The organism is Dyella sp. 2RAB6, from assembly GCF_052115385.1.
GTDB lineage: Bacteria > Pseudomonadota > Gammaproteobacteria > Xanthomonadales > Rhodanobacteraceae > Dyella_D.
This window is the reverse complement of sequence record NZ_JBFRGP010000016.1, coordinates 1-56,971: the sequence shown is the minus strand read 5'-3', so window position 1 is coordinate 56,971 and position 56,971 is coordinate 1. Positions and strand designations below refer to the sequence as shown.

The following is a 56,971-nucleotide window of genomic DNA, read 5'->3' as shown; positions in this document are numbered from 1 at the left end:
AGGTGCAGGCGCGCCTCTTCGCCGAAGCTGGACAGCGCCAACCCCTGCGTGTCGCTGCCGCCGTCGAGCGCACGCGCGCGCACCTGCTGGAAAGCCTTGGCCGCGGCGTCGCGCTCGCGCTTGAACACAGTGGCGTCGCTGGCCTGGTCGAGCGCGCGCTCCGCATGGATGCGGCCGAGCATGTAGGCCGCCCACACCGAGCGCAGCCTGGCCTGTTCCGGCGGCAGGGCCAGCACTTTTTCGAAACTGGCGACGGCCTGGTCCATCCCCGGGCCACTGGAAACCATGCAGTGTGCGGTGGCCGGTGGTGCGTCTTCGCCGGCCGCGGACGCGTCCTCGCTGGCTGCGCCCCGGCCTTCGCACGCACCCTGCGCGATCTCGAAATCCGCCGCGCCGGCAGCGTACAGCCGCAGATCTTCCGGCAGCCCCTTGCCCTTCTCGTAAACCTCGGCGCCGCTCTGCAGCTGACGCAGCTCGGCCAGCTGCTGCCACTGCGCCGGCGCCAGGCCCAGCCACTTGGCCATGGCCGCCGCGTCGTCGGCCTTGGGCGCCTCGCCCGCTTCGTCGTCCGGCAACTTGTCGGTGGCCGGCAACAGACTGGCCGCCTCGAAAGCGAAGCTGTTCTGCGGCGTGGCCTTCAGGGTCAGCTCGCGATGGTCCAGCAACTGGCTGGGGAAATCCGGACCGCAGGCCCACACCGTGGCGGCAGCGATGCCGGCGAGCAGGCCGGCGGCAATCCATTGGCGCTTGTACATCGGAACTCCGTCCCCTGGGTTAGACCGTGAATGATGCGGGGAAAGACGCCGCAGCGGAATAGCGGCGTCAAGGCTCCATCGTGGGTTGCGCGGAGGCATCGCCGCAGCGTGCCCAGCCGATCGCGCGCTGGTAGTGCGCGCGCAGCCAGCCGTCGCGTTCGCGGCGCAAGAACGGGCGGCCGCCCTGCTGGCCCAGCGCGTAACCGTTGACGCCGTCGGCGATGCTGCAGGCGGCCGGCAAGTCGATCCGGGACGGCAGGCGCGCATCCACTTCGCCGTCGTTGCGCAACACGATGTCCGCCGCACCCGCCACCGCGCCGGGCTGGAAGAACACCGCCAGCGTTGCCTTCAAGGGCGCACCGGCCATCACCGCACGCCAGGTCGGCAGGCTCCAGGCGCGCGCATCCTGGGTGGTGGGCAGGCGGAACCAGACAATGCCGGCCAGGCCCTTGGGCGGGTCATCGCGCAGACCGGCCAGCAGCTTCGCCACCTCGGCCGGCGCGGCGACCAGTTCGCTCGCCTCCGTGCCGCCGGCCAGCAAGGGCGTTTCGCTTTCGATCGCGACGACGCGGCCGTTGTCGTCCCAGGCGACGCGCGAGCCATACGTGGGCAACGCCACGCGGAACGGCTTGCCGGCGCGCGCGGCGAAACGGTCGATCCAGCTGCGGGCGAGCGCCGGATCGAACAGGCCGGCGCGTGGCGATTGCACGGCATGGACTTGCAGCACGACTTCGTCGACTTGCCCCGTGACGTCTTCGAGCTGATCGGAAGCCAGCCATGCAGGCAAGGCGGTGATCGACAGCGGTGTCGTGCCGAGGGCGCGCTTCAGTCGCGCGAGGAAATCGGCGTAGGCCGGCAGGCGTGCGGTGCCGCAATCGTGATCGATCTCGATGCCGGCGAGCGGTACGCCGCTCCACGCGTTGCGCAAGGCGAGCGTCTGGGCAAGCAGCGCGTCCGCATCCCATTGCGGCAGCTGGCCGTCGATACGTATCACCAGCACTACCGGCCGATGCGTGGCGGCGAGCGCGGTGCGATCGATCGTCACCGGCTGCAGTTGTCCACGCGCATCGGTCTGCGCCGCCAGCACGCGCCATACGCGGATCGCATCGGCCGATTGCGTCAGCGCGGAAGTCACGGCGGGGTTCCATTGGCGTTGCCAAATGTAGGCGTCGTGCAGCAGTGGCGCGGAGGGATGCTGGCAGGCGGCGAGCATGCTGCAGATCAAGATGGCTGCCAGCCAGCGCCGCACGCCGTTCGAGTTCAAATGCATCAAGCGTTCCTCGCCGCGGAGTGATGAAAAGCCCCTCTCCCATCGGGAGAGGGGTTGGGGTGAGGGTACGGGCGGAGTGAGGCGCCCCACTCCGCCCGTACCCTCATCCGGCTGCCGCCACCTTCCTCGCTCCTCCACGCGAAGAGGGCACAGGGATGTGCCCGGCTTTGATGAGCGAGGAGAGCCGCGCACGTCCCTGTGCGCTCCCCGCGTGCTCCCGAAGGGAGAAGGGTTTCACTTCGGGCGCAATATCGGATTTCACCTAAAGACAGCGGCTGAGTCGTCTTGATACTTTGGTAGCTGTTACCTGCGGAGTGTTTCCGACGCGTCGCGGGCAACCATCGCAGCAATGCTGTGAGAAGCGCGAGCCAAGGGTGCTAGGAACACCCCTGACCCGCTAACCATCACCAACTGTAGGAGAGTCGATCATGGCTACCCCAGATCATACGGCACCGACGCGCTCGTCGATCCCCAGGACGACACACCCACCGAACATCCGGGCCGTCCGACGACATCGCGGACACGGTTGAAGAACCGCGGCCTAAGAGTTTTCGCAGGAATGTTCCGAGCCGTGTAACCCGGCGCGTTGCCTTGCGCAACGGCGAAAGCTTCCAAAGCCACACCCCACTTCCTCAATCAAGCCGCCCGGCGCCCATGCTTTGGGCCGTCGGTGAATCTTCGAGTCCGTAAGGTCGGCGGCACGCCGAGCTGTTGGCGGCGTGCCGTTTTACGGAGCGAGGATGCGGCGCTTGGCAAGGAGCTGCTTATGAACACCTTTGGCGAACCGTGGATCACCCGCCACGCAAATTATTTTTCCGACCCCGATGCGGGGCCGGACACGTTGTTGAACGATGCCACCGAGTGGCTGCGGTACGCGCACAACGCGATTCAACTGCTGGCTGACCTGGCTCATGAACGCGGCAAGATAGATAAGAAGCGCTTGCCGATCATGCTTGAAAGCATCGGTGCGTTTATCGACATGGGCGCACGCTGCGCGACGCAGGCACATCTGCGCATGCAGTGGCAGCAGATACAGCATGAGACGGCGCAACCCTCGGCGTAGGTTGGGGTGAGCAAAGCGAACCCCAACAATGCGATGCGTCGGGTCAACGCCATAAAAAAACGCCGCCCGGAGGCGGCGTCGAACAACTGTCGGCGCGAAGCATTCAGCCCTTCACGCACAACACCTGCCGCAACGTATGCACCACTTCCACCAGGTCGATCTGCGCGGCCATCACCGCGTCGATCGACTTGTAGGCAGCCGGCGATTCGTCGAGCACGCCGGAATCCTTGCGGCACTCCACGTGCGCCGTGGCCTCGCGATGCTGGGCCAGGGTGATGCTCTGCTTGGCCATGCCGCGGCTCATGACGCGGCCGGCGCCGTGGCTGCAACTATGGAAGCTGTCCGCATTGCCCTTGCCGCGCACGATGTAGCTCTTGGTGCCCATGCTGCCGGGAATGATGCCCAGCTCGCCCGCGCGGGCACTGACCGCGCCCTTGCGGGTGACCAGCAGCGACTCGCCGAAGTGCGTCTCGCGCTGCACGTAGTTGTGGTGGCAGTTCACCGCCAGCTTGTCCAGCTGGAACTTCGGCAGGCGATGGCGCAGCTCGTTCAACACCCGCGCCATCATCGCCTCGCGGTTGTGCCGCGCGTAGTCCTGCGCCCAGGACACCGCTTCCACGTAATCATCGAACAGCGGCTCGCCCTCCATGAAGAAGGCCAGGTCGCGGTCCGGCAGGTGGAAGCCCAGCACGCGATGCGCCAACTGTTCGCGCGCCCGCTCGATGAAATAGGTGCCGATCAGGTTGCCGGTGCCGCGCGAGCCGGAGTGCAGCATCACCCACACGCGATCTTCTTCATCCAGGCACAGTTCGATGAAGTGGTTGCCGCCGCCGAGCGTGCCCAGCTGCCGCTCCATCTTGTCGGTGCGGATCTTGCGGTGCTTCGCCTTGATCGTCTCCAGCCGCTGCGCCAGGCCGGACTGCACCAGGCGCGTGCCGACGCTGTCCGGGGTCCTGCGGTGCTCGCCGTTGCCCACCGGCACGCCGCGCTCGATGCTCGAACGCAGCTGCGCCAGGCTGTCCGGCAGATCGACCGCGCGCAAGCTGGTACGCACCGCGGCCATGCCGCAGCCGATGTCCACGCCGACCGCCGCCGGGATGATCGCCCCGCGCGTCGGCACCACCGAGCCCACCGTGGCGCCCTTGCCCAGATGCACGTCGGGCATCACCGCCAGCCACGGGCCGACGAACGGCAGCGCCGCGATGTTGCGCAACTGCGCCTGCGCCTGCGCTTCCAGCGGCACGCCGTCCACCCAGCCCTTGATCGGCTTGGCGCCTTCGGCGTGCAAAAGTTGATATGAGGTACTCATGTCCTTGATTCCTGATGGGGCCGATGCAGCGCTTCCCTGTGCCGCACCGGTGTTTTACTCCTTCAACGTAACCAGCTGCCTCAGCACGCCATCCAGGCCGCCGAACACAGTGAGCTTGTCGATCTTCTCGGTGACCTTCTCCAGCGCCTCCAATTCCTTCAGGCGCATCAGCACCGGACTCTCCTCGATCAGCCTGGCGGTGTTGAGCAGGGAACGCGTGGCGTTCGCCTCCTCGCGGCGGCGGATCACGTTGGCCTGGGCCGCCTTCTCCGCCTGCACCACGCTGTTGAGGATCTCCTTCATCTCGCCCGGCAGGATCACGTCCTTGATGCCGACCCCGAGCACTTCCACGCCCAGCTCGGCCACGCGGCTGTACACGTAGGCGAAGATGTCGGCATCGAGCGAGGCCTTGTCGCCGAGCAGTTCGTCCAGCGTCTTGACCGACACCGCCTTGCGCAGGCCGTACTGCAGCTCGCGATAGATGTAGTCGGCGTACTTGGCCACCTTGGTACGCGCGGCGACCGGGTCGGTCACGCGCAGGCTGGCGGCCAGGTTCACGCGCAGGCTCACCTTGTCGCGGGTCAGCAGTTCCTGGCCCGACACTTCCAGCGACTGCACGCGCAGGTCGATCACCTCGGCGGCCACGTTCTTGCGGAATTGCCAGAACGCGTAGCTGCCCGGCGCCAGGGTGCGCACCAGCTTGCCGTCCAGGAACAGCAGGCCGGCCGCTTCCGCCGGTACCTCGACCGCCAGGGCGACTTTCGACAGCACACCGAGCTGGCGCAGGCGATTGACCACGTCGGCCTGCACTTCCAGCGTGCCGGCCAGCGGCACCAGGCGCAGTTCCACCGGCACCAGCTCTTTCCAGTACAGCTTGCGGGTACCCGGCGCCAGCACGTCTTCGAGCTTGCCGTTCTTCAGTACCAGGCCGACCTGGTCCACGCCGACGTCGGCAATCAGGAAGCGCGGCGCCAACCGCGTATCCATGCCCGCCAGCAGCACCTCGGCATCGCTGCCGGCGTACTCCGCGCGCGCCACGTTGTGCAGGACGACCGCGACGCGGCCGAGCGGATCGAAACAGCGGTACAGGCCCGGGGCGAGCACGCGCTGCAGTCGACGGTTGCGGTACAGCAAACCGCGCTCGCCGTCGCCGACCACGATTTGCTTGATCCATAACATGGGAATGACTCCTTTATCCCGTAATTCGGCCTGCCTTGATTAATGCTTTTCGCACGAGCAGTCCACGGCGCGCGAAAAACCTGCTTGATAATCGATGGGCGCAGTTCGCCCTCCCTTGCGGGATAATCGGCCATAGGCATTTTCATGGCCGCTTTGATTAATAAGGTGGAAGCACCCCTGGCGTTGGCGACGCGGGACCGTCGCGCCTCCCCCGGGGAGACGGACGCTGTCCGCGGCACGGCGAACCGTCCGCTTGCCGGCGACCGTCCGCCCGCTCTCGGGTCGACGCTCCGGCGTGGCTTCTGCTGCGGTGTCGATGACTCATCGTCCTTGATGAAACCATCGGCGCCGCACGGGGCGCTTCCTGGTGAGGGAGCTTGCGCTCCCGGTGTCTTGGAGCGGGATTCGAACCCGCGACAGCCGGCATCCGATGCCGGTGCTCTACCCGTCTGAGCTATCCAAATCGGCGACGTGCCGGATTCGAACCGGCGTCCAATGGCATACGAAGCCAATGCTCTTCCCGACTGAGCTAACGTCTTTGCGAAACACCGAACGTGCAGGCCCGGCATACGCTGCCGGCAAAGCCGCGCGCACCGGACGGGCGTGGGAACCCGTACCGCTGGAGCCTGTCGTGGCGATGCTTCGTATGGCCGGCTGTCGCCAACCGGTCATGCGTGTGGGTGCAACGCACCCGAATCCTGTTGAGACACTGCCGATCACCCGCCCGCCCGTGCCGAAGCATCAAGGCACAGCGCATCCCTGCGCCGCTCGCGGTCGCCCCTGCCTCGGCCGGGGCGCGGCCGGATGCTTCAGGGCGGAAGTGGTCTTCCGATGATCGGTTTTGTCATCACCTTTCGGTGCATGAACTCTTCCCTGCGAACGCCAGAAACAAAACGCCCCCGGGTGGTGACCCGAGGGCGTTCGCCTTGCCTCGGGAGATCGGGGTGACCGATCTCCGCGCAAGCGTGAGATCAGTCGGTGTGGATGAAACGGTCGTCCTTCGTCCGCCGCATGCACGGCTGTTCGTCGCGCTTATCGCGCGAGGGCAGCAGGCGGTGGGTGGGATGGAACGACATGGTTTGATCCTGGCCTTTTCAGTTAATGCACATCGCCGGTATTGGCGAAGGCGCGAACATTACGCGAGCGAGATTATCTGCGCAAGCATTTTTTTAACGCGTACGAATAATTCTTACAGCCAGCCTTTCTGGCGCGCGAGCCGATACGCCTCGATGCGATTGGCCACGCCCAATTTGCCGATCGCCTCGGAAAGATAATTGCGCACCGTGCCGTGCGAGAGATTCAACTGCGCGGCGATCTCGCTCGCCGACTGTCCCTCGCCCGCCAGGCGCAGCACCTGCCGCTCGCGGTCGTTCAAGGGGTCGGCTTCCGACCACGCTTCCAGCGCGAGCTGCGGATCGATCGCGCGCCCGCCGCGATGGACCATGCGCAGCGCCTCGGCCAGGTTCTCGGCCGGCGCATCCTTCAGCAGATAACCGGACACGCCCGCATCCAGCGCGCGGCGCAGGAAGCCGGGGCGCGCGAAGGTGGTCACGATGATCACCTTCATCGGCAATTCGTGGCGCTGGATGCGCTGGGCCAGTTCCAGGCCGGTGATGCCCGGCATTTCGATATCGGTGACCAGCACGTCGGGCTTCAGCCGCTGCAGTTCGCGCCACGCGGCTTCGCCGTCCGCGGCGGAACCGAGCACTTCGATATCCGACTCCAGATTCAACAGCGCGGTCAGCGCGCCGCGCACCATCGCCTGGTCTTCGGCCAGCAGCACGCGGATCATGCGGCGCTCTCCGGCAGGCTCAGCGCTGCAGCCATGGCCGGCTTGGCCAGCGGCACCGCGATGCGCAGGCAGGTGCCGTGCCGTTTCGGCGAATCGATCTCCAGGCTGCCGCCCAGGGCCCGCACGCGCTCGCGCATGCCGCTGACGCCGTTGCCGTGCGCGGCCAGTCCGCCGCAACCGTTATCGCTGATCTGCATCTGGAACCTTGTCTTGTCGTGGACGAAACGCACGCTGGCCGCGCTGGCGCGGGCGTGGCGATGGATATTGGTGACCGCCTCGCGCAGCACCAGGGCCAAGGCTGCCTCGATGGCGGGCGACAGTGCGAAACCTTCTGGCAGTTCACCTTCGAAACCTACCCCGGATGCTTCCAGCATCAGCCGTGCGGAGATGATTTCCGAGGCCAGATCGCTGCGGCGCATGCCGGTCACGGCGGCGCGCACCTCGGCCAGTGCATGGCGTGCCACGCGTTCCACTTCGGCCATTTCGCGCTGCGCGCGCGGCGGATCTTCCAGCGCCAGGCGCCGTGCCAGCTCGGACTTGATCGCCACCAGCGACAGCGTATGCCCCAGCAGATCGTGCAGGTCGCGGCCGATGCGCTCGCGCTCGGCCAGCATGGCCAGGCGCCGTACTTCCATCTGCGACAGGCGCAGGTCGGCGTCCTTGCGCAGATTGTTGATGTAGTGAAAGTTGCTGAGGCCGCCGAGGACGCCGGCCACCGATACCACCAGCATGATCCACAGCGGCACGTCCACCCACATCCACGCCACCGCCATCGACACCAGGATCAACGACGCGGCACCGCGCAGCCACAGCCGGAAAGAAGGCGTCACCGACAAGGCCGTGCATGCGGTGATCACGTAGCCGAAGCCCATCGGATTGACCATCCACAAGCCCAGCCCCATCGCCGCCATGCCGGCGACGTACCAGGGCAGGCGCCGCGTCGGCCCGAAATACACGTGCACATGCAGGTAGAGGAACACCAGCATGCTCAGCAGCGTCGGCGCGAACCACGACCAGGCGAAGCCGTGGGTACCCAGCGGCACCAGCGGCAGCATCACGATCCAGGCCGCCTGGCCCAGCGCCGAACGCGCCACGAACACCGGCGAGCGCAGCTGGACGTACAACGAATCCGGTGCGGGCTTGAACGGCAGGCGCATCACACGCTCGTGGACTGCTGCCGGGGGGCGCTGATCGGCGCGGCGGTCGGCAGCAGTTTCGGCTGCGGCAGGGGCACGGTGATCAGCAGCACGGTGCCGCGGCCGCGCGGCGATTCGATGCTCAGCAGGCCACCCAGCGCACGCACGCGTTCGCGCATGCCGCACAAGCCATTGCCGTCGTCGCCGACACCGCCGCGGCCGTCGTCGCTCACCCGCAGGCGCAGCGTGTAGGCATCGCGTTCGAGATCGATCCGCGCCCTGCTGGCCTGCGCATGGCGCGCGATATTGGTCGCGGCCTCGCGCAAGATCAGCGACAGGCCGCGCTCGATCTCCACCGGCAGGTCGGTGGGCGGCGCCACGTAATCCAGGTGCACGCGGGAAGATTCCAGCAGCAGGCGCGCCGCGGCCAGTTCGGCGGCGAGGTCGGTGGCGCGGATGCCGGTCACCGCCGAACGCACCTCGGCCAGCGCGTGGCGAGCGACGCGCTCGGCTTCCGCCACTTCGCGCTTGGCCGCTTCGGTGTCGCGGTCGAACAGCTTGCGCGACAGCTCCAGCTTCAGCGTGATCAGCGACAGCGTATGTCCCAACAGGTCGTGCAGGTCGCGGCCGATGCGCTCGCGCTCGGCGGTGGCGGCGAGGCGGCGCACTTCTTCCTGCGACAGCTTCAGCGCCACGTCCTTCTCGTGCGCGATGCGCTCGACGTGGGTGATGATGGCGATGATGATGGTCATGCACGGCACGGACACCAGCGCCTGCCACGGATAGCCGACGCTTCCCGCCATCGCCACATAGGCGGCGTTGCCCAGCAGCAGGCGCAGCAGCAGCGGTCCGATCCGCTTCGCGCTGGCCATGCTGTACGACACGCAGCCGTAGATGAAATACGCCATGCCGCTCGGATACCACGGCGCCAGCCCGATACTCATCACCATCAGGCCGAGCGCGTAGCGCGGGGCGACCCTCCGCGAAGCGAGCATCGACTTGGCGAACAGCATCAGGAACAGCGGATAGGACAGCAGCGTGAGCAGCAGCCACTTGAGGTCGTAGTGGCTGCCCATGGCGGGCGTGATGAATACCCACACCGACCACAGCAGGTGGACGCCCTCGGCCCACACCGATTTGCCCTGCCGCTGGATCGTCGCGACACGCGAATCCGGCGCCGGCGTCAGCCAGGAGCGGAGCAGATTGAGCATGGCGGTGATCCTCCCCACAGGTCGCGCGGCGACGGCTGGCGCGACGACGGTATTCATCATGACGGGCTGCGCAACCGCGGGTTGCGCAGCCCCCTGCATGCTACTTCAACCATGGCGCCGCAGGCGGCGCGCGGCAATGGCCAGGAAGACGGCGCTGAAGCCCGCCAGCGTGGCCACGTGCGGCCACACCGCGCCCTGCCCCAGGCCCACCGCAGCCAGCGCCACCTGGTTCAGGTGATACGGCGGCAGCGCCAGCGCGATCTGCTGCACCGCCTTGGGCATCAGCGAGAGCGGGAACCACAGGCCGGACATGAAGGCCATCGGCAGGTAGATCAGGTTGACGATGCCCGGCGCGCCACTGCCCTTGATCAGCATGCCCAGCATCAGGCCCATCGCGCAGAACGGCAGCGAGCCGAACAGGTTGGTGGCGAACAGGGCGGCCATCTGCGCCGGGGACAGCTGCACGTGCGCCACCAGCGTCGCCAGCAGCACCAGCACGCAGGACACCACCGCCGCCGCGAACATCGCCATCACCACCTTGCCGAGCAGATACGCGCCGGGCGGCATCGGCAGCGCGCGCTTGAGCGTGAGCAGGCCGTTGTCGCGCTCCATCGACGAGGCCACGCCGAAACCGAACAGGCCCGGCGACATCACGCCGAAGGTGCCATAGGCCGCCAGCAGGTAGCGCGGTGCTTCGGGCCCGTTGGCGTGGCCGAGCAGGATGCCGAACATCAGGTAGAACGCGGTGGGCAGGATCAGGGTCGGGATCATGAAACCCGGGTTGCGCAGATAGCGCAGGCATTCGGCGCGTGCTTCCTGCAGGTAGGCGCCGAGCACCCGGCCACGGGTCATTTCGCGGGCGGCGGAGGCGACGGGTATGGCGGTGACGGAAGAGACGGCGTTCATCAGGCGGCCTCGCGGGTGTCTGCGGTGGGCGCCTCGGCGGCGCGAGTCAGTTCGGTAAAGGCTTCGGCCAGTCCGGCGCGCTGGACTTCCAGCTCACCCAGCTGCGCATCGGCGTCGAGCAGGCGGCGCACCACGATTTCCGCGCTGTCGGTCGACAGCCACAGGCGTTCGCCTTCGTCGCGCGCTTCGGCCACTTCCGGCCACGAAGCCACGTCGGCCGCACGCAGGCGGGTGATGCAGCGCACCCGCTTGAGCGCGACGCGTGCACGCAGGTCGTCCACGCTGCCCTCGCTCAGCACGCGTCCGCGCGCCATCACGCAAACGCGGTGGGCCAGCGCTTCGGCTTCTTCCAGGTAATGCGTGGTCAGCACCACGCCGGCGCCTTCGGCCACCAGGTGGCGCAGCGCGATCCACAGCTTCTGGCGCGCCTCCAGGTCCATGCCCACGGTGGGTTCGTCCAGGAACAGCAGCTCGGGGCGGCCGCACAGCGCGAGCGCGAATTGCACGCGGCGCTGCTGACCACCCGAAAGCGCGGCGTAAGGGCGCTTCAGCAGGTCGGCGACGCCGGCCAGTTCCGCCGTTTCGCGCACCTCGCGCGGCGCCGGGTAGTAGCTGCCGGTGAGCTTCAGCAGCTCGCCGACGCGCAAGGTCGGCGGCAGCGCCGCCGATTGCAGCATCACGCCGATGCGGCGGCGCGCCACGAGTTGCTGCGGGTCCTCGCCGAACAGTTCGACGCGCCCCGCGTCCGGCCGTACCAGGCCGAGCAGCATCGAAATGGTGGTGCTCTTGCCGGCGCCGTTGGGGCCGAGCAGCGCGAAAATTTCGCCGCGATGCAGCATCAAATCCAGGCCGTCGACGGCGGTGTGATTGCCGTAGCGCTTCACTACGGATGACAGCTTTGCGATAGGTGAACCAGTGGTGATCATGGGCTTCCCTCCTTTGCCGAGAATGCTAGGCATCGCAAGGCCTGGCGGGCATTCGCCAACGTCAGCCCGCGCACGTGACAGCCGTCATCCGGCCCCCTCCCCCGGGGTTACGGCGCCGACAAAGGCGGGTTATCCTCGGTGGATCGCCGACGCACGAACCTGCGCGGCACGCACGACTGAGCGGGCATTCCTGATCGTCACCGGACCCGCCAAGCATGCATCGCGATGTTGGCAGGACGCGCCATCCCCCATGGCCCCTGCGTACTTTGAGGAGGAAGCATCATGGGTGTGATCGATCAGCTGCGCGAACTGCGCGATTTCGGCGGCGCGCCGCAGACCACCGGCCTGGACGACGCCAGCGTCGAACGCTTCGCCGCCAGCCACCCCGACCTGGCGCAGGCCATCGGCGAAGCGATCGAACAGCATCGCGCGCTGCGCGCGGAGCTGGGCGATTTCCTCAAGCTGGACGAAGCCGAGCAACTGCACGTGGCGCAGGCGGGCTTCGTCAATTTCTATCCCGACGACGGCATCAACCGTTACCTGCCCGCCGCCGCGCGCGGCCCGTGGGTGGTCACGCTGAAGGGCGCGGTGATCCACGACAACGGCGGCTACGGCATGCTCGGCTTCGGCCACAACAACGAGGCGATCCGCACGGCGATGAGCCGGCCGCAGGTGATGGCCAACGTGATGACGCCGAACGTCTCGCAACTGCGCTTCGCGCAGGCGCTGGACCGCGAGCTCGGCCGCAACCGCAGCGGCAATCCGTATGCGCGTTATCTGTGCCTGAACTCCGGTTCCGAATCGGTCTCGCTGGCCTGCCGCATCGCCGACGTCAACGCCAAGGCGATGACCGAGCCGGGCGCGCGCTATGCCGGCCGCAGCATCAAACGCCTCGCGGTGAAGGGTGCCTTCCACGGCCGCACCGAAAAACCGGCGCTGTATTCGGATTCCACCCGCAAGACCTACCAGCAGCACCTGGCCAGCTATCGCCACGAGGACACGCTGATCACGGTGGCGCCGTACGACGTGGCGCAGCTCGAAGCCGCGTTCGCCGATGCCGACCGCCACGGCTGGTTTATCGAGGCGATGTTTCTGGAACCGGTGATGGGCGAAGGCGATCCCGGCCGCGCGGTGACGCCGGAGTTCTACAAGGCCGCGCGCGAACTGACCGAAGCGCATGGCTCGATGCTGCTGATCGATTCGATCCAGGCCGGCCTGCGCGCGCACGGCGTGCTCTCGCTCACCGACTACCCCGGCTTCGAAAAGCTGCCGGCGCCGGACATGGAAACCTTCTCCAAGGCGCTCAACGCCGGCCAGTACCCGCTGTCGGTGCTGGCGGTGAACGAGCGCGCCGCGGGCCTGTACCGCAAGGGCATCTACGGCAACACCATGACCGCCAACCCGCGCGCGCTCGACGTCGCGCTGGCCACGCTGCATGAACTGACCGACGAGGTGCGCAGCAATATCCGCGAGCGCGGCAAGGAATTCGTCGACAAGCTCAACGCGCTGAAGAACGAACTCGGCGGCCTGATCACCAAGGTGCAGGGCACCGGCCTGCTGTTCTCGTGCGAGCTGTCGCCGGAGTTCAAGTGCTACGGCGCGGGCTCGATCGAGGAATACATGCGCGAGCGCGGCGTCGGCGTGATCCATGGCGGCGTCAATTCGCTGCGCTTCACCCCGCACTTCAAGGTGACCAGCGCCGAGGTGGACCTGGTGGTCTCCCACGTGCGCCAGGCCCTGCTGCAGGGCCCGCGCAAGCTGAAGGCGGAAGCGGCCTGAGCGCCGCCCGGGCATGAACGCCGGGCCGCGCGCCCGGCGTTCCCCCTCTAGCCAACGGCGGCGACAGGCATAGACTTGCGCCCACCGGCACTCGCCGGTCCATTCCAGGAGGGTACCCGCATGTTCTTGCGTTTCAGCCTGACCGCCGCCAGCCTCGCCCTGGCCCTCGCCGTTTCCGCCACCGCTTCCGCTGCCCCGCAGGCCAAGAACCCGCAGCAGCAGCGCATGACCGACTGCAACAAGCAGGCGACCGGCAAGAAGGGCGACGAGCGCAAGACCTTCATGAGCACCTGCCTGAAGGGCGAAGCTGCCGCGCCGGCGAAGATGACCCAGCAGGAAAAGATGAAAGCCTGCAATGCGGATACGAAAGCCAAGACCCTGAAGGGCGACGACCGCAAGAAGTTCATGAGCTCGTGTCTGAGCGGCGGCGCCGCGGCGAGCCCGTAAGTCACTTACAGCTTGTTTGCCGCAAGGCGCCGCTTCGCCGAAGCGGCGCCTTTGCTTTTATGGGGAACGGAGAATTCGCGCTGCGTCATAATCCCCGCACTCCGTCATGCAGGACGCCCCATGAAGCTCGTCGAAGTCCGCCACCCGCTTATCCAGCACAAGCTCGGCCTGATGCGCCGCGCCGGCATCAGCACCAAGGAGTTCCGCGAACTGGCCTCCGAAGTCGCCGCGCTGCTCACCTACGAAGCGACCAAGGACCTGGAGACGGTCGACAAGCACATCGACGGCTGGGCCGGCCCACTGGTCGTGCACCAGATCAAAGGCAAGAAGATCACCATCGTGCCGATCCTGCGCGCCGGCCTCGGCATGCTGCCCGGCGTGCTGGACCTGATCCCCGCCGCCAAGGTCAGCGTGGTCGGCCTGCAACGCGACGAAGAAACCCTCAAGCCGATCGCCTACTACGAGAAGCTGACCGGCCGCATGGACGAACGCATCGCCCTGATCGTCGACCCCATGCTGGCCACCGCCGGCACCCTGATCGCTACCGTCGACATGCTCAAGGCCGCCGGCTGCAAACGCATCAAGGGCCTGTTCCTGGTGGCGGCGCCGGAAGGCCTGAAGCACATCGCAGAGGCCCATCCCGACGTCGAGATCTACACCGCCGCCATCGACGACCATCTCAACGAACACGGCTACATCCTGCCCGGGCTCGGTGACGCAGGCGACAAGATCTTCGGCACCAAGCAGCTGCCAGCCGGCTGACACGGCCGACGCAGGTGGGGGTGAGCCGCAGGCGAACCCCAACATCGCCACACCCATACGCCCCCCCTACGCCGGAATCACCGGCCAAAAAGGCGCACCAGCCCCACCCTCCCTACTGAGACCCCCATTAGCAAATCTGTCGCAATAAATTGCTATTTTCCCCGGGAGGATCCGTCCGGATCCATCAAAGAGGGAGTGGGTCAATGGAAGCAAAGCACGCACGGCGCGCCCTTTGGGCCGCGCTGCTAGGGATCGCGTCGATCGCCTCTGCCCAGGCAGCGGACCTCAGCATCAGCCAGTTCCGCGTACGCGGCCCGTCCGGCGGCAACGACGAATTCGTCGAGCTGTTCAATGCCGGCGCTACCTCGCTGGATCTTTCCGGCTACAAATTCAATGCGTCGAACGCGAGCGGCACCACCGGCACGCGCCTGACCCTCCCCGCCGGCACGTCGATCGCGCCGGGCTGCCACTTGCTGCTGACCAACAGCGCGAGCGGCGGCTATTCCGGCAGCGTCGCCGGAGACCTGAAATACAGCACCGGCGTCACCGATGACGGCGGCCTGGCCCTGCTCGATAGCAGCGGCCAGCTGGTCGACCAGGTCGGCCTCTCCGCCGGCTCCGCCTACAAGGCCGGCACGCCGCTGACCTCGCTGGGCAGCACCAATGCCGACAAGGGCTACGGCCGCAAGACGAATGGCGCCGGCCTGCCGCAGAACACCGGCGACAACCAGGCCGACTTCGTGGTGGTCACGCCCACCGCGCCGCACAACGCGGCCAGCGCCTGCGCGGTGATGAACCTGTCGCTGTCGATCGCCGATTCCAGTGCCACCGTGCACGGCGCGCCCGACGTCAGCATGCCGTTCGCCATCACGCTCAACCAGCCGGCTCCGGCCGGCGGCGTGAGCGTGCACGTGGCCACCCAGGACGACAGCGCCACCGCCGCCGCGGGCGACTACGAGGCGGTCGACACCACGCTGACGGTTGCCGCAGGCCAGACCCAGGCCGCTTTCAACGTGGTCGTGCACGGCCGCACCACCGGTTCGCCGGACAAGGCCTTCCTGGTCAAGCTGGACCAGCCGACCGGCGGCGCCACGCTGGCGCGCGACAGTGCCATCGGCGCGATCCTGTACGACATCCCGGTCGCCGCCGAAATCTGGCAGATCCAGGGCCGCGAGCAGAGCTCGCCGCTGCTGGGCAAGTCAGTGATCACCACCGGCAACATCGTCACCGCGGTGGGCCCGGCCGGCTTCACCATGCAGACGCCGGACAACCGCGTCGATGCCGATCCGCTGACCTCCAACGGCGTGTACGTGTTCACCGCGTCCAAGCCGACCGTCGCCATCGGCGACGTAGTGAACGTCGATGCGAAGGTCGACAACTACTACCACCTGACGGAACTCAAGAACGCCACGGTCACCGTCACCGCGCATGGCGTGCGGCTGCCGAGGGCGGTGGTGTTCGGTGCGCGCACGCCGTCGACCGATCCGAACCAGCTGTCCTGCGGCGCCACCAACTTCCAGTGCTTCGTCGGCATGCGCGTGGTGATCGAGAACGGCATGATCAACACCGGCAACAAGCGCTTCAGCACGGAGCCTTTCGCCGAGGTAAGCATCACCGCCAACGGCAAGCGCTCGCTGCGCCAGCCGGGGGTGCGCTTCAGCGTGCCGGTGCCGGCGGGCGTGGACCTGCCTAACTGGAGCGGCAATCCGGAAGTGTTCAAGATGAACACCGACGACTTCGGCGCGGTGCCGATCAACACCCCGTTCGTCGCCGGCACCACTTTCCGTGCCGAGGGCATCATCTCGTACGACTTCGGCGCCTATACCTTCATCCCGACCAGGATCGAAGTGAAGCGCGCCGCACCGATGCCCCGCCCCGTGCTGCCGCGGCCGCCGTTCGCGCTGCGCATCGGCGCGTTCAACATGGAGCGTTTCTGCGACAGCGAATTCAACACCACCTTTACCTGCAGCGGCGACAGCAAGGAGCCGACGCCGGACCAGGTGGCGCTGAAGACGCGCCGTCTGTCGGCTTATGTCGGCAGCGTGCTGAAGCTGCCGGACGTGCTGTCGACCGAAGAAGTGAAGAGTCTCGCCGTGCTGCAGGGCCTGGCCAAGCAGCTGGGCGACGACTACCCGGTGAAGTACGACGCCTACCTGCTGCCGGGCCATGACCCCAGCGGCATCAACGTCGGCTTCCTGGTGCGCGCCGACCGCGGCGTGCATGTGCTCTCGGTGCGCCAGCTCGGTGCCGACGAAACCTGGAACGACAACGGCAGCACCGCCTTCGTGCACGACCATCCGCCGCTGCTGCTGACGGCCGAAGTGCGCGGCATGCGCTTCCACGTCATCTCGGTGCATCCGAAGGCCCGCACCAACGTGGACAAGGACAACGCCACCGCCGTGCGCGACCGCCTGAAGCGCTACACCCAGGCGGTGTCGCTGGCCAAGCAGGTGCAGGAACTGCAGACCCGCTATCCCTCGCAGCCGCTGCTGGTGGTGGGCGACTTCAACGCCTACCAGTTCAGCGATGGCTGGGTGGACGTGGTCGGCCTGATCTCAGGCAAGTACAAGGACAGCGAGAACCAGCTGAAGCTGGGCCAGAACATCGTGCGCCCGGCGCTGTGGAACGCGGTGGAATCGGTGCCGGAGAACGACCGCTATTCGTTCCTGTTCACCGAGAACTTCGGCGAGATCCAGGGCTATACGCAGGCCGGCAGCGGCAACTCGGGCCGCGAAGTGCCGACCGTGCAGGTGCTGGACCATGCCCTGCTGAACCGCGCCGCGTCGTTCCGCTTCCTGCACATGCAGTACGGCCGCGCCGATCTCGACGCACCGGCGCAGACCGAAGCCGATGCCGCCAACGCGCCGGACTGGACGAAGGCGATCGGCGCCTCCGACCACGACGGCTTCGTGCTCGACCTGTTCGCCCCGGCGATGTTCGATCCGCATGGCGATCACGATCATGGGCACGATCATGGGCATGATGACGATCATGGCCACGGTCACGGCCACTGATCCGGGTAGGTTGGGGTGAGCCGCAGGCGAACCCCAACGACGCGACACGCATGAAGGTGGTCGATGTTGGGGTTCGCTGCGCTCACCCCAACCTACCCCATCCGCACTAATGAAAAGGCCACGCCCGGCGACGGGCGTGGCCTTTCTCTTTGGTGCCGGCAAAAAACTCAGCGAAAGCGGTCGGTCGCCTCCAGCAACTCGTGCGCGATCCCCGGCTCCAAGGCCGAATGCCCCGCATCCGCCACCACGCGCAGCTCGGCTTCCGGCCACGCGCGGTGCAGGTCCCATGCGCTGCGCATCGGGCACACCACGTCGTAGCGTCCCTGCACGATCACCGCGGGAATCTTGCGGATGCGCTCGACGTTGCGCAGCAGCTGGTCGTCGTGCTCGAAGAAACCGCCGTGCACGAAGTAATGGCATTCGATGCGCGCGAACGCGAGCGCAAACTCGTCCTCGCCGCTGGACGCGATATGGCTAGGGTCCTGGTACAGATGGCTGGTGGCCGCTTCCCACACCGACCACGCCCGCGCCGCTTCCACCCGCACCGCCGGATCGGTGCTGGTCAGGCGACGGTGATAGGCGCTCATCAAGTCGCCGCGCTCGGCTTCGGGGATCGCCGCCAGATAGCTTTCCCACGCATCCGGAAACAGCGCATCGCAACCCTTCTGGTAGAACCACTCCAGCTCCCAGCGGCGCAGCATGAAGATGCCGCGCAGCACCAGCTCGGTGACCTTGTCCGGATGCGTCTGCGCATAGGCCAGCGCCAGCGTGGAACCCCACGAACCGCCGAATACCTGCCAGCGATCGATCTCCAGATGCTCGCGGATGCGCTCGATGTCGGCCACCAGATGCCAGGTGGTGTTGTCGGTCAGCTCCGCATGCGGCGTGGACTTGCCGCAGCCGCGCTGGTCGAACAGCACGATGCGGTAGACCTTGGGATCGAAGAAGCGGCGGTAGCTCGGATTGATGCCGCCGCCGGGGCCGCCGTGCAGGAACACCACCGGCTTGCCGTTCGGGTTGCCGCACTGCTCGTAGTACAGCGTGTGCAGCGGCGACACCTTGAGCGTGCCGGTGTCGAACGGCTCGATCTCGGGATACAGCTTGCGGCGTTGCTGGGTCATGCGGGCGGCTCCGGCGCTTCTAAAGCGCGGAGGCTAGCATGCGGGCCCTAGAACAGCTTGCCGGGGTTGAGGATGCCGTTCGGGTCGAATACCTGCTTTACGCCGCGCATCAGGGCGATTTCCGCGGCGCTGCGCGTGCTCTCCAGATACGCCTTCTTGACCAGCCCGATGCCGTGCTCGGCCGAGATGCTGCCGCCATGGCGCTGCAGCGCCGCAGCCAGCAGCTTGGTCACCTGTTCGCACTGCGCGATGAATTCGGCGCCGGCCAGGCCTTCCGGCTTGAGCACGTTGATGTGCAGATTGCCGTCGCCGATATGGCCGAACCACACCACTTCGAAATGCGGATAAGCCTGCCCCAGCAACGCCTGGATCTCGTCCAGGAAAGCCGGCAGCGCGCCGATGCGCAGCGAGATGTCGTTCTTGTACGGCTGGTGCGGTGCCAGGCTCTCGGTGATGCCTTCGCGCAGGCGCCACAGCGCGGCGGCCTGCGCCTCGCTCTGCGCGATCGCACCGTCAGCGATCCAGCCTTGGTTGACGCCGTGTTCGAACGCGGCCAGGGCCGTTTCCTGTGCGGCTTCGTCGGCGGCGTCGAATTCGGTGACCACATAGAACGGATGCTCGCCGTCAAGCGCGCGCTGCGCGCCATGCGCCAGCACGTGGCGCAGTGCGACGTCGGTGAAGAACTCGAAGGCCTGCAGCTTCAGGCGCGCGCGGAACAGCGCGAACACGTGCATCAGCGCGGCCATGTCCGGCAGCGCCAGCAGCATCACCTGCGACGGCGGCGGCGGCTCGGCCAGGCGCAAGGTGGCTTCGACCACGATGCCCAGGGTGCCTTCGGAACCGATGGTCAGATGGCGCAGGTCGTAGCCGCTGGAGTTCTTGATCAGCCCGCGATTGAGTTCGAGCAGTTCGCTATTGCCGGCGATCACCTTCAGGCCGGCGATCCACTCGCGCGTATTGCCGTAGCGGATCACCCGGATGCCGCCGGCATTGGTGGCGATATTGCCGCCGATGGAACAGGAACCGCGCGCGGCGAAGTCGACCGGATAGATCAGCCCATGCGTGCGCGCCGCGTCGTGCACCGCCTGCAGCGCGATGCCGGCCTGCACGGTGAGGGTGCGGTCGATCGGATCGAAGCCGAGCACGCGGTTCATCCGCTCCAGGCTCAGCACCAGCTCGCCGTTGGCGGCCACCGCGCCGCCGGAGAGACCAGTGCGGCCGCCCGACGGCACCAGGGCCACGCCGTGCTCATTGGCCCAGCGCACCACGGCCTGGGCTTCTTCCACCGTGGCCGGCAGGGCGATGGCCAGCGGCGCGGGGGTCCAGCGGCGGGTCCAGTCGCGGCCGTAATGCTCCAGGTCGGCCGGCGCGGTAAGCAGGCGCAGCTCGGGCAAGCGGGCGGCCAGTTCAGCCAGGGCGGGAGCGGGTGCGGTCATGGCGATTCCGTAAGCGAGTCGTCCAGCCTGCCAGCCGCAGCCGTTGCGGTCCAGTGCTGCGCTGCCGCATAGTGCCGCTTTGCCCACCTTTATCCAGACCCGCCCGGCGACCCATGAAAACCTCGTATCCGAAAGCAGACATCAAGGTCCTCCTGCTCGAAGGCGTCAGCCAGAGCGCCGTGGAAGTGTTCCGCCGCGCCGGCTACAGCCAGATCGAATTCCACGAGAAGTCGCTGCCGGAAGCGGACCTCAAAGCGCGCATCGCCGAGGCGCATATCGTCGGCATCCGTTCGCGCAGCCAGCTCAGCGCCGACGTGCTGGAGCACGCGCGCCGGCTGATCGCGGTGGGCTGCTTCTGCATCGGCACCAACCAGGTCGACCTGGAAGCGGCACGGGCGCAGGGCGTGCCGGTGTTCAACGCGCCCTACTCCAATACGCGCAGCGTGGCCGAGCTGGTGATCGCCGAGGCGATCATGCTGTTGCGCGGCATCCCGCAGAAGAACGCGCTATGCCATCGCGGCGGCTGGACCAAGTCGGCGGCGGGCAGCTTCGAGGCGCGCGACAAGGTGCTGGGCATCGTCGGCTACGGCCATATCGGCACCCAGATCGGCGTGCTGGCCGAATCGCTGGGCATGCGCGTGATCTTCCACGACATCGAAACCAAGCTGTCGCTGGGCAATGCGCGCGCCGCCGGCAGCCTGGACGACCTGCTGGAACGCGCCGACGTGGTGACCCTGCACGTGCCGGAAACGCCGTCCACCAAGCTGATGATCGGCGCCACCGAGCTGGGCAAGATGCGTCCGGGCTCGGTGCTGATCAACGCCTCGCGCGGCACCGTGGTGGATATCGACGCACTGGCCACGGCGCTGCGCAGCGGCCATATCGCAGGTGCGGCGGTGGACGTGTTCCCGCAGGAGCCCAAGGGCAATGACGATCCGTTCGTATCGCCCCTGGTCGGCATGGACAACGTGATCCTCACGCCGCATATCGGCGGCAGCACGCTGGAAGCGCAGGACAATATCGGCATCGAAGTGGCCAGCAAGCTGGTGCGCTACAGCGACAACGGTTCCACCCTGTCGGCGGTGAACTTCCCCGAGGTGACCCTGCCGGAGCATCCGAACAGCCGGCGCCTGCTGCATATCCATCGCAACGTGCCGGGCGTGCTGTCGCGCATCAACGAATTGTTCTCCGCCGGCAATATCAACATCGACGCGCAGTTCCTGCAGACCGATCCACAGGTGGGCTATGTGGTGATCGACGTGTCGGCGGATGCCGCGCAGGCTGGTGCATTGAAGGATCGGCTGGCGGCGATTCCGGGCACCTTGCGCAGCCGCGTGCTGTACTGACGCGGCAAGGTGTCCGCTTGAACGGAAGGCGCGTAGCCGCTACGCGTCCTTCACCGCCCGCCGCGTAAATCAAGCGGACGCAATGGAATGATTCGCGCGCCATGAGCAAAGTCTTCCTGCCGGACCGCATGATCGAGATCGGGATCGAGACGCCCGGTCCGCCGGACGCGTTGCAGCCACGCACGGTGCCGCTGCCCGAACCGACCCGCGACGAAGTGCTGGTGAAAGTGCAGGCGGCGGGGGTGAACCGGCCCGATGTGATCCAGCGCATGGGCCGCTATCCGCTGCCGCCCGGCGCGCATCCCACGCCGGGCCTGGAGATCGCCGGCGAGATCGTGGCGATGGGTTCCGACGTACAGGGTTTCGCCATCGGCGACCGCGTATGCGGACTGACCAACGGCGGCGGCTATGCCGAGTACTGCGTGCTGCCCGCCGGGCAGGCGCTGCCGATTCCCGACGGCATCGATTCGATCCACGCCGCGGCCATTCCGGAAACCTTCTTCACCGTGTGGGCCAATCTGTTCCGCATCGGCCACGCCGTGCCGGGCGAGCGCGTGCTGATCCACGGCGGCACCAGCGGCATCGGCACCACCGCGCTGATGCTGTGCCGCGAATTCGGCATCGCCGCGTTCGCCACCGCCGGCAGCGAGCACAAGTGCGCGGTGGTGCGCCATCTCGGCGCCGAGGCGATCAACTACCACGACGAGAACTTCGCGCTGGCGGTGCTGGACAGGACCGACGGGCATGGCGTCGACGTGATCCTGGACATCATGGGCGGCAGCTATTTCGAGCGGAACCTGGCGGCGCTGGCGCGCGATGGACGGCTGGTGCTGATCGGCTTTCTCGGCGGCACCCGCGCGGACGAAGTGGACCTGCAGACGCTGGTGCTCAAGCGCGCCACCGTCACCGGCTCCACCATGCGTGCGCGCAGCGGCGCGGAGAAAGCCGAGATCGCCAACGACCTGCGTACGCATGTGTGGCCGGTGCTCGCCGCCGGACGCTGCCTGCCGATGGTGCACGAGGTGTTTCCGCTGGTGCGCGCGGCGGATGCGCATCGGCTGATGGAAAGCGGGGAGCATGTCGGCAAGATCGTGTTGAAGGTGGCTTAGCCCAGCCACGCGTGCAGCAGCGCCAGCCAGCCTGCGGGCGCGGCGAACGCCAGATAGAGCGCCAGCCCCTGCCCCGCCATCACGCACGGCAAGCCGATCGCATAGACCCGGTGCGCGCGGCCTTCGACGATGACATCGCGCAGCAGGCCGAGCCCGATCAGCACGTCCACGTACGCGTACCAGGTGTTGGCCGGCACCAGGGCGTGCGGGAAACGCGCGAACGCGGCCACCGTCAGCGCGCACGTGGCGATCAGCATCAGCCGCCGATGGAACTCCGGCTGCCGCCGCCAGCGCAGCGCCAGGCCGAAGGCCACGGCGAAGGTCAGCATGTCGTTGAAGGAGATCGCCAGGAAGGCGTCGTGCACCGGCCCCTGGCGCGCATGCCACTGGCGCATCGCCAGCGCGGTGGCCACGCCCAGCACCGGCAACACGGTGCCCAGGCCCGCGCCGAACAGGCCCAGCCGCCGGTGCAGGCGCAGCGCATGCCGGCGTACCAGCCCGGTCTGCACGAGGAACAACAGCACCCAAGCGGAGAACACCAGCACGTGGACATGCAGGATCCATGGCAGCGGCTCCGCCCGATGCAGCAGCCGCTCGCCGAGGCCGCGGCCGAAACCATAGGCCACCACCAGCAGCACCAGCCACGCCATGCCGAAGTAGAACCATCGGTCCAGCGCCCGGCGCAGCTTGTAAACGTGGTCGTCGCCGAAACCCACGGACGCGCGCGAGGGGATGGGAGCGAGTGTCTTCATGTAGCCTCTCGATGGGCGGGGATATCCCCCACCCTCGCCAAGCCGGCGCGTTCGAGTCCTGAAACGCGCCTGAAAAAGCCTTGAAGAACTCTGAAAGCGCGTGGCCTGCCCGCCATGCCCGACCAAGGAGACCGCGATGAAAGCCAGCTGCAGCCATCTCGACGGCATCCGCGACGTCACCCCCAGCGCCGCCGGCTGCGAGGAATGCCTGAAGACCGGCAGCCCCTGGGTCCACTTGCGCATCTGCCGCAGCTGCGGCCACGTGGGCTGCTGCGACGACTCGCCCGGCCGGCACGCCACCAAGCACTACCGCGCGACGGGACATCCCATCATCGAAGGCTACGATCCGCCGGAGGGCTGGGGCTGGTGCTACGTGGACGACCTGATGTTCGACCTGTCGGACCGCAAGACGCCGCATCCGGGGCCGATACCGCGCTATGTCGACGAGTAAAAGAAAAGGCGCCACCAGGGCGCCTTTCGAATACTTCACCGTAATTGGTCGGGGCGGCCGGATTCGAACCGACGACCCTTTGCCCCCCAGGCAAATGCGCTACCAGGCTGCGCTACGCCCCGACGATACGGCAAGTGGGCAAGTCTAGCAGCTCGGCCAGGACTTGCGTAGGTAGAAAGCCTGCGCGCTCAGCGGCGCAGCAGGCTCAGCACTTCTTCCAGCTCCATGCGCACCTGGCGCACGATCTGGTGCGAAATGCTCGATTCCATGCGCGCCTGCGGGCCTTCCAGCCGGGCGCGGGCGCCGGTGATGGTGAAGCCTTCGTCGTACAGCAGGGCACGGATCTGCCGGATCATCAGCACGTCGTGGCGCTGGTAATAGCGGCGGTTGCCACGGCGCTTGACCGGGTTGAGTGCGGGGAACTCCTGTTCCCAGTACCGCAGCACGTGAGGCTTCACCCCGCACAATTCGCTGACTTCACCGATGGTGAAATAGCGCTTGGCCGGGATGGCCGGGAGCTCGGTGTTATTCCCTTGGTCCAGCATAGCTCTCCACTCTCACCTTGAGTTTCTGCCCCGGCCGGAACGTCACCACGCGACGGGCGGAGATCGGGATCTCCTCGCCGGTCTTCGGGTTGCGTCCCGGGCGCTGGTTCTTCTGCCGCAGGTCGAAATTGCCGAACCCCGACAGCTTCACCTGCTCGCCCTTTTCCAGCGCCTCGCGGACCACCTCGAAATAGGCGTCCACGAATTCTTTCGCCTCACGCTTGTTGAGGCCCACCTCGAGAAAGAGGCGCTCGGCCATCTCCGCCTTGGTCAGCGCCATGTCATCCTCGCCATCTTGCCTTGCATGAAGTCTCCAACGCAGCGAACGCTTCGCGCACGAAGCGGTCTGCGTCGTCGTCAGTAAGCGTGCGTGAAGCGTCCTGCAAAATCAAGCCCATAGCGAGACTCTTTCGGCCAGTCTCGACGCCTTTTCCGGCGTAGCGGTCGAACAGGCGCAGCTCGATCAGCGGCCCGCCGAGGGCCGTACGGACGCATTGCTCGACTTGCGCCCAGCTGACTTCCTCGGGCAGGTCCACGGCGATATCGCGGCGCACCGAAGGAAAGCGCGGCACCGCGACGGCCTTGGGCAGGCGGCGGGCCAGCAGCGGCTCCAGGGCCAGTTCCAGCACGTGCGCATCCGGCCCCAGGTCCAGCGCCTTGGCGAGCTGGGGATGCAGCGCGCCGAGGTAGCCCACGGTGTGGCCGTCGCGCGCGACGCGCGCGCCGCGCCCGGGGTGCAACCAGCCCGGCAGGCCGTCGGCATGCACCGACCAGCGCTGCGGCTCGCCCCCCCAGGCGACGATGGCGTCGAGTTCGCCCTTGAGATCATGAAAATCCAGCGGCCGGCTCGCCTCGCCCCACTGCTCGGCACGTGCGGAACCGCAGGCGGCGATGGCCAGGCTGGGCGTCTCCACCGGCGGATCGCCGGCGGCGAACACCCGCGCCACCTCGAACAGGCGCACGCGTTCCTGCTGGCGCGCGCGGTTGTGGCGCAGCGCTTCGATCAGCCCCGGCAGCAGCGAGGGACGCATCACGGCCAGGTCCGCCGACAGCGGATTGGCCAGCGGCACCAGGTTTTCGACGAAACCCCAGCGCGCCAGCAGCTCGGCCGACAGGAAGGACAGGTTCACCGCCTCGTAGTAGCCGCGCGAAGCGAGCTGCTCGCGCAGCGCCAGCTCGGGGATGCGCGCCTCCGCTTCGGTGACCAGGCGCAAGGCGCCGGAGGGCGTATGCGTGGGGATGCGGTCGTAGCCGTGGATGCGGGCCACTTCCTCGACCAGGTCCTCTTCGCGCTCGATATCGAAGCGGCTGCTCGGCGCGGCGATGCGCCAGCCGTCGGCGATCGATTCGACCTGCATGCCGAGCGCACCGAAGATGCGCGTCACTTCGGTATCGGCGACTTCCAGCCCGAGCACGCGCTTCAGGCGCGCACGGCGCAGCACTACCGGCGCCAGCTTCGGCAGGTCGGCCAGGTTTTCCGCGGCCAGCACCGGGCCAGCCGTGCCGCCGGCGATCGCCAGCAGCAGCTCGGTGGCGCGTTCCAGCGCGCGGCGCGGCAGCTCCGGATCGACGCCGCGCTCGAAGCGGTGCGAGGCATCCGTATGCATGCCGAGCTTGCGTGCGCGGCCCATGATCGCGGCCGGCGCGAAATGCGCGGATTCCAGGAAGATACGGCGCGCACTGTCGGTGACGCGCGAGTCGTAGCCGCCCATCACGCCGGCCACGGCCAGCGCCTGCTGCTCGTCGGCGATCACCAGGAAGCCCGGGTCGAGCTTCGCCTCGGAACCGTCGAGCAGCTTCAGCGTTTCGCCGGCGCGCGCATGGCGCACCACGATGTCGCCTTGCAGCTTGTCGTCGTCGAAGGCGTGCAGCGGCTGGCCCAGTTCGAGCATCACGTAGTTGGTGACGTCGACGATCGCGCTGATCGGGCGCAGGCCGGCGCGGCGCAGGCGCTCGGCCAGCCACAGCGGGGTGCGCGCCTGCGGGTCGACGCCTTCGATGATGCGGCCCAGGTAGCGCGGCGCGTCGGCGCCGGCTTCGAGGCGGATGCCGCGGCGCGCGTCGATACCTACCGAAGCGGCAGCCTGGGCCGGCACGCGCACATGGCTGCCGAACAATGCGGCAACGTCGTGCGCCAGGCCGACCAGGCCCAGGCAATCCGGGCGGTTCGGGGTCAGCTTCAATTCGATGCTGGCATCGGGCAGGCCGAGGTAGCTGGCCAGCGGCTGGCCGACCGGCGCGTCGGCCGGCAGTTCGAGCAGGCCGGAGGCGTCGGCGTCGATGCCCAGCTCCTTGGCCGAGCACAGCATGCCGGACGACTCCACGCCGCGCAGCTTGGCCGCCTTGATCTGGATGCCGCCCGGCAGCTCGGCGCCCACCATCGCCAGCGGCACCTTGATGCCGACGCGCGCATTCGGCGCGCCGCAGACGATCTGCAGCGGCTCGCCCTGCCCCGCGTCGACGCGGCAGACCTGCAGGCGGTCGGCTTCCGGATGCTTTTCGGCGCCGACGATCTCGGCCACCACCACGCCGGCGAGCTGCTCGCCCAGCGGGGTCAGCTCTTCCACTTCCAGCCCGGCCATGGTCAGCGCGTGGGCCAGGGCGGCGCGGTCGGCCTTGATCTCGACCAGTTCGCGCAGCCAGTTCTCGGAGAATTTCATGGGCTAAGGTCCAGGGAATCGGGGGGGTGAGCAGCGATGTGCGAAGGAGTTCACCGGGCAGCGATGCGCCCGGCCGCTCGGGCCTCAAGCGAATTGCTTGAGGAACCGCAGATCGTTCTCGAAGAACGCGCGCAGGTCGGACACGCCGTAGCGCAGCATGGCGAAGCGCTCCACGCCCAGGCCGAAGGCGAAGCCGGTGTAGCGCTCCGGGTCGATGCCGCAGTTCTTCAGCACGTTCGGATGCACCATGCCGCAGCCCAGCACTTCCAGCCAGCGGGTGGAACCGTCCTCGGCGTCCCAGCGGATGTCCACTTCGGCCGAGGGTTCGGTGAAGGGGAAGTAGCTGGGGCGGAAGCGCATCTCGAAATCGCGCTCGAAGAAGGCGCGGATGAATTCGGCCAGGGTGCCCTTCAGGTCGGCGAAGCTGGAGGTCTCGTCGACCAGCAGGCCTTCGATCTGGTGGAACATCGGCGAATGGGTCTGGTCCGAATCGCTGCGGTAGACCTTGCCCGGCGCGATGACGCGGATCGGCGGCTGCCGCCCCTGCATCGAGCGGATCTGCACCGGCGAGGTATGCGTGCGCAGCAGGCGCCCGTCGCCGAAGTAGAAGGTGTCGTGCATGGCACGCGCCGGATGGTGCGGCGGGAAGTTCAGCGCCTCGAAGTTATGCCAGTCGTCCTCGATCTCCGGACCGTCGGCGCGCTGGTAACCCAGGCGGCCGAAGATCGCCGAGATGCGCTCCAGCGCCCGCGTGACCGGATGGATGCCGCCGTGCTCGCCGTCGCGGCCGGGCAGGCTGATGTCCAGCTTCTCGGAGGCCAGGCGGCGGTCGAGCTCAGCCTGCTCCAGCAGCTGCTTGCGCGCGGCCAGGGCGTCGGCGAGGCGCTCCTTGATGCGATTGACCTCGGCGCCGCGCGCTTTCTTCTCTTCCGGCGGCAGTGCGCCCAGCGTCTTCAGCGCGGCGGTGACGATGCCGCTCTTGCCCAGCAGGCCCACGCGCAGCGCTTCGAGCGCATCGAGCGTGTCGGCAGCTGCGATCTCGGCCTGGGCTTGCGCGGCCCGGGTGTCCAGGTCGTCCATCGGTGCGGTTCCTGTGTTCGGCAGGGACAAACAAAAACGGGGAGGAGGCATTTAGGCCTCCTCCCCGCTTGATTCACATCATATCGTCAGTGCGCGCAGCGCCGGACGATCAAGCGGCTAGACTAGCCTTCGCCTTTTCCGCGATGGCCCCAAAAGCCTTGATGTCGTGCACGGCGATGTCCGCCAGGACCTTGCGGTCGACGGTGATGCCGGCCTTGCTCAGGCCATTGATCAGGCGGCTGTAGGACAGGCCGAACTGACGGGCGGCAGCATTGATACGCACGATCCACAGGGCGCGGAACTGGCGCTTCTTCTGCTTGCGGCCGATATAGGCGTACTGACCGGCCTTGATGACGGCCTGGTTAGCAACGCGGAAGACCTTGCGACGGGCGTTGTAGTAGCCCTTCGCGCGGCCGATGATCTTCTTGTGACGACGACGGGCGGTAACGCCACGCTTTACACGAGCCATGGTTCAGTCCTCCGCCTTAGATGTACGGCAACATGCGAGCGACACTCTTGGAGTCGCAGGCTTTGACGTGATTGGTGGCGCGCAGGTTGCGCTTACGCTTGGTCGACTTCTTGGTCAGGATGTGCGACTTGAAGGCGTGACCGGCCTTGAACTTGCCGGAAGCGGTCTTGCGAAAACGCTTCGCCGCCGCCCGGTTGGTCTTGATCTTGGGCATGGAAATGCTCCGTATCTTGGTTTCTGACTGATCTGGCGGCGACCCGGGGGGCCACGCTTTCCGTCCTGCCATGATCGGTTCACGACCCGTCCTGGTGGGTCGAACCGGCGATTGTACGGGGATCGGGGGCGCTTTGCCAGTGGTGCGATGCAACGCGGCCATCCACCCGGAAACGCCAACGGCGGCCCTGGGCCGCCGCCACGCGATACCTGCCCCGCTTACTTCTTCTTGGGGCCGATCATCATGACCATCTGGCGGCCTTCCAGGCGGGGGAAGGACTCCACCACGCCGTTCTCGCCGACGTCTTCCTGGATCTTCCTGGCCAGGTTCTGGCCCAGATCCTGGTGCGACATCTCGCGACCGCGGAAGCGGATGGTGACCTTGACCTTGTCACCCTCTTCCAGGAAGCGAAGCATGTTGCGCAGCTTGATCTGGTAGTCGCCCACGTCCGTGACCGGACGGAACTTCACTTCCTTGATCTCGACCTGCTTCTGCTTCTTCTTGGCCGCCTGGGCCTTCTTCTGGGCTTCGAACTTGAACTTGCCGTAATCCATGATGCGGCAGACCGGCGGATCGCCGTTGGGCTGGATTTCGACCAGGTCCATCCCGGCCTCCTCCGCCATGCGCAACGCCTCATCACGGGTGAGGATGCCCAGCTGCTCCGAATCCGCCCCGATCAAGCGCACGCGCGGGACGCGGATCTCATGGTTACGGCGATTACCCTTGTTGTCGGTGGTAGCGATACCACTATCCTCCAGAAGAATTAACGATTGGCCGGGCGGCGCTCAGCGCCGCGTCTCGGCCTCCAGACGCTCGATGAAGGCGGCCAGCGGCATGCTGCCCAGGTCTTCACCAGTACGGGTACGCACGGAAACGGCCCCCGATTCCTTTTCGCGGTCACCGACCACGAGCAGGTACGGAACCCTTTGCAACGTATGTTCGCGGATTTTATAACCGACCTTTTCGTTGCGCAAATCCGCCTTGACTCTGAAACCTTTCTCGACAAGGGCTTGCGTGATTTCACGCACATAGTCGCCCTGGGCGTCCGTAATGCTGAACACCTGGGCCTGGATCGGGGCCAGCCAGGCCGGCAGATGGCCGGCATGGTGCTCGATCAGGATGCCGATAAAGCGCTCCATCGAGCCCACGATGGCCCGGTGCAGCATCACCGGGTGGCGGCGCTGGCTCTGCTCGTCCACGTACTCGGCACCCAGGCGCTCGGGCATCATGAAATCCACCTGCATGGTACCGACCTGCCAGCCACGGCCGATCGAATCCTTCATGTGGTACTCGATCTTGGGGCCGTAGAAGGCACCCTCGCCGGGCAATTCCTGCCACTGTACCCCGGCCGCGCTCAGGGCCGCTCGCAGCGCGTCCTCGGCACGGTCCCACACGGCGTCGCTGCCGATGCGCTTGTCCGGACGCAGGGCGATCTTCAGCGCGATGTCCTCGAAGCCGAAATCCCCGTACACCTTCATCGCCTGCTGGTGGAAGGCGGTGACCTCGGCTTCGATCTGCTCTTCCGTGCAGAAGATATGCCCGTCGTCCTGGGTGAAGGCGCGCACGCGCATGATCCCGTGCAGCGCACCGGACGGCTCGTTGCGGTGGCAGCCGCCGAATTCGCCGTAGCGCACCGGCAGGTCGCGGTAGCTGTGCAGGCTGGTGTTGAAGATCTGCACGTGGCCCGGGCAGTTCATCGGCTTCAGCGCATAGGTGCGCTTCTCCGACTCGGTGAAGAACATGTTTTCCTGGTAGTTGTCCCAGTGGCCGGACTTCTTCCACAGGCTCACGTCCATGATCTGCGGGCCGCGCACTTCCTGGTAGCCGCTGGCGCGATACACGCCGCGCACATACTGCTCCACCGCCTGCCAGATGGCCCAGCCGTTCGGATGCCAGAACACCATGCCCGGCGCTTCTTCCTGCTGGTGGAACAGGTCCAGCGCCTTGCCGATCTTGCGGTGATCGCGCTTCTCGGCCTCTTCGAGCTGGTGCAGGTAGGCCTTGAGGTCCTTGTCGTTGAGCCAGGACGTGCCGTACACGCGCGTCAGCATCGCGTTGTTGGAATCGCCGCGCCAATAGGCGCCGGCCACCTTCATCAGCTTGAACGCGCGCAGCTTGCCGGTGTTCGGCACGTGCGGGCCGCGGCACAGGTCGGTGAACTCGCCCTGCGTGTACAGCGAGAGTTCCTCGTTGGCGGGGATGCTCTCGATGATCTCGGCCTTGTATTCCTCGCCGATGCCGCGGAAGAACGACACCGCGTCGTCGCGCGACTTCACGCTGCGCGTCACCGGCAGCGCTTCCTGCACGATCTTCTGCATCTCTTCTTCGATCTTGACCAGGTCGTCCGGCGTGAAGGGACGCTCGTAGGCGAAGTCATAGAAGAAGCCGTTGTCGATCACCGGGCCGATGGTGACCTGCGCGCCCGGATACAGGCGCTGCACGGCCTGCGCCAGCAGGTGCGCGGTGGAGTGGCGCAGGATCTCCAGCGCCTCGGGGCTCTTCTCGGTGACGATTTCCAGGCTGGCGTCATGCTCGATCGGAAAACTGGCGTCGACCAGCTTGCCGTCCACCTTGCCGGCCAGGGTGGCCTTGGCCAGGCCGGCGCCGATGGAGGCGGCCACGTCCTGCACCGTGACCGGGTGGTCGAAGGGGCGCTTGCTGCCGTCGGGTAGCGTGATCTGGATCATGGGAATACCTGTGGCAGTCACCGATCAACGGGGCTGCTTTTTTTGAGGAGTCCGGCCATGGATGGCCGGTTTTGCTTTTGCCCGCCCTGACGGCAGGCAAAAATAAAGAGCGCCTTGCGCCCTTTTTGCGGAAAGCAAAGGCGTGGCGAGAATCAGTGTTGGCGCTTGGTAGTTGCCATGTCGCACGCTCGGCCGGCGTTTTGGACGCGGGCCACCCTGGTTTCCGATCAGTAGGAAGTAGAGAACGCTAGTTTAGCGCCATTCCGGTGTCAATTCAGCGCCGACAGAAGCAGAACCCCGGCGGCACCCTGGAAAAACGCCTGCTGCCGATGCAGCCGGGCGACGTGCCGGATACCTGGGCCGATGTCTCCGCCCTGCGCCGGAACGTGGGCCATGCGCCGAACACGTCGATCGAGGAAGGCGTGCAGCGCTTCGTCGCGTGGTATCGCCACACCACCATCTGCCCAACCTGCGCCGCGGCTTAAATCAGAACGGCTTGGCGATCACCAGGAAGATGATCAGCAGCAGCACCAGCACCGGCAGCTCGTTCATGATGCGCAAGGTCTTCGCGCTGGGCAGCGCACCGCCCTTGGCGCTGCGTTTCACCAGCCGGCCGGTCCACACGTAGTACACCAGCAGCAGCACCACCAGGGTCAGCTTGGCGTGCAGCCACTCGGCCTCGCCGAAGTTCGGCAGCCTGCCCGGAAACACCCGCCAGCCCTGCCACAGCGTGACGCCGAACAGCAGGGCCATGCCGAACATGTTGTGGCCGAAGCGATACAAGCGCAGCCCCATCAATTCCAGCCGGGCTTTTATCGCCGGATCGTTGCCGGCCTCGGCGATGTTCACCAGGATCCGCGGCAAATAGAAGATCGAGGCCACCCAGGCCATCACGAACAGCAGATGCAGGCTCTTGATCAACGGATAGGCCATCACGTACTCCTGGTTACCGAATGCAAAAACGGCGCGATCTTTCGATCGCGCCGTTTTTTAACGGTAATTGCCGGGCGGTACAAGGGGATGCGGCCACAGGTCCGCTACGCCGGCGCCAGCACCGCTTCCTTGCGGGAGGCCAACCGCTTGCCCCAGTTCATGCCCGGCTGCTCGATCAGGCGGAAGGTCACGGCCGAGATCGCCGTAATGACGGCCAGCGAGATCAGCAGACACACGAAGTAAGCCAGCGCCTCGTGTCCCGGCAACTTGGCATAGACCCAGTTGTACAGACCCGCCCGGCCGAACTTGAAGAGCACGGTCGGATGCACGAGGTAGAGGCTGAAGCTGATCTTGCCCAGATAACGGGTCACCGGATTGGACAGGAGGCGCGAGGGGTGCAGCGCCATCGCCAGGCAGAGCATTCCGAACGGGATGCCCCACAGCATGTCCCAGGTGGGGCGCAGGCCGCGCGTCCAGAAGAACATGTAGAGCGTGCTGCTGGCATACAAGGTGTAGATGCCCGCCAACCCCAGTGCGCACAGGCCCCAGCAGATCATCCTCGCGTGCCTTGCATCCACATGCTGGGCGATAACGCGCTGGACATGGAAAAACGCCATGCCCCAGATGAAGTACGGAAGCTGCGAAACGGCGTTGTGATAGACGAAACTGGGATACACGGTTTCCAGCGACTTCAGATCGATGGTCGCTGCGGTCGAAACCGCAATCGATACGGCCAGCACGAAAAGCGTCCGACGGAGATTGCTGCACACCAGCAGGCTCAGCGGAAAGATCACGTAGAACAGCATCTCCACGCCGATCGTCCATGAGGCCGGCACGATGCCCTCGTTCAAGTGCGGCACCAGGTTGAACACGAACAGCGCATTGAGCGCGACGTCCAGCGGCGCGAACTTGACGTGGGCTTCAAACCACACGTTGAGAAGCTGAAACGCCAGCACCGCGTAGAACAAGGGCGCGATACGCGCAAAACGGCGCAGGAAATAAGTGCCGAGCTGGCCTTCGCCGGACAGCCTGCCCCAATAGCCATAGGCCAGGCTGAAGCCGCTGACCACGAAGAACAGCGGCACGCCGAAGCCGAAATGGGTCTTGATGAAACTGAGGCTGTCCGGGACGGTGGCGCCGCCGGAGCCGATCAGGTGGAAGAAAACAATCGATACGGCGGCATAGGCACGCAACGACTCGATGCCGTCCAGTCGAGTTCTACCAGTCATTCCTTGCTCCATGGTGCGGCGCTTGGGCCATGCGGCCAGCGGGGCAGTTTATATCAAGCGGTCACCGCCGCACGCCGGCCCTGCTGCGGGCAAAGCGCCAATGCTCAGGCGATGATCCAAAGGGTCGGCGTGATGGCCACCAGACGCATTTTCTCGCCATGCGACAGTGCCAGCGAGGCGGAACCGGAAATGGTATCGCCTGCAGCGGCATAGACGATCAGGATATTTCCGGTGTAATTCCACACGACCCATTCCTCGCCGGTGCGCCCGGCATTGGCGGGAAGCACCACGCCGGCATTCGGGTCGCCGGCCGAAACGAAGCTGTAGGGGCCGGTGAGCGCCAGCGCCGTGGCCAGGTCGGTGCCCGTGGCGACCAGCGCATAGCTGGCGTCCTGTCGCACCGATGGCGCCTTGAGCGGCTGGCGATAGCGCCATTCGCCGTTCGCGCTGTCCTGCTCCCATTGCAGCGCCGGCGGCGTGGCGCCGCCACCCTGGTTCTGGTTGGCCACGTAGGTGCTGGCGCCGGCCATATCGTTCGGCCCCACCACCGTGGTCGGCGAATTCACCGCAATGCCGTAACCGCCCTCCGCCGTGCTGCCGATGGCGCGATTGTTCTCGACTTTCGAATGCGCGCCGTAGACCTGGATATAAGCGGTCGAACCGATCGCGCTGCCCAGGATCGTGTTGTCGGTGACGTAGGCGGTATGGCCATACCCCGCGGGATCGAGGCCGACGATAAGCGGCGCCGCGGTGTAAGGAATACGCGACAAGGTGTTGCTGCGGATCTCGACCGCCGTCGAGCGCAGCACGGTAATGCCGTTCCAGCTGGCACCGGACGGAGTACCAACGACGCCTCCGGCCTGGTCGATGAGATTGTTGGTGATCTTGATATGGGTGCAGGTCGAGGCGGCATTGAGCGGCGCCACGTAAATGCCGCCTGCAGGACAGCCGAAGAACCGGCAGCCGTCGACCTGCAAGGTGTCCGCGACCAGCCCGAGCACGACGCCGGTATCGGTGCCGTTGAAGTTGACGCCGGCGTTGACGTCATAGCCCGTGCAGTTGAGCACCGAGATGCGCGTCGGGCCTTCCCAGAAATCGTAGGCGCAGTTGCTGATGGCCTGGCACCAGCCATCCCGCACGATCACGTCGCGGCAAGCCATGCTGGAGACCACGTCGGCCATGTTCGTGCAATACGAACCGATGACCTGCAGGTTGCCGAACATGCGGGCGCTGATGAAATGGCCATCCCAGGCGGATGTCGGCGTGCACCTGGGATTGATGAAGCTGGCGTGGCTGTCGGTGATGGTCGCGGCCTGCCAGTTCACGTTCATGAAAATGGCATAGCCCCAATCGAGGCCATTGAGATCCAACTTCTGAAACTCATCCAGCGGCACCGGGATAACCGACGCGCCGTGGTCGAACTCGATCACGATATCGCTCGGATAGAACAGCGTTTTCGAAACCAGGCAGGTCCCCACGAAGCGCAGGCGCGATACGCCTGAAGCCAGCGCGCGGTTGATGGCGTCCGTGTCGTCATGGATGCCATCGCAGGCCGCGCCGAAATCCTTGATGGTCACGACATCGCCGAGCTTGTCCTGGACCGTGCGCGCCACCGAGCCGGGCAGGCCGAACTGGTGACCGACAAGTCCGGAGCCGTCCGGTGCCGAAAGGTCGTCTTGCAGCGACTTGCCAACGCTCATCGTGAGATCCCCGTTGTCTGTTTCCATGGCCAGAAGCGGCCCGCCCTGCAGGTGTTTCGATGGCGTGGCTGCACCACCGAAACCGGCGGGATTCGCCGGTCAGTCTTGCGGATGATCCGTGACGGCCAGGTCGGCCAGTCGCCATGCAGCCCGGCGAGCGGGCAAAGAAAAAGCCGGAACCCCAGGAGAGCCAAGCTCTTGAGAATTCCGGCTTCGGAAGATGGTGGGCGGTACAAGGATCGAACTTGTGACCCCTTCCATGTCAAGGAAGTGCTCTACCGCTGAGCTAACCGCCCACAGTCGCACCGCAGCACGGCGCGAGCCGCGTAGCATACACGAGCCGCCCGGCAGCCACAACTGGCGGCCCGCTCAGCGCAGCGCCTTCTCGCGCAGCTGGTGGATCTGGTCGCGCAGGCGGGCCGCGTCCTCGAACTCCAGGTTTTCGGCGTGCTTGTACATCTGCGCCTCCAGCTTCTTGATCATGGCGCTGGCCTGGTCGGGGCTGAGCGCCTTGTAGTCCGCCCCCTGCTCCGCCACCGCGCCCGCCTTCGCACCCCTGGCGCCGCGGCCGCGCGTCGGCGCCGCACTGCGCGCACCTTCCATGATGTCGGCGATGCGGCGCACCACCGATTGCGGGACGATGCCGTGTTCTTCGTTGTAGGCCACCTGCTTCTCGCGGCGGCGGGCCGTCTCCTCCATCGCCACCTGCATCGAGCGGGTGATGTTGTCGGCATAGAGGATGGCCTTGCCGCGCACATTGCGCGCGGCGCGGCCGATGGTCTGGATCAGCGAACCGCTGGAGCGCAGGAAGCCTTCCTTGTCGGCATCCAGGATCGCCACCAGCGAGACCTCGGGCATGTCCAGGCCTTCGCGCAGCAGGTTGATGCCGACCAGCACGTCGAACTCGCCCAGGCGCAGGTCGCGGATGATCTCCACGCGCTCCACCGTCTCGATGTCCGAGTGCAGGTAGCGCACCTTGATCTTGTGCTCGCTCAGGTACTCGGTGAGGTTCTCGGCCATGCGCTTGGTCAGCGTGGTGACCAGCACGCGATCGCCCATCGCCACGCGCTCGTGGATCTGGCCCAGCAGATCGTCCACCTGGGTGCGCACCGGGCGCACTTCCACTTCGGGATCGATCAGGCCGGTCGGGCGCACCACCAGTTCCACCAGCGAAGAGTCATCGGACTTGCCCAGCTCGTACTTGCCTGGCGTCGCCGACACATAGATGGTGCGCGGCGCGCGGCGTTCCCATTCCTCGAAACGCAAGGGACGGTTGTCCATCGCCGAAGGCAGGCGGAAACCGAATTCCACCAGGGTTTCCTTGCGCGAGCGGTCGCCTTTGTACATGGCGCCGAGCTGCGGGATGGTCACGTGCGATTCGTCGACCACCAGCAGCGCATCCGCCGGCAGGTAGTCGAACAGGGTCGGCGGCGGCTCGCCGGAGCCACGCCGCGTGAGGTGGCGCGAGTAGTTCTCGATGCCCTGGCAGTAGCCGACCTCGGCCATCATCTCCAGGTCGAAACGCGTGCGCTGGTCCAGGCGCTGCGCCTCGACCAGCCTGTTTTCCTTGTACAGGTATTCCAGGCGATCCTTCAGCTCGACCTTGATGGTCTCGACCGCATTGAGCACGCTCTCGCGCGTGCTGGCGTAATGCGTACGCGGGTAGACCGTGTAGCGCGGCACCTTGCGGATGGTCTCGCCGGTGAGCGGATCGAACAGCGACAGGTTCTCCACCTCGCCGTCGAACAGCTCGATGCGCAGCGCTTCGGTTTCCGATTCGGCGGGGAACACGTCGATGATCTCGCCGCGCACACGATAGGTGCCGCGGCGCAGCTCCAGCTCGTTGCGGGTGTACTGCAGCTCGGTGAGCTGGCGGATCAGCGCGCGCTGCTCGATGCGCTCGCCGCGCGCCAGGATCAGGCGCAGCGAGAGGTAATCCTCCGGATCGCCCAGGCCGTAGATCGCCGACACCGTGGCCACGATCAGCGAGTCCTTGCGCGACAGCAGCGCCTTGGTCGCGGCCAGGCGCATCTGCTCGATGTGGTCGTTGATCGAGGCGTCCTTCTCGATAAAGGTGTCGGACGCGACCACGTAAGCCTCGGGCTGGTAGTAGTCGTAGTAGCTGACGAAGTACTCCACCGCGTTGTGCGGGAAGAACTCCTTGAACTCGCCGTACAACTGCGCGGCCAGCGTCTTGTTGTGCGCCATCACGATGGTCGGCCGCTGCACCTGCTCGATCACATTGGCGATGGTGAAGGTCTTGCCGGAGCCGGTCACGCCGAGCAGGGTCTGCGAGGCGAGACCCGCACTGAAGCCATCCACCAGGCGCTGGATGGCCTGTGGCTGGTCGCCGGCGGGCTGGTAGGGGGAGACGAGTTCGAAACGGTCAGTCATGGCAGTCACATGCGGTCGTTTCCGGACATTTTAAATTGCTCCTGCTGACAAGGTTTGTCAGCAGGCTCTGACAGGGCCTGTGGTGAAAGGACGGCAGGCAGGGGGTGGACGGCGGCCTAGCATGGGCCTTGGTTTCCACAGGGTCTCAAGCATGCCAGGCCTGCCGCCATGCCGTATCCCGCCCAGCGGCGTGACGCTGATCGAGCAGGTCTTGGTGCTCGCGATCGCCGCCGTCCTGGCCTGCATCGGCCTGCCTTCGCTGAAGCGCGTGCTGGCCAACAGTGAATTGCGCAGCGCGCAGACCGGGCTGATCGCGATGCTCAACCATGCTCGCGGGCTCGCCGTACAGAGCGGCCGGGTCGCGCTCGCCTGCCCCAGCCGCGACGGGGAGCGTTGCAGCGATGAGGCCGGCTGGGAAGGCAGCTGGCTGGTGGGTCTGCGCGGCGAGCGAACGGGTCAGCTTGAAGGACTGCCCAGAGTCCGTCGCGCCAGCCCGTCCGGACAACTGAGCATCCGCAGCGCGCAGGGGCGACGCAGCGTGCAGTTCCAGCCCGATGGCTCGGCCGGCGGCAGCAACATCACCTTGCTGATCTGCCATCGCGGCATCGACAGCCGGGCGCTGAGCGTGAAGGTGTCGAATGCCGGCCGCGTGCGCGGCGACAAGGCCACGCCAGCGGAGTTGCGCCAGTGCGCAGGCGCGTAAAGCCAGCGGCTATGATGCGGCCTCACTTGGACAAAGGAAGGTCATGAAGCTCTCGCGTCGCAGCTGGTGGGTCGTGGCCCTGGCCGCAAGCCTGGCTGGCTGCCATCACGGCCCCACGGCACCTTCCGCCGATGGCGGCACGCTCAAGGAAGGGCAGACGGTCTACGCCAGGCACGCAACCATCGGATGCAAATCGAAGGAGGAGCTGGAGACCGCAGGGGGTCTTGCCAAGCAGGGCGACAAGGCCGGGTTCTTCAGCTACATCAACGGGCGCTGCGCCGCCTTCGACAAGCCCGAGGCGGTGAAGATCGTCCGCATCGAGCAGGGAACGAGCGAGCAGCTGGTGTTGGTGAAGGGTCTCGATGAGCCTTCTGATCCTTCCGAGCCGAGCCAGCTCTGGATGCGCAACACATCGCTGCTGATAAACCAGCAAACCCAGCCATAAGCCCGGCAAAGCGATCTTCGCCGGCAGGCTTTCAAGCAGCCCGAACAAAAGGACTTACCGCGAGGCAAGTCCTTTAAGTTGGGCAACTCATCGCAGTTGCACAGCCACCGCAGCCTCCGGGGCCGCCCGCGCTATCTGCCGCGAGTCAGCGGGAGCACGCTTTCGCGCAGCACCTTGTACTCGGCGTCCACGACTTCCTGGTTCGGATCGTGCCCGGAATGCTCGAGCAGCACCCAACCCTTGTGCGGCGCGCTGATCGACTCGTAATACCGGCGCGCCATTTCCGGTGGCGCAAGCAGATCGTGCGCGCCTTCGATGAAATACATCGGGATGGCGAAGTCCGTACCCAGCTTAGGCAGATCGACCTGCGACAGCATGCCGTCGCCGTGCATGCCGACGAAGTTCAGGAAGGAATAGTCCTCGCCGGCTTCGTAGTCCGCTTCTGCCTTGGGCGTGATGTAGGCGGGCGCTCGATGCCAGCTGTCCGGCGGCGGCTGCGTAACCTTCGCTTCGTATTTGCGGATGATCCGGCGCACCTTTCCAAAGCTGTGCGGATCGGTCCACGGAGGCGTTCCGACCTGTTCGAGTGTGGCCAGCGATTCCTTGTCGTTCGCGCTCGTCGCCAGTGCAAGGAGCTTCTTGTAGCTCTCGCCCTGGGTTTCCACCGAATTGACGACCTGCGACGTGCCCACGTAGGCATAGAACAGCTCCGGATGCGCCTTGGCCATGTGCACGGCAAGGATCGAGCCCCACGAGCTACCCCACAGAATGACCTTCCGCTTGCCGTAGCGCCTTGCGAGATAGGCGGCCAGCTCGTTGCCGTCCTGAGCCATCCGCGCAATGGTGAGCTTTTCATCCGGCGCGGGAGGACTGCGCCCATACGTCATGCCCGAACCGCGCTGATCCCACTGGACGACGATGAAGTCGCGCTGCCCGGCGCCATAGACACTGTCGGAAATGCCGCTGAGCGGATTGCCCGGACCACCGCTGATGAAGAGAAGCACGGGATTGGCACAGCTATCTCCCTTCGCCGTCACCCATTGCTCGATGCCGCCGATGACGACGAAGCCTTCGTCATCGACCTTGGCCGGCTTTCCCTTGCACGGGGGCGAAAGACTTACCTTCTGTTGAGTACCGTTGCCTGGCGCGCCAGCGCAATTCGCTTGCGCCACCCACACCCATACCGCCAGCCCCAGGGCCAGCGCGCTCAACCTCGTCATCGTCTACTTCCCCTGTAATGGCTGACATGCCAGCCGATCGGGAATATACCTTGCTGGTCGCTGGCGGCGAGCGAGACCTGCCGGGTCATCAGCACGGCGCAAGCCAGAACTTGTTTCGCCCATCGACCGCAGACAAAAGCAAAGGGCCGCGATCGCTCGCAGCCCTTTGTGATATTTGGCGCCCGATGTTGGACTCGAACCAACGACCCCCTGATTAACAGGCAACACGCTTATGCTTTATCTTCAATGACTTAAAGCGACCAATTTTAAACAATCGGCCTTACTAACCCAAGCATTTACATGTTGAAGCCGGACAATTTTCAACAGTTTGTGGGACAACGCATGCAACATGCCACCCTAACCACTGCCCGGTGCACAAGAAAAAAAGAGCGCTAAGCCCGCCCCTGCACATCCTCACCGCCAAAATAAAGCAGCGCGGTGGCTCTAGCTAAATCATCGGGATCACCCACCAAATAGCGGTCCTCATTATTCTTATGGCGCTCGTAGATGTGATAAGGCTCTAGCTCGTCCGCTGTCAGCAAAATTACACGGCATTGAAATTGCGCATTCAATTTCCGCGCCTCCGCAATCTCCTCTAAAGTAAATGGCGCCAGTTTCACGAAAAGAACGTATGGATTGAATCTATCGCCAGGCAAAGCTTCAGCTACGCGGCGAAGATTGTCCAAGTCGCGCTTAAATTCATCCAATGTAAGCCCTCCCTGATCCTTACATTCCGCCAGAATTATTGAAGTGCGGTTAGACCGGTAACTTTCCGACAGCCATACGAAATCGATTTCGCAAGTCGGCAACTCCCCACCCTTAACGGGTTTTAGATCAATTGAGGGCGAGTACATATTCTTACGCAATCCAGCATCCAGATTCGCCCCCAACTGCTGCAACGCCAATACAACGGGCACGGCGCCTTGTGCATTCCTCTCCGCTCCCAATACACCGGATCGCCTGAACTTCCATTCGCTATCCAGCAGCTGTCGCGTCGCATCATAGTCGAGTCCACAAAGCTCGCAGGAAACGCGCTGCATTAATGTATCGACGGCCACCCAGCTCGACATTCCGCATGTCGGGCAATCCAAATCCATCCCCATACGGAATAAGCCCTTGCCCACTAAGTAACTAAAAACATCGCCCGGTGCAAGCTTAGCGCTAAACGATCGCGGCTCTAAAAAAAGATTGACATGTGCTGCGAATGAGCTCGTGGCCTGCCCTGGCAACTTATCTGCAATGATATTCAATGCCGTTTTACGAGAGAAGGTACTCCGCGGCCCAAAGTCCTTGATCAATTTTCGGACACCCGGAATTTTAAATGCGCGAGCTCCTTGAAGGCCACCGAGCTGAGCTAACAGCTGACGCGCAATTCTTCCGCTGCCGCTCAACTTCACTTCAAATCCGCCCAATGAGAAGATGCGCTGCACGAGATCTGCAACCGGTAGCGCATTGAGAAAGCCATCGTGTTGGCCCGCAGTTATGAGAAGCCCAATACGGCCGCGCTCGGCACGAACCTTGCTGTAATCGTAGTGCATGGAGCGGGCATAGAATTCGTTTAGTTCCGGGACATACGGCACATCAAATGTGTAGGACTCATTGCCATAAAGTGCGCCAGCGATGGATATGGATGCCACCAAGTGTTGATTAAAAAACAAATGGTCGTCACTAAAAGGCTTACCCTCAAGGGCAAAATTTAATCGGGGGTTCTCACCAGAATTACCCATAACCCCCAAAGTTGACTTTTCGCCAAAAGACATCATCGGCGCCGTAATGGAATTACCATCCCAGAAGCGCCCCGAAATGTGACGATGAATTAAATCCATGCCTTTCAGCACATTGGCCGTAGCTTCGATGTCACGCCTCGACCAAACAGCGAGTTGACGATCCCACTCATGCCGCTTATGGCTGACAGCGCTACGCATTGCTTCCTCTAACGCAGGAATGACATCGACGTATCGTTGCAAATGATTAGGATCAACGAACCACACTCCTACGTCGCACGCCCTTAGATTCCAATGACAGACGATATCCTCGAAATCATTTGCGCTGCCTATAAAAAACCCAGGAGAGTTCCACTCTCTCCCTTGGCTAAGGTATCGATCGACGCCCATTTGGCCGATAGTCGCGAAATGAGGATGACGGGGGGCATCCGCCGGTATGCAAGCCCGCCCGTCCAATTCAAAGATTGCTGAATCGGCCGCGCGCCTCACAAGCTCGACATAGTCCGTACCTACTTCTGCTGCAGTTGGATATGCTCCGAATTGGATTAAAAAGACATCAGCTAGCGGGTCATCCTCTGCCCAATGGTACTGCCGCAAGCCACTTTCTTTCGTCACCTTCCATTCCGGCTCGCGCCGCCATTGAATTATCGCGTTGTAAATATCTAATACATACGAAAAGCTCGTCCATTTTTCATCCTTTATAAATACATCACTGTTGAAAAACGGGGAAATTAGATGAGGAAATTTTTTAGTAAAATGGTCAATCTCCGGCGCATCCCCAATTGGGCATATTAAATCAACGCCAAACATCTCCACTAAATCAATCGCGTCCTGCTCATGATCCACTACAATAATAGGGTTATAACGCCCTCCCCATAGGGCATGTGAAAATCGAATGGCACGCCTAACCGCATCAATATCCCCTTGTTTAACAGCCCACCCAATGCGTAAAGGTCGATAGCACACATCAACTCTGCTGGTATCCGTCACAATCATTCCCCCCCCTGATAAATTCGAGTCGCCGCTTAAAACGAACACAAGCCGCCTTTGTCCTGCAGACCTTCCATCTCCCGATCCGTCTTGGGGATAAGAGTAGCAGTGAGGAAGTTCCAGAAAGCCGGCTTCTGGGTAAGTGAAATGGGGGACGCGCCGTCTGATGCGCAAGCCTCCACAGTGGCTGGTTCTTCATGGCTATCACGAGTGTTCTCTCCACGTAGAACACGCCGTTCGGGGCGTCCATCTATTGACTGTTCTGCCGATACGGAGGCTGGGGGAAAAGTTGTGGCAGGAGTAGCACCATGAAAAACAGCAGCATCACCATTACCCTCGATCGTGCGCTGGAGCACGTGGACGCCATCGAAACACTGGGCGCAAGCCTGGCAGCTGGTATCGATGCCGGAGTGGTCATTCCCGACCATGTCCATACGCTCATGGCCATGGTGGCCACGCAGCTACGCGGGCATTTGGAGGAGCTGAAGGCGGCACTTACGAAGCCCTCCGCGTGATGCATGGTTGGCAAGGAATGGACGCCTTGCCGATCGCACAACGAGCAGGGAAGCGGTGGCGGGATGTCTCCCATTCTCTATAGTTCCAAAAGGGAAGACCCCATCGGGAAAATGTGACATCCGTAACGCGACGCGAAATAACGACCTAACATATTGATTTAATTATTCAATTCCTCATCTTCAAAAGTAACAATGGAGTAACCAGCGGTAACATAATTACAGAGAGACGTGTAACAAGACCCTCTTTGTAAATCAGTGCGTTACGCCGCCCATTGCGCCCAGTTACGCGTTTGTTACAAAACCACTTTTCGTAAGGACATTAGGGCGTTAGGACATGTTTTCCGTCCTCCGCGGCGACCGTTACACTTTGCCGAGGGTCTTTCCTTAAAAAGAGGTTTGCATGGATGTCGCCCAGCTCGCTTTTGCGTACCAGCAGCGCCCTCTCCGGGTCCAACTCATCGCGGGAACGGCGTGGTACGACCTGGCCGATCTATGCATCCTGCTGAGCAGGCCGTCGCTCGATGACGCGGTAGCCTTCGTGGGCTCGGTCCATCCCCAGCGCCTACGCCTACCCACCGAAGGGGCGGAGGGCTCGCCCTGGATCGATGACGACGGGTTGTGGTCCATCGTGAGCCTGGCCGGCTATCGCCTCGCCGACGACCTGGCTCAATGGCTGCACTTGAAGGTCGCGCCCACCATCCGCCACGCCATCTACGAGCAGGTGCCCAATGGGGATGCGGTCGAGGTGCGCGAGCTGTGGCATGTGATGGACCAACTCCTCGACATCGGTGCGGCGACGGATTACGGCCGCGGCACGGGAGTGCTGGCCATCAACCTCACCGATATGCAGCTTGCCGCCTTCCGTCGCGACCTTCCGCTGCCCGGCAAGACACGGCTGAGTCGCCTACTCGCCTCGTCCAAAAACCCGCCGTACCGAGGACAGACGCACATCGCCCACAAGGGCCGCGAGATCCTCTGCCTGACCTTTGATCGGCCGTAGAGCCTAGGCGCTCAGCCCAGGGGCGCGCATCATTCTGCATCGCGCAACACTTCCCAAGAATCTTCTGCAATGCCAACCGTAGCGCGGTTCGGCGCTATCGCATGAACTGCGTCAAAAGCATGGGGTGAAGTGTGCAGGCGAGGAGGGGGGACGACCGCGCGCGCCCAGGCCGATCCGGTTACCTGGTCACACATTGGTCGACGCACGACCGTGCGAAGTCGCACGCCTCGATCCGCGATCAGCCACTGCAAACCTCGCACAGGCCGCCAAAGGCGGCCTGTGCGAGCGCAGAACTCCTCAACGCGCCAGAAGATCTAAATGTGCATCAAGGTTGATGAAGCGCGTAGCGGCCTGCTTCAGCTCTTTGGCAGCGTGCCCCCAGAAGACCACATCAACGCTGTAACCCCGCTTCTTTAACTTCTCGATGGCCGGAACGTAATCGGCGTCGCCAGCTACCAAAGTTATCTCGTCGGCCGCCGGATCACCGATTAGAAATGAGTCCTCGATCATCGTTGCAACGATGTCGGTATCAATCTTTTTCTCATGATTCGCGACGTTTCTATCGTAGGTCACGACATCGAACCCATGACGCCGCGCCGCATCCCAAAGCGAGTCATTTTGTGGCGGCCGAGATCCGAATAGTGCGGCTTTCTTGACCTGAAGCTTGTCGCCGCCAGCAAACTGGAAAAGTTTGCCGAAATCCAATTTCCAGCTGTAATCGCACACCCTATTTTGCACAGCGGTCCAAACGTCGGGAGCTATGCCGTGCTTGAATGCCGCAACATGCATCCCTTCGATCCAAACGTTGGAATTATCCACGTAGAGCAGATTTGCCATCGCGTTCCCCTGTATGTCCATGGCGACTCCCTCAGTCGCCTGCCAAGCATCAGGGTAGCAATGGCGAGATAGCAACCAACTCCATGTGTTGCCTTACAACTGACACGTTAATTGTCATCTAGGGCCAACCGGGCCAAGCAGCCACGGATTTCACAATTCATTGACGCTATCCCGCGCCATTCTTTTCCGGCGCAGCCTTCGTAGCGATTGCGTCTCCTGCGCTGATACGGACATCGCCCATGATGCGGAGCCGCCCGGATACCCGGGGCAAGGCGCCGACCAAGGAGATCAGGATGATCGCAATAGAACTGCCCGCGTATACCCCACGGCCCCCATACAGCGCTCTCTACGCACTTTGCCGAGGTCGCTGGGGCCGAGCCCCCAAACCCTTTTATCCCTAATTACCGCACCGTAACCATGCAGCGGCATAGACGCTGCCGTACGCGTGCGCGCCCGCCGTTCCCCAATCGAAAGCCTCGCCTCGTCTAAGGAAGGATCAACCGATGCGCATCGTCTTACTTATTCTCCTTGCTTTTGCCAGCACCACCGTGCTGGCCGAAGACTTCTACTACGTGCTGGATGATGATCCGGCGAATGCCTCAGCCACGCACTACACCACGCCCGACCAGGCTTGCCAGGTGGCATACGCGGCGGATGTACCAAAGCTAGCGGCACTGACTTACACACAGCCTCAGCCCTATAAAGCACCCACGTTGTCGCCTTTCTCTAACCCGCCTAAGTACGTGGCGTATGACTGCAACACGATTGCCTATAGCCCCACTCTCAATGGATCGGCCACCTTCTCCCATTCCATCGTGCGGGGCGGTGATGGCTGCACGGCCGATCAGACCTACAATCCGCAAACGGGACAGTGCGAGTCGGCCGACGCAGATCAGGCGCGTAAGGAGATGGGCGACCCCGGCAGCGCGGCTGTGGTCGGCATCGTTTCCTGTGCCGATCCCGTCAATGTGGGAACGGGCAACGTCTACGAATCCGAAACGGACTATGCCGATACCGATGGCGAGTTGCGGTTTGTCCGAAGCTATAACAGTGCGGCCGGGCGCTGGACGTCTACCTACGAAACATCGCTTTATATCAACGCCAAGGCACTAGTCATCAACTTCAGTGACGGGCGGTCCGCGCTCTTCAAGCTGAGCAATGGCATCGCCACCCCCGAGCCCACCGAGCTCGGCACGATGAAGCAAGTTAGCGGCTCATGGGTCTACACCTCGCCCGACAACGAGCAGTACACTTTCAACGCGCAAGGCAAACTGACGCTTTGGAAGCTCGCCAACGGCCTGAGCCAATCGTTGACCTACGTCACGTCGTCCGATTACCTCACGGTGACCACCACGGTGACCGACTCGCGCGGGCATACCCTCCAATTTGCGAAAAAGCAGGGTTTCCTGCAGAACCTCATTGTCGGTGGACTGACCATTAACTATACGGTCGACACGACCTTCCGCTTGACCAATGTCACTCGCAACTGGGCAGGCCATACCACATCGCGCACCTACATCTACGATGACCCGAACAATCCCCGCCTATTGACGGGCATCACCGACGAGCGCGGCATTCGATCGGCCACGTGGGCATATGACGCCCAAGGGCGGGCCATCTCCAATCAGCGCGCTGGCGGTGCCTACAAGACGACGATGACGTACAACGCGGATGGATCCACCACAGTCACCAATGCCCTGGGCAACAGCACGACCTATCGGTACCAGATCATCCAAGGCGCCAAGCGCGTGACGGCCGTCGAAGGCGAACCGGCGGCAGGCTGCCCCGCCAGCAATACCACCTACACCTACACCACCAACGGCCAGGTCGATACCAAGACGGACGCCATCGGCACGATCACCGCCTACACCTACGACACATTGGGGCGTGAAATCACTCGTGTTGAGGCCAAAGGAACGCCTCAGGAACGCACGATTACCACGACCTGGGATGCAACTCGCTTCCTTCCCCTAACGGTGACCACCGCTGACCGCGTCATCACCTACACCTATGACACCCAGGGCCGCCCGCTGAGCACCAGCGTGCACGCCACCAAGGAATGACGACCATGAAAAAGGGATTTCGATGGAGCCTGGTCAGCCTTGGCCTTCTCATGGCCATGGCGCACGCCACGACGCCGGACCACACGACGACCCAGACCTATAACACCCAAGGCTGGATCGCCACCGTGGATGGCCCACGTACGGATGTTAGCGACGTCACCAGCTATACCTACGATGCGCAAGGGCGTGTCGCCACAGTGACCGACCCGCTAGGCCGTGTGACGAGTTACGACACCTACGACATGTATGGCAATCCGGGGCGTTCAACGGACCCAAATGGCGTCATATCGGTCATGACCTACACGCCCGAGGGCTGGCCCCTTACGGTCACGCGCGATAGCACGGGCACCCCGGCCACGACGACGCTGACTTATGACGCAATCGGTAATGTCACGCAGTCGAAAGATGCTGACGGGGTCACCACCACCTATACCTACGACGACGCCGGTCGCGTCACCGACATCACCGATGCCGTAGGTAACCGTATCCATTACACCCTGGACGCTGCGGGCAATCGTCTCAAGGAAGAGACTTTCGATAGCTCCAACACGTTGAAGCGGACGGTTTCGCGCACGTACAACACACTCAGCCAGCTCCTCACAGTGGTCGATGCACTCAACCGAACCGTCCTTAGCTACAACTACTCAGATGGCTACGACGCAGCAGGCAATCCGACCCACAGCGTCGATGCCGCAGGCATCCAGCGGAAGCGGGGGTATGACGCCTTGCATCGCCTGGTCAGCACCATCGATAACTACAACGGCACCGACGCGGCGACGAAGAACGCACAGATCGTGTCGTCTTACGACGCCAGCGATCACCTGGAGGGCATAAGCGATCCCGACGGCCTGAATACGATCTATAGCTACAACGGCCTCGATAACCTCACCTCGGTACAGAGTCCGGATACCGGCACGACCAGCTATGTCTACGACGCCGCGGGTAACGCCATCCAGCGCACTGATGCAAAGGGCGTAACCGGCACCAGCACCTATGACGCGCTGAATCGCCGGACGGCCCTCACCTATGTCGATAGCTCGCTCAATGTCGCTTATTTCTATGACGAGCCCAACGCCACCACCGGCTGCACTACCTCCTACCCGATAGGCAAGCTCACCCGTATCGTCGAAAGCGCGGTCACGACGACCTACTGCTATGACGCGCGGGGCAACATCGTTCAGAAGCGCCAAACGCAAGGGACGCAAACCGATGCGATGGGATATACCTACTCCCTCGCCGGTCGCGTGGTCAGCACGCTGACTCCCAGTGGCACCTCGGTTCAGTACAACCGCGATGCCGCCGGCCGAATCAGTGGCGTGACGGTTCTGCCACCCGGGGTCACCGGCGCCGGTGCGGGAAACGCCGTCTCCAATATCACTTACCTGCCGTTCGGCCCCATCACCAGCTACACCCTGGGTAACGGGCAGACCGTTACTCGGACCTACGATGCCAACTATGCCGTGACGGACGTAGTCAGCCCGGCGCTGAGCCTTCACTTTGCCCGCGATGCGATGGGCAATATCGTCGCCCTGGGCAACAGCCCAGGCGCCAATCCGGCCACCGAGACCTACAGCTACGACCCCTTGTATCGCCTGACGGGTGTCAACAGCGCCTCCGGCGCTGCCATTGAGGCCTATACGTATAGCAAGACTGGCGATCGCCTCAGTAAGACCAGCGCAGGCCTGGCCACGGGTGCTTACGGCTATCAAACCAATACCCATTGGCTCACTAGCATCGGCAGCAGCGCTTTCACCTACGACGCCAACGGCAACGTCACCGGCAACGCCACAGGTGGCGAGACGTTTGGCTATGGGTATAACGGGCGGAATCGGCTGATCGTGGTACAACGAAACGGCCAGACCGTTGCGACCTACACGTACAACGCCGCTGGACAGCGCATTGCGAAATCGGTGTCCCTTCCCCAGGCCATCAGCCAGCGCTTTGCCTACGATGAAAGCAGCCAGCTTATCGGCGAATACGGAACCACGAATAGGGATTACATCTGGCTGGGCGACCTACCGGTCGCCGTAGTGGACACGGCGGGTACGACCAGCACCGTCAACTATGTTCACGCCGATGGCTTGAATACTCCCCGCATCATCACCGACAGCACTGGCGCCACGCTCTGGCAATGGGGCATGCAAGGCAATCCGTTCGGTGAACAGGCACCGACCAGTGCCAACGGATATATCTTCAACCTGCGCTTCCCTGGACAGTATGCCGATGCGGAATCCGGTCTGCTTCACAACGGCTTCCGTGACTACTGCGCAGCCTGCGGACGATACATACAGAGCGACCCGACCGGCCTCGACGGTGGGCTGACTACATACGGCTACGTAAGCAGCAATCCATTGGCCGCGTTTGATCTTCTTGGCACACACCAGAAAAGCCCGGACGGTCTCCTGTTGGCGGTCCCCGGGCAGGGCGCTTGGGATGCCTCGGTCAATGCGTGGGAGGACAAGCGCTATGGCTGGTCCGTCGCCTATGCCGGCGCCATGGTCGGCGAGCAGGTGCTTTGGGTCGTAACGCTAGGCCAATCTCAGGCGTGGCGCACAGGCGCGATGTGTGCGACGAATGTCGCCACTAAATCCGCCGCACCGGCGCTTGAAGCTGGCGAAGACATTGTTGCGCAAATGGCGCAGAAGCATGCCTCAAGCGGATACGAAGGACTCTCCGCGTTCATGTCCGAAGCAGAAAAAAGGGCATTTTTGGCGAACCCTGCGGCGGGATCGCGATTCCTCGGGCAAGCGGTGCACAACGCTACGGACCTTGGATTGCGGGAACAGTACCCAGGACGTTTCATCTACAGCCGAATCGGACCCGACTTCCTGGACACGACAACTGGTAACCTAATTGAGCTAACCACCACTGGCGCCCAAGCTGCGCACGCAAGTAAAGTGGGTTACGAAAACGTACTATGGGCGCTCTACAACTTCTAATGGCAAAAACGATTCCACCTAAAGATCTGGCGCGATTGCTGCGAGAAAGAAAGGTTGTTGACCGCCAGATCGTGAGCGGCGAAACCTTTCGCGGTCAGAAATGGCCAGATTTCGTATCCATCGGCGCAACCTTCAAAAGCTGCGATTTTTCCAAAACTCGAATTGATGCCGCCGGCTTTGGAGCCGGCGGCATCCAGTCGCGCTACTTGGATTGCTGCTTCGATGATGCGGAGATCTACGCTAACGCTCCAGGGAACGCGCGGTTCGAGCGGTGCACGTTTCGCAATGTGAAGATCCATGTCTTCAGGGGCCTTGATGCGGAGTTCATTGACTGCCTTTTTACAGGTGTCATCAAGAAGGCATTTTTCAATGGAAGACCTCTTAGGGATCGCCCCGTACCAATTGACCGAGATCGAAACGAGTTTCGAGGCAATGACTTCTCCGGAGCAAAGCTACTGGACGTCGGATTTCGCACCGGGATCGATCTTAGGCTGCAACAACTCCCAAATGGGGACAACTACATCTATGTAGAAGAAGGGAAGAAATTTGTACAAAGCCTTCCCTCCCTGGAACTCACGGAGAAGTATGGCAACCAATTCGGCGCTATCGAAAAAATCCTGCTAGACGAGGTGGCTGGAGGGCAGCAACAGATATTCCTGAGCATTAAAGGCTTCCCAGCGCGGGATCGTGGCCTGCTCACCGAGTTAAAGCACATCGCCGAAGGCACTCTGCTCGCTTAAGCCAGCCGCAAATACCAGCCACTAGATTCATCAGAAAGCACGAGAAGCAATGCAGCAAAGAAGGCGGCCTAGGGCCGCCTTCTTTGCTAACGCCAATACGATCAACGCCACACCAGGAAACCCACGCCATGCTCACGTTTGATCAGCGAGAGATTCCCCCGTACGGGCAATACACCGAAAGTGACAAGCTCATCATTGGCGAGACCTACTTCCATGTCTCGTACATCGATCATGCGATGACTATTCCAATGATGAGTACGCTTACCTACATCGGAAAGAACCTCCTTGATGATGAAGTCAACACCCTGTACTTCCAGGACGTGGAATCTTACCGCGCCGGGTTAAGAATTACCGATGAGAATCCCGAGCCGGATAGCGGATGGTTCGAGTCATGGCCCGAAGATCGTTATGGCCCAGTCTTTGAGTTTGAGCATGCGCTCGAGTGCTTAATGCTGTGTTCCCTTCGTCGAAAAGGAACGCCGGGCGCTTGATAGTCTCGCCAGCCATCGTGCCTAGACCAAGAAAACCCTGAGAGCTCAATGCAGATGAATAATCAGAAAGAAGAAAAGCCTTCATTGGTCGACAAGCTGGGCAAGTGGGCCGCACTAGCGCCAACAATAGCCCTTATTGTTGGCGGAGCCACAGGGCACTTATGGACTGTTGCAGAGAACGAATCATTGAAATCAACGAACGCGCAACTGCGCCAAGACATCAAGGACCGGATCCAAGAACTCGCCAACGAGAGGGACGCGCGACAGCAAGCGCGAAATGAAGCGGCCACCGCGGAAGCCGAGCTATCCAAGCTTCGTATAAGCATTGCTCAAGCCAATGGCACCCTCACCGCCATACCAGGACTTCAGCAGCAGCTATCTAATTGCCAAGCATCAGTTGCAACGTTAAAGGGGAACGCTGCCGAATTCGATTACATTCAAGGCCTGCAAAGGAATATTCAGAGCTTAGATGGGGACATCCACAATGCTCTGACTTCAACCATTGGCAACAGGGACGCCATCATTCAGGACTATAGGATGCAACGGCAAGGCCTGCAGGACCGCATCATGGACGCCCAAAGTCGCCTTCGCTATGCGGGACCGTATCAAGAGTCACGATCCCCTATCATTCAGACGTGGCAGTGAGTGGTGATGGAGAAGCGGCCCTAGGTGGTCGCCTCCACCGCAGAACCCAGTGCCTTGAAGCGAAAGATATTGACGCCGAGCGCGTCATTCAGCCCCTTCATTCGCGCTTGAATCGGTGCCACTTCATTGGCAAAGAACACCTGCGTCGCCTTCTCCACATCGCCAAAGCCACCAGCATTCGTAGGAATCATCCCCAGCAGCTGCGGCGGAACACGATGCGCCGCGAGGATGTCATCCCGGCTCGCATTCTTGATTGACGCAAAGTCGTCCTTGGCCGCCACCTCGCTGATCGGAATCAGCTGCAAGCCGTCCTTCTTGCCGCTCGGCGCATACATGAAGAGATTCCGGAAGTTACCCGGCCCCTTCGCCCCCTTTAGAGCCTTCCGCAGGTTGTCGACGTCGTCAGGATTCTGCGCCGGATCCGTCATGTAGAGGATGAAGCCCGCGTGTGATCCGTTGTCGTAATACTTGCGACGGAACAGCGTGGCCGAACGGTTGAGCTGGGCGGCATGCAGCGCGCTCAGATATTCGGGGATGCCATACACCTCTTGCCGCACGTCTGGGGCCTTTATTTGCACCACCGGCCGTTCGAACTGGAAAGCCTGCCCATTCGGCGGCACGAACCAGAACGCGCCCTCCTCCACCCCGCGCCGCGTGAACAGCGACGGCGTGTGTTTGGTCCGCAGCAGCTTGCCCGACACCGCCTCTTCGCATTCCAGGTAGGCCTGGCCGAAAGTGAGGTAGTCCATGGCAAAGGCCTCGAACTCCGCCACCGACAGGTAACGCGTCGGCTGGAACGCGGAGACCAGCAGGTTCCGCTTCACATAGATGGCCGACGAGTGGTGAGGCGCAATCTGCAACATGTTGGCCAGGCCGGTCAGACTGACAGGCGGCTCGTACCATCGGCTGTTGTGCCACACCTGCACGTAGTCCAGCAGGTTAGATCGGTCGATCGGCTCCGGATCAGTTGCTCGACAACCCGAAAGTGAAAAGCGTGCGCCTGGCGAAGAACCATGCGCAGCTGATGGCCATGGCCGAGGCCTTGGAATTGGTGGTGCCGGCCGTCGCGCCGTACCGCGAAGCCACCCTGCAGCAGCTCACTACCATGACCGAGGAACGGCAGCGGGCGATCAACACCGATCACGAGGTGGTGGTCGCCTTCTGGGAGCGCTTCCACGAGTTGAACGGCCAGGGCGAGCGCCCGTACCTCAACCACAGCGCCGACAAGAACCTGATCGCGGTCAACATCCACGAATGGCTGGAAATGGCCACCGAGCGGTGGCGCGACGTGCCGACCCTGGCGGAGCTTCGCGAACACCTGCCCACCAGCAAACGCCACAAATTCCTCGAATCCAGCCGCGCGGTGCGCAGCGCCATCCGTACGAACGGGCCGGCCACCGTGCGCTGCTGGATCTTCAGCACCGCCCACCACGACGACTGATTCGCCGGTCACTCCGGCTCACCCGCGGCGGGGGCCGGGGGAGTGTTCGTGCACTCCCCATGCACCGCCTGATACCCACCGAAGGAGCACACACCATGCACACGATGCGCATCCGGCCGGCACTCGGCCCCCATCCACAGTCTACGCGACACCCCATGCCAGGCGCGTGCCGTCTCTATGGCGACTCGGAACTGTTCGTCGCCTTCCTGGCCGGTTTGCTGCTGGCCGCCTGCACGCTGCTCCCCTTTCTGCCCCGCTGAGGTGCCCGATGTTTCCCCGTAATCTCTCCCTCTTTCGCTTCGGCGCCTCCCCGTCCAACGACATCGCCGCCGACTTGGCACGTCACCGTGTGCGCGAGCCCGGCCCCCACGACCTGGCGACGCGAGGCTTCGGCTCGCCCTACGGCCTCGTGGATGACCGCCTGACCATCGTCGCCAATGGCTGTACCGGCTTTGTGTTCGTGCAGGCCGAACGCGTGCTGCCGGCGGCGTCCGTCCGTGACGCGGTGACCAAGAAGGTGCAGGCCATCGCCACCGAGGAGGGCCGCAAGGTCGGGCGCAAGGAGCGCAAACAGCTGCACGAGGACGTGCTGCAGGTGATGCTGCCGCACGCCCCGGTAACGTCCCGGCGCATCGCTGGCTGGATCGACCCCAAACACGGCTGGCTGGTCATCGACACGCCGAGCCGGCGTTATGCCGAGCTGGCTCTGTCCGCGCTTCGTGAGGCGTTTGGTTCCTTCCCGGCGGTGCCACTGTCTTCCGCCGAGGCCCCGCGCGCCTTGCTGACCGACTGGCTGGCCAACGATTCGCTGCCGTCGTCACTTTCTCTCGGCGACGAGTGCGAGTTGCGCGACCCGGTCACGGCCACCGGTGCGCTGGTGCGGTGCCGCCGGCAGGCGCTGGGCGCGGACGAAATCAAGGAACACCTACGCGGCGGCAAGCAGGCCTTTCAGGTGGGCTTGGTGTTCGACGATCGACTGAGCCTGGTGCTTTCGCATGACCTGGCGATCACGCGGCTGCGTCCGCTGGATGTCCTCACCGCCGATCAGGCGGAGGCGGAAAGTCATGACATGCAGGTGGAGAGCGACATGGCACTGGCCACGTTGGAGGTGCGGCGCCTACTCGCCTTCATCGAGACCACCTTCACCCTCGCCCGCCCAGCGGAGGCCTGAGCCATGACCGACAAACAGCGCACGAATAGGGATAAGAACAGCACGGCAATCGAAGCCCATGCGCAGTCCGGCTTTGTGACGCGCCTGGTGCTCCGGCAGGCCGAGGCGCTGGGACGCGATGCCGCACAGCACCCACACGCCCGGCTGGGACATTTGACGTATCTGACCGGCGCCATCGGGCTAGCGGTCACACTCGGTTACCTCTCGGACGAGCAGGGCATCCGTCTACGTGCTGCTTGCGGTGAAAAGTTGATGGAGACCTCGCCGCCGCCCTGGACACCGACCGAGGCCGCTGGCCTTGCTTACGTACGCTTACTGCTGGCCGTGCTTCGCCACGGCGGCGCGTCGCTCCAGGCGCCGGTGGAAATGGCCCTGATGGGTCCGGCCAAGGCGCGCCAGATGCTCACCCGCATGCAGCGCGATGGGCTTCTGCACGACGCGAATCTGTGGGGATTCCACGCGATCCGCGCCGGGGAGGCCTGAACATGTTCCAGCAGCACATACGTGAAGATGCCGGACGCTTCTGGCCCTGCGCCGAGTGCCATCACGAACCGCGGCATATCGAATGTCGTGGTCGCAGTCGCCGCGAAACGATGCAATTCAAGGTGCACGCTGTGCGACACAGCCTTGAGTGCGCATGCGGCCGCAGTACCGGCATGCACGCGACGCTAGAAGCCGCCGAAGCCGAGTGGGGAAAACGATATAGCCAGTTCGAACTGGCCCTGGTCGCGCCGGCGCCTTCGCGTGTCACACGCATGCCGCGCACCGCTCGAAAAGCCGAAGCGGCGGGGAGATGAATCACCGTGCTAGGTGGAGACGCAAGCAAGCACATCATCATGCCGGGTCAACTGCGTGAACTATCAGGCAAGACCACGCCATCGGCGGTACGTCGCTGGGCCCGAACACAAAACATTCGGATCAAGGACGGCGCCAATGGACCGTGGACCACGCTCGATGCGCTGAATGAATCGCTCGGCGTAGGCGTCGTTGCTCGGCGCAGTGAAAGCTATCGACCGGACGAAGTGATATGACGAAAGGACGCAAACGAAAATATGACCCGAGCATGCCAGCGCATATTGAGCAAAATCAGCTACCCAGGCGCTGCTATTGGAATCGGCGTGACCGCTACTGGTACACGATGGTCGATGGGGAGGCGCCGCGTATGCGGCGCCTCGGTAACGACGACGCGTTACTGTCGGACCTGCACCATGCCATGGAATGCCTGTCGGGCATCGACAGGGAAACGCTGGACTATCTGCTGGATCGTCACGAAAAATCTGCCGCTTTCCGCAAGCTTTCCAGCGACACGCAGTCCGACTATCGCCGGTGCAGAGCGATCATCAATGCCTTCACAACGAAGCTTGGCGTGCCATTTGGCAAGCTAAAGTTGAGAAAGGTTGACCTTCCTGTGATTCAGTTGCTGGTGGATGCTGTTGCCGATGGCAAGCGAAGCCACAACGACGTGGCAGATAAGGCAACGCCTTCGAGTGGTGCTCACGTCCAACGATATCTATCCGCAGCGTTCGTTTGGGGTATGCCACGAGGCTTGTGCAAATTCAACGCGGCAAAAGGTGTCGATATGCCAGACGAAGCGGCAAACCATCGCATGCCGGACTTGGTGACAATGAAAGCCGTTGTGGCGCTCTTCAAACGCCGTGGTGGCCTAGCAACCAGAACCAAGGGGTCGCTGGCTCCCTATGTCTGGGCCGTGGCTGTGATCGCCTATGAGTGTCGTATGCGTAGTGTGGAGGTGCGCAACCTTTCAGATGCCAACGAAAGCAAGGAGGGCGTCATCGTGGATAGGCGCAAAGGGAGCCTAGGCAATGTGACTCGCTGGTCACCACAGCTCCGAGAGGCTTGGGATTGGCTCAAAACGAGGCGGCAGGGCATATGGGCGGCGAAGCGCATGCCTATCCCGCATCTACCCAAGGATCGGCCGCTAGTCGTGGCCGAGACCGGTCGCAAGGTGGTCAAGAGCACCATGGCTAGCGCCTGGCGTCGCGCCATGGCCGCCGCGATTTCGGCCGGCGTATTGGCTCCCGACGAAAAGTTCGGACTCCATGCGATCAAGCACCGAGCGATCACCGATACGAAGGGAACCAAGGCGGACAAGCAATTGGCCAGCGGCCATAAGACCATGCAGATGGTCCATCACTATGACCACTCGCTCCCCGTCGTTGACCCGGTATCTGACGGCTAATTTTCAACACAATTTTCAACAACGGCGGTTTCAACTGGTCAATGCAACACCCATAGTGTTGATGACCGGGAGAGACGATGAGCAAGGCAGGATCGACTGCAAGGCGCCTGAACGCGGAACAGAAGAAGCGGCTGTGGAGCCAGTGGCGGCAAGGAGACTCGATCGCCGAGAT

The 56,971-nt window shown here is 63.8% G+C and carries 52 protein-coding genes, 3 tRNA genes and 1 pseudogene (1 of these 56 cut by a window edge); 25 read left to right on the top strand and 31 right to left on the bottom strand.

Translation table 11 applies throughout. The features are described from left to right. Both AB4083_RS18620 and AB4083_RS18615 read right to left on the bottom strand, forming a co-directional pair. Positions 1–755, bottom strand: partial view of a hypothetical protein gene (locus AB4083_RS18620; protein ID WP_441609851.1) — the 5' portion only. It extends 1,711 nt beyond the left edge of the window; the window shows 755 of its 2,466 coding nt (coding positions 1–755); it begins with the start codon at positions 753–755; its stop codon lies beyond the left edge, outside the window. Positions 756–822: 67 nt separating this feature from the next. After that, a complete protein-coding gene (locus AB4083_RS18615; RefSeq protein ID WP_441609849.1) occupies positions 823–2,025 on the bottom strand; it encodes a DUF3142 domain-containing protein in 1,203 nt (400 codons plus the stop codon). 766 nt (positions 2,026–2,791) lie between these two features. On the opposite strand from AB4083_RS18615, the gene AB4083_RS18610 reads away from it, so the two are divergent. Next, a complete protein-coding gene (locus tag AB4083_RS18610; RefSeq protein ID WP_441609848.1) occupies positions 2,792–3,088 on the top strand; it encodes a hypothetical protein in 297 nt (98 codons plus the stop codon). Positions 3,089–3,191: 103 nt separating this feature from the next. On the opposite strand, the gene AB4083_RS18605 is transcribed toward AB4083_RS18610, so the two are convergent. The 8 genes from AB4083_RS18605 to AB4083_RS18570 all read right to left on the bottom strand — a co-directional run bounded on the left by AB4083_RS18605 (position 3,192) and on the right by AB4083_RS18570 (position 11,547). After that, on the bottom strand, positions 3,192–4,397 hold the full coding sequence (locus AB4083_RS18605; protein WP_441609846.1) for an RtcB family protein: 1,206 nt from the start codon (positions 4,395–4,397) through the stop codon (positions 3,192–3,194). Between the two features lie 54 nt (positions 4,398–4,451). Next, positions 4,452–5,576, bottom strand: coding sequence for a slipin family protein (locus AB4083_RS18600; protein ID WP_441609844.1), 1,125 nt, complete (start codon positions 5,574–5,576; stop codon positions 4,452–4,454). A gap of 468 nt (positions 5,577–6,044) precedes the next feature. Beyond that, positions 6,045–6,115, bottom strand: a tRNA-Thr gene (locus AB4083_RS18595). Between the two features lie 650 nt (positions 6,116–6,765). Beyond that, positions 6,766–7,368, bottom strand: a complete 603-nt coding sequence (locus AB4083_RS18590; protein WP_441609842.1) for a response regulator transcription factor — start codon at positions 7,366–7,368, stop codon at positions 6,766–6,768. Then, the gene (locus AB4083_RS18585) at positions 7,365–8,525 is read right to left on the bottom strand and encodes a sensor histidine kinase (protein ID WP_441609840.1); all 1,161 of its coding nucleotides are present in this window, start codon (positions 8,523–8,525) and stop codon (positions 7,365–7,367) included. The genes AB4083_RS18590 and AB4083_RS18585 overlap by 4 nt, the downstream gene beginning before the upstream one ends. Then, on the bottom strand, positions 8,525–9,715 hold the full coding sequence (locus tag AB4083_RS18580) for a sensor histidine kinase (protein WP_441609838.1): 1,191 nt from the start codon (positions 9,713–9,715) through the stop codon (positions 8,525–8,527). The genes AB4083_RS18585 and AB4083_RS18580 overlap by 1 nt, the downstream gene beginning before the upstream one ends. 105 nt (positions 9,716–9,820) lie before the next feature. Next, positions 9,821–10,621: an ABC transporter permease gene (locus AB4083_RS18575; protein WP_441609836.1), complete on the bottom strand. Its 801-nt coding sequence runs from the start codon at positions 10,619–10,621 to the stop codon at positions 9,821–9,823. After that, the gene (locus AB4083_RS18570; RefSeq protein ID WP_441609835.1) at positions 10,621–11,547 is read right to left on the bottom strand and encodes an ABC transporter ATP-binding protein; all 927 of its coding nucleotides are present in this window, start codon (positions 11,545–11,547) and stop codon (positions 10,621–10,623) included. The genes AB4083_RS18575 and AB4083_RS18570 overlap by 1 nt, the downstream gene beginning before the upstream one ends. A 282-nt stretch (positions 11,548–11,829) precedes the next feature. Between AB4083_RS18570 and AB4083_RS18565 the strand changes: the two genes are divergently transcribed. From AB4083_RS18565 to AB4083_RS18550, 4 genes are all read left to right on the top strand, one after another. Further along, positions 11,830–13,326 carry an aminotransferase class III-fold pyridoxal phosphate-dependent enzyme gene (locus AB4083_RS18565; RefSeq protein ID WP_441609834.1) on the top strand — a complete coding sequence of 499 codons (1,497 nt, stop codon included), beginning with the start codon at positions 11,830–11,832 and terminating at the stop codon, positions 13,324–13,326. 120 nt (positions 13,327–13,446) lie between these two features. Beyond that, on the top strand, positions 13,447–13,773 hold the full coding sequence (locus tag AB4083_RS18560) for a PsiF family protein (protein ID WP_441609833.1): 327 nt from the start codon (positions 13,447–13,449) through the stop codon (positions 13,771–13,773). A gap of 120 nt (positions 13,774–13,893) precedes the next feature. Then, a complete protein-coding gene (gene upp / locus AB4083_RS18555) occupies positions 13,894–14,535 on the top strand; it encodes a uracil phosphoribosyltransferase (protein ID WP_441609831.1) in 642 nt (213 codons plus the stop codon). Positions 14,536–14,738: 203 nt separating this feature from the next. After that, positions 14,739–17,549: a lamin tail domain-containing protein gene (locus AB4083_RS18550; protein ID WP_441609829.1), complete on the top strand. Its 2,811-nt coding sequence runs from the start codon at positions 14,739–14,741 to the stop codon at positions 17,547–17,549. Between the two features lie 167 nt (positions 17,550–17,716). Here the strand turns inward: AB4083_RS18550 and pip are convergent, their stop codons facing one another. Both pip and AB4083_RS18540 read right to left on the bottom strand, forming a co-directional pair. Beyond that, complete coding sequence (gene pip, locus AB4083_RS18545; RefSeq protein WP_441609828.1) at positions 17,717–18,670, bottom strand: prolyl aminopeptidase; 954 nt, start codon at positions 18,668–18,670, stop codon at positions 17,717–17,719. 47 nt (positions 18,671–18,717) lie between these two features. Next, positions 18,718–20,106: an FAD-binding oxidoreductase gene (locus AB4083_RS18540; protein WP_441609826.1), complete on the bottom strand. Its 1,389-nt coding sequence runs from the start codon at positions 20,104–20,106 to the stop codon at positions 18,718–18,720. A gap of 113 nt (positions 20,107–20,219) precedes the next feature. Between AB4083_RS18540 and serA the strand changes: the two genes are divergently transcribed. Together serA and AB4083_RS18530 are read left to right on the top strand one after the other, a co-directional pair. Next, a complete protein-coding gene (gene serA, locus AB4083_RS18535; protein WP_441609824.1) occupies positions 20,220–21,452 on the top strand; it encodes a phosphoglycerate dehydrogenase in 1,233 nt (410 codons plus the stop codon). A 101-nt stretch (positions 21,453–21,553) separates the two neighbouring features. After that, complete coding sequence (locus tag AB4083_RS18530; RefSeq protein ID WP_441609822.1) at positions 21,554–22,561, top strand: NAD(P)H-quinone oxidoreductase; 1,008 nt, start codon at positions 21,554–21,556, stop codon at positions 22,559–22,561. Here AB4083_RS18530 and AB4083_RS18525 read toward each other — a convergent pair. Beyond that, a complete protein-coding gene (locus AB4083_RS18525) occupies positions 22,558–23,313 on the bottom strand; it encodes a hypothetical protein (RefSeq protein WP_441609820.1) in 756 nt (251 codons plus the stop codon). The two genes, AB4083_RS18530 and AB4083_RS18525, sit on opposite strands and share 4 nt — an antisense overlap. Positions 23,314–23,449: 136 nt before the next feature. Here AB4083_RS18525 and AB4083_RS18520 point away from each other — a divergent pair, with 136 nt between their 5' ends. Beyond that, on the top strand, positions 23,450–23,764 hold the full coding sequence (locus AB4083_RS18520; RefSeq protein WP_441609818.1) for a UBP-type zinc finger domain-containing protein: 315 nt from the start codon (positions 23,450–23,452) through the stop codon (positions 23,762–23,764). Between the two features lie 45 nt (positions 23,765–23,809). On the opposite strand, the gene AB4083_RS18515 is transcribed toward AB4083_RS18520, so the two are convergent. The 9 genes from AB4083_RS18515 to thrS form a co-directional block, all read right to left on the bottom strand. Next, positions 23,810–23,886, bottom strand: a tRNA-Pro gene (locus tag AB4083_RS18515). Between the two features lie 66 nt (positions 23,887–23,952). Next, on the bottom strand, positions 23,953–24,309 hold the full coding sequence (locus AB4083_RS18510) for a MerR family transcriptional regulator (RefSeq protein WP_026635112.1): 357 nt from the start codon (positions 24,307–24,309) through the stop codon (positions 23,953–23,955). Next, complete coding sequence (ihfA, locus tag AB4083_RS18505; RefSeq protein ID WP_026635111.1) at positions 24,290–24,589, bottom strand: integration host factor subunit alpha; 300 nt, start codon at positions 24,587–24,589, stop codon at positions 24,290–24,292. The genes AB4083_RS18510 and ihfA overlap by 20 nt, the downstream gene beginning before the upstream one ends. 1 nt (position 24,590) lies before the next feature. After that, positions 24,591–26,969: a phenylalanine--tRNA ligase subunit beta gene (gene pheT, locus AB4083_RS18500; protein WP_441609815.1), complete on the bottom strand. Its 2,379-nt coding sequence runs from the start codon at positions 26,967–26,969 to the stop codon at positions 24,591–24,593. Positions 26,970–27,053: 84 nt separating this feature from the next. Further along, positions 27,054–28,049, bottom strand: a complete 996-nt coding sequence (gene pheS / locus AB4083_RS18495; protein WP_441609814.1) for a phenylalanine--tRNA ligase subunit alpha — start codon at positions 28,047–28,049, stop codon at positions 27,054–27,056. 109 nt (positions 28,050–28,158) lie between these two features. After that, positions 28,159–28,518: a 50S ribosomal protein L20 gene (rplT, locus tag AB4083_RS18490; protein ID WP_026635108.1), complete on the bottom strand. Its 360-nt coding sequence runs from the start codon at positions 28,516–28,518 to the stop codon at positions 28,159–28,161. 16 nt (positions 28,519–28,534) lie between these two features. Next, the gene (rpmI, locus tag AB4083_RS18485; RefSeq protein WP_441609812.1) at positions 28,535–28,732 is read right to left on the bottom strand and encodes a 50S ribosomal protein L35; all 198 of its coding nucleotides are present in this window, start codon (positions 28,730–28,732) and stop codon (positions 28,535–28,537) included. Positions 28,733–28,950: 218 nt separating this feature from the next. After that, positions 28,951–29,475, bottom strand: a complete 525-nt coding sequence (gene infC, locus AB4083_RS18480; protein WP_441609887.1) for a translation initiation factor IF-3 — start codon at positions 29,473–29,475, stop codon at positions 28,951–28,953. A 42-nt stretch (positions 29,476–29,517) separates the two neighbouring features. After that, the gene (thrS, locus tag AB4083_RS18475) at positions 29,518–31,419 is read right to left on the bottom strand and encodes a threonine--tRNA ligase (RefSeq protein ID WP_441609810.1); all 1,902 of its coding nucleotides are present in this window, start codon (positions 31,417–31,419) and stop codon (positions 29,518–29,520) included. A 287-nt stretch (positions 31,420–31,706) separates the two neighbouring features. On the opposite strand from thrS, the pseudogene AB4083_RS18470 reads away from it, so the two are divergent. Next, positions 31,707–31,904, top strand: a pseudogene (locus tag AB4083_RS18470) (hypothetical protein); the annotation flags it as partial. Position 31,905: 1 nt separating this feature from the next. Here AB4083_RS18470 and AB4083_RS18465 read toward each other — a convergent pair. From AB4083_RS18465 to uvrB, 5 genes are all read right to left on the bottom strand, one after another. After that, on the bottom strand, positions 31,906–32,352 hold the full coding sequence (locus tag AB4083_RS18465; protein ID WP_441609808.1) for a CopD family protein: 447 nt from the start codon (positions 32,350–32,352) through the stop codon (positions 31,906–31,908). A 104-nt stretch (positions 32,353–32,456) separates the two neighbouring features. Beyond that, entirely contained in the window at positions 32,457–33,581 is a 1,125-nt protein-coding gene (locus AB4083_RS18460) for an acyltransferase family protein (RefSeq protein ID WP_441609806.1), read from the bottom strand. A 104-nt stretch (positions 33,582–33,685) separates the two neighbouring features. Further along, entirely contained in the window at positions 33,686–35,281 is a 1,596-nt protein-coding gene (locus AB4083_RS18455) for a hypothetical protein (protein ID WP_441609804.1), read from the bottom strand. A gap of 221 nt (positions 35,282–35,502) precedes the next feature. After that, positions 35,503–35,577 (bottom strand) — tRNA-Val (locus tag AB4083_RS18450). Between the two features lie 73 nt (positions 35,578–35,650). Then, a complete protein-coding gene (gene uvrB, locus AB4083_RS18445; protein WP_441609802.1) occupies positions 35,651–37,675 on the bottom strand; it encodes an excinuclease ABC subunit UvrB in 2,025 nt (674 codons plus the stop codon). Between the two features lie 151 nt (positions 37,676–37,826). Between uvrB and AB4083_RS18440 the strand changes: the two genes are divergently transcribed. Beyond that, positions 37,827–38,378 (top strand): GspH/FimT family pseudopilin, encoded by a 552-nt coding sequence (locus AB4083_RS18440; RefSeq protein WP_441609800.1) that lies wholly within the window; start codon positions 37,827–37,829, stop codon positions 38,376–38,378. Between the two features lie 43 nt (positions 38,379–38,421). Beyond that, on the top strand, positions 38,422–38,823 hold the full coding sequence (locus tag AB4083_RS18435; RefSeq protein WP_441609799.1) for a hypothetical protein: 402 nt from the start codon (positions 38,422–38,424) through the stop codon (positions 38,821–38,823). Between the two features lie 131 nt (positions 38,824–38,954). On the opposite strand, the gene AB4083_RS18430 is transcribed toward AB4083_RS18435, so the two are convergent. Beyond that, positions 38,955–40,034, bottom strand: a complete 1,080-nt coding sequence (locus AB4083_RS18430) for an alpha/beta fold hydrolase (protein ID WP_441609797.1) — start codon at positions 40,032–40,034, stop codon at positions 38,955–38,957. A gap of 401 nt (positions 40,035–40,435) precedes the next feature. Then, the gene (locus AB4083_RS18425) at positions 40,436–42,757 is read right to left on the bottom strand and encodes a hypothetical protein (protein WP_441609795.1); all 2,322 of its coding nucleotides are present in this window, start codon (positions 42,755–42,757) and stop codon (positions 40,436–40,438) included. A 308-nt stretch (positions 42,758–43,065) separates the two neighbouring features. Here AB4083_RS18425 and AB4083_RS18420 point away from each other — a divergent pair, with 308 nt between their 5' ends. After that, positions 43,066–43,272, top strand: coding sequence for a hypothetical protein (locus AB4083_RS18420; RefSeq protein ID WP_441609793.1), 207 nt, complete (start codon positions 43,066–43,068; stop codon positions 43,270–43,272). 400 nt (positions 43,273–43,672) lie between these two features. Beyond that, positions 43,673–44,272: a hypothetical protein gene (locus AB4083_RS18415; RefSeq protein ID WP_441609791.1), complete on the top strand. Its 600-nt coding sequence runs from the start codon at positions 43,673–43,675 to the stop codon at positions 44,270–44,272. Between the two features lie 297 nt (positions 44,273–44,569). Here AB4083_RS18415 and AB4083_RS18410 read toward each other — a convergent pair whose 3' ends face one another. Then, positions 44,570–45,130, bottom strand: coding sequence for an NYN domain-containing protein (locus tag AB4083_RS18410; protein WP_441609789.1), 561 nt, complete (start codon positions 45,128–45,130; stop codon positions 44,570–44,572). Positions 45,131–45,612: 482 nt separating this feature from the next. Here AB4083_RS18410 and AB4083_RS18405 point away from each other — a divergent pair, with 482 nt between their 5' ends. The 5 genes from AB4083_RS18405 (at position 45,613) to AB4083_RS18385 (ending at position 51,987) form a co-directional block, all read left to right on the top strand. After that, positions 45,613–47,172, top strand: coding sequence for a DUF6531 domain-containing protein (locus AB4083_RS18405; protein WP_441609787.1), 1,560 nt, complete (start codon positions 45,613–45,615; stop codon positions 47,170–47,172). 5 nt (positions 47,173–47,177) lie between these two features. Next, a complete protein-coding gene (locus AB4083_RS18400; RefSeq protein ID WP_441609785.1) occupies positions 47,178–50,111 on the top strand; it encodes an RHS repeat-associated core domain-containing protein in 2,934 nt (977 codons plus the stop codon). Further along, the gene (locus AB4083_RS18395) at positions 50,090–50,851 is read left to right on the top strand and encodes a hypothetical protein (protein WP_441609783.1); all 762 of its coding nucleotides are present in this window, start codon (positions 50,090–50,092) and stop codon (positions 50,849–50,851) included. Before AB4083_RS18400 ends, AB4083_RS18395 begins: the two co-directional genes overlap by 22 nt. A 128-nt stretch (positions 50,852–50,979) precedes the next feature. Continuing rightward, positions 50,980–51,342: a hypothetical protein gene (locus AB4083_RS18390; RefSeq protein ID WP_441609781.1), complete on the top strand. Its 363-nt coding sequence runs from the start codon at positions 50,980–50,982 to the stop codon at positions 51,340–51,342. 48 nt (positions 51,343–51,390) lie between these two features. Beyond that, positions 51,391–51,987: a hypothetical protein gene (locus tag AB4083_RS18385; protein ID WP_441609780.1), complete on the top strand. Its 597-nt coding sequence runs from the start codon at positions 51,391–51,393 to the stop codon at positions 51,985–51,987. Positions 51,988–52,007: 20 nt separating this feature from the next. Here AB4083_RS18385 and AB4083_RS18380 read toward each other — a convergent pair whose 3' ends face one another. Beyond that, positions 52,008–52,907, bottom strand: a complete 900-nt coding sequence (locus AB4083_RS18380) for a phage portal protein (protein ID WP_441609779.1) — start codon at positions 52,905–52,907, stop codon at positions 52,008–52,010. 47 nt (positions 52,908–52,954) lie between these two features. Between AB4083_RS18380 and AB4083_RS18375 the strand changes: the two genes are divergently transcribed. The 7 genes from AB4083_RS18375 (at position 52,955) to AB4083_RS18345 (ending at position 56,799) form a co-directional block, all read left to right on the top strand. Next, entirely contained in the window at positions 52,955–53,428 is a 474-nt protein-coding gene (locus AB4083_RS18375; RefSeq protein ID WP_441609777.1) for a hypothetical protein, read from the top strand. 95 nt (positions 53,429–53,523) lie between these two features. After that, the gene (locus AB4083_RS18370) at positions 53,524–53,688 is read left to right on the top strand and encodes a hypothetical protein (protein ID WP_441609775.1); all 165 of its coding nucleotides are present in this window, start codon (positions 53,524–53,526) and stop codon (positions 53,686–53,688) included. A gap of 8 nt (positions 53,689–53,696) precedes the next feature. Further along, complete coding sequence (locus AB4083_RS18365) at positions 53,697–54,599, top strand: recombination-associated protein RdgC (protein ID WP_441609774.1); 903 nt, start codon at positions 53,697–53,699, stop codon at positions 54,597–54,599. 3 nt (positions 54,600–54,602) lie between these two features. Beyond that, the gene (locus AB4083_RS18360; RefSeq protein ID WP_441609772.1) at positions 54,603–55,082 is read left to right on the top strand and encodes a hypothetical protein; all 480 of its coding nucleotides are present in this window, start codon (positions 54,603–54,605) and stop codon (positions 55,080–55,082) included. Between the two features lie 2 nt (positions 55,083–55,084). After that, complete coding sequence (locus AB4083_RS18355; protein WP_441609770.1) at positions 55,085–55,396, top strand: hypothetical protein; 312 nt, start codon at positions 55,085–55,087, stop codon at positions 55,394–55,396. A gap of 39 nt (positions 55,397–55,435) precedes the next feature. Next, positions 55,436–55,630: a hypothetical protein gene (locus AB4083_RS18350; protein WP_441609768.1), complete on the top strand. Its 195-nt coding sequence runs from the start codon at positions 55,436–55,438 to the stop codon at positions 55,628–55,630. After that, positions 55,627–56,799 (top strand): integrase, encoded by a 1,173-nt coding sequence (locus tag AB4083_RS18345; protein ID WP_441609766.1) that lies wholly within the window; start codon positions 55,627–55,629, stop codon positions 56,797–56,799. The genes AB4083_RS18350 and AB4083_RS18345 overlap by 4 nt, the downstream gene beginning before the upstream one ends. Positions 56,800–56,971: the final 172 nt, after the last annotated feature.

Excerpts from the sequence above, each read along its gene's own strand:
- AB4083_RS18460 (WP_441609806.1), bottom strand. The coding sequence starts at position 33,581 with ATGACTGGTAGAACTCGACTGGACGGCATCGAGTCGTTGCGTGCCTAT.
- AB4083_RS18580 (WP_441609838.1), bottom strand. The coding sequence starts at position 9,715 with ATGCTCAATCTGCTCCGCTCCTGGCTGACGCCGGCGCCGGATTCGCGT.
- AB4083_RS18350 (WP_441609768.1), top strand. The coding sequence starts at position 55,436 with ATGCCGGGTCAACTGCGTGAACTATCAGGCAAGACCACGCCATCGGCG.
- rpmI (WP_441609812.1), bottom strand. The coding sequence starts at position 28,732 with ATGCCCAAGATCAAGACCAACCGGGCGGCGGCGAAGCGTTTTCGCAAG.
- uvrB (WP_441609802.1), bottom strand. The coding sequence starts at position 37,675 with ATGACTGACCGTTTCGAACTCGTCTCCCCCTACCAGCCCGCCGGCGAC.
- AB4083_RS18440 (WP_441609800.1), top strand. The coding sequence starts at position 37,827 with ATGCCAGGCCTGCCGCCATGCCGTATCCCGCCCAGCGGCGTGACGCTG.
- AB4083_RS18405 (WP_441609787.1), top strand. The coding sequence starts at position 45,613 with ATGCGCATCGTCTTACTTATTCTCCTTGCTTTTGCCAGCACCACCGTG.
- AB4083_RS18400 (WP_441609785.1), top strand. The coding sequence starts at position 47,178 with ATGAAAAAGGGATTTCGATGGAGCCTGGTCAGCCTTGGCCTTCTCATG.
- thrS (WP_441609810.1), bottom strand. The coding sequence starts at position 31,419 with ATGATCCAGATCACGCTACCCGACGGCAGCAAGCGCCCCTTCGACCAC.
- AB4083_RS18530 (WP_441609822.1), top strand. The coding sequence starts at position 21,554 with ATGAGCAAAGTCTTCCTGCCGGACCGCATGATCGAGATCGGGATCGAG.
- AB4083_RS18465 (WP_441609808.1), bottom strand. The coding sequence starts at position 32,352 with ATGGCCTATCCGTTGATCAAGAGCCTGCATCTGCTGTTCGTGATGGCC.
- upp (WP_441609831.1), top strand. The coding sequence starts at position 13,894 with ATGAAGCTCGTCGAAGTCCGCCACCCGCTTATCCAGCACAAGCTCGGC.
- AB4083_RS18355 (WP_441609770.1), top strand. The coding sequence starts at position 55,085 with ATGTTCCAGCAGCACATACGTGAAGATGCCGGACGCTTCTGGCCCTGC.
- AB4083_RS18390 (WP_441609781.1), top strand. The coding sequence starts at position 50,980 with ATGCTCACGTTTGATCAGCGAGAGATTCCCCCGTACGGGCAATACACC.
- ihfA (WP_026635111.1), bottom strand. The coding sequence starts at position 24,589 with ATGGCGCTGACCAAGGCGGAGATGGCCGAGCGCCTCTTTCTCGAGGTG.
- AB4083_RS18370 (WP_441609775.1), top strand. The coding sequence starts at position 53,524 with ATGCACACGATGCGCATCCGGCCGGCACTCGGCCCCCATCCACAGTCT.
- AB4083_RS18565 (WP_441609834.1), top strand. The coding sequence starts at position 11,830 with ATGGGTGTGATCGATCAGCTGCGCGAACTGCGCGATTTCGGCGGCGCG.
- AB4083_RS18540 (WP_441609826.1), bottom strand. The coding sequence starts at position 20,106 with ATGACCGCACCCGCTCCCGCCCTGGCTGAACTGGCCGCCCGCTTGCCC.
- AB4083_RS18385 (WP_441609780.1), top strand. The coding sequence starts at position 51,391 with ATGCAGATGAATAATCAGAAAGAAGAAAAGCCTTCATTGGTCGACAAG.
- AB4083_RS18395 (WP_441609783.1), top strand. The coding sequence starts at position 50,090 with ATGGGCGCTCTACAACTTCTAATGGCAAAAACGATTCCACCTAAAGAT.
- AB4083_RS18420 (WP_441609793.1), top strand. The coding sequence starts at position 43,066 with ATGAAAAACAGCAGCATCACCATTACCCTCGATCGTGCGCTGGAGCAC.
- AB4083_RS18575 (WP_441609836.1), bottom strand. The coding sequence starts at position 10,621 with ATGAACGCCGTCTCTTCCGTCACCGCCATACCCGTCGCCTCCGCCGCC.
- rplT (WP_026635108.1), bottom strand. The coding sequence starts at position 28,518 with ATGGCTCGTGTAAAGCGTGGCGTTACCGCCCGTCGTCGTCACAAGAAG.
- AB4083_RS18560 (WP_441609833.1), top strand. The coding sequence starts at position 13,447 with ATGTTCTTGCGTTTCAGCCTGACCGCCGCCAGCCTCGCCCTGGCCCTC.
- AB4083_RS18550 (WP_441609829.1), top strand. The coding sequence starts at position 14,739 with ATGGAAGCAAAGCACGCACGGCGCGCCCTTTGGGCCGCGCTGCTAGGG.
- AB4083_RS18360 (WP_441609772.1), top strand. The coding sequence starts at position 54,603 with ATGACCGACAAACAGCGCACGAATAGGGATAAGAACAGCACGGCAATC.
- AB4083_RS18570 (WP_441609835.1), bottom strand. The coding sequence starts at position 11,547 with ATGATCACCACTGGTTCACCTATCGCAAAGCTGTCATCCGTAGTGAAG.
- AB4083_RS18610 (WP_441609848.1), top strand. The coding sequence starts at position 2,792 with ATGAACACCTTTGGCGAACCGTGGATCACCCGCCACGCAAATTATTTT.
- AB4083_RS18605 (WP_441609846.1), bottom strand. The coding sequence starts at position 4,397 with ATGAGTACCTCATATCAACTTTTGCACGCCGAAGGCGCCAAGCCGATC.
- pheS (WP_441609814.1), bottom strand. The coding sequence starts at position 28,049 with ATGGACGACCTGGACACCCGGGCCGCGCAAGCCCAGGCCGAGATCGCA.
- pip (WP_441609828.1), bottom strand. The coding sequence starts at position 18,670 with ATGACCCAGCAACGCCGCAAGCTGTATCCCGAGATCGAGCCGTTCGAC.
- AB4083_RS18415 (WP_441609791.1), top strand. The coding sequence starts at position 43,673 with ATGGATGTCGCCCAGCTCGCTTTTGCGTACCAGCAGCGCCCTCTCCGG.
- AB4083_RS18590 (WP_441609842.1), bottom strand. The coding sequence starts at position 7,368 with ATGATCCGCGTGCTGCTGGCCGAAGACCAGGCGATGGTGCGCGGCGCG.
- AB4083_RS18455 (WP_441609804.1), bottom strand. The coding sequence starts at position 35,281 with ATGAGCGTTGGCAAGTCGCTGCAAGACGACCTTTCGGCACCGGACGGC.
- AB4083_RS18520 (WP_441609818.1), top strand. The coding sequence starts at position 23,450 with ATGAAAGCCAGCTGCAGCCATCTCGACGGCATCCGCGACGTCACCCCC.
- AB4083_RS18585 (WP_441609840.1), bottom strand. The coding sequence starts at position 8,525 with ATGCGCCTGCCGTTCAAGCCCGCACCGGATTCGTTGTACGTCCAGCTG.
- pheT (WP_441609815.1), bottom strand. The coding sequence starts at position 26,969 with ATGAAATTCTCCGAGAACTGGCTGCGCGAACTGGTCGAGATCAAGGCC.
- AB4083_RS18410 (WP_441609789.1), bottom strand. The coding sequence starts at position 45,130 with ATGGACATACAGGGGAACGCGATGGCAAATCTGCTCTACGTGGATAAT.
- AB4083_RS18525 (WP_441609820.1), bottom strand. The coding sequence starts at position 23,313 with ATGAAGACACTCGCTCCCATCCCCTCGCGCGCGTCCGTGGGTTTCGGC.
- AB4083_RS18435 (WP_441609799.1), top strand. The coding sequence starts at position 38,422 with ATGAAGCTCTCGCGTCGCAGCTGGTGGGTCGTGGCCCTGGCCGCAAGC.
- AB4083_RS18510 (WP_026635112.1), bottom strand. The coding sequence starts at position 24,309 with ATGCTGGACCAAGGGAATAACACCGAGCTCCCGGCCATCCCGGCCAAG.
- AB4083_RS18600 (WP_441609844.1), bottom strand. The coding sequence starts at position 5,576 with ATGTTATGGATCAAGCAAATCGTGGTCGGCGACGGCGAGCGCGGTTTG.
- serA (WP_441609824.1), top strand. The coding sequence starts at position 20,220 with ATGAAAACCTCGTATCCGAAAGCAGACATCAAGGTCCTCCTGCTCGAA.
- AB4083_RS18365 (WP_441609774.1), top strand. The coding sequence starts at position 53,697 with ATGTTTCCCCGTAATCTCTCCCTCTTTCGCTTCGGCGCCTCCCCGTCC.
- AB4083_RS18345 (WP_441609766.1), top strand. The coding sequence starts at position 55,627 with ATGACGAAAGGACGCAAACGAAAATATGACCCGAGCATGCCAGCGCAT.
- AB4083_RS18615 (WP_441609849.1), bottom strand. The coding sequence starts at position 2,025 with ATGCATTTGAACTCGAACGGCGTGCGGCGCTGGCTGGCAGCCATCTTG.